The organism is Thermococcus sp. (assembly GCF_027063845.1).
Taxonomy (GTDB): domain Archaea; phylum Methanobacteriota_B; class Thermococci; order Thermococcales; family Thermococcaceae; genus Thermococcus.
Genome location: NZ_JAMOQU010000109.1, coordinates 1 through 53,170 on the forward strand (window position 1 = coordinate 1; position 53,170 = coordinate 53,170).

The 53,170-nt window shown below is 54.1% G+C and carries 65 protein-coding genes and 1 tRNA gene (1 of these 66 cut by a window edge); 26 read left to right on the forward strand and 40 right to left on the reverse strand.

The genetic code is table 11. The features are described from left to right. Positions 1 to 1,550: acyl-CoA mutase large subunit family protein (locus tag MVO87_RS08740; protein ID WP_297552915.1), on the forward strand; the 1,550-nt coding region annotated here is incomplete at its 5' end. 103 nt (positions 1,551 to 1,653) lie between these two features. After that, a complete protein-coding gene (locus tag MVO87_RS08745; protein ID WP_167728833.1) occupies positions 1,654 to 2,265 on the forward strand; it encodes a hypothetical protein in 612 nt (203 codons plus the stop codon). On the opposite strand, the gene MVO87_RS08750 is transcribed toward MVO87_RS08745, so the two are convergent. Continuing rightward, positions 2,266 to 4,386: a restriction endonuclease gene (locus MVO87_RS08750; RefSeq protein ID WP_297552917.1), complete on the reverse strand. Its 2,121-nt coding sequence runs from the start codon at positions 4,384 to 4,386 to the stop codon at positions 2,266 to 2,268. It abuts the gene before it with no gap. A 124-nt stretch (positions 4,387 to 4,510) separates the two neighbouring features. Between MVO87_RS08750 and MVO87_RS08755 the strand changes: the two genes are divergently transcribed. Then, positions 4,511 to 5,758, forward strand: coding sequence for a phosphoglycerate kinase (locus MVO87_RS08755; RefSeq protein WP_297516035.1), 1,248 nt, complete (start codon positions 4,511 to 4,513; stop codon positions 5,756 to 5,758). A 45-nt stretch (positions 5,759 to 5,803) separates the two neighbouring features. Here MVO87_RS08755 and MVO87_RS08760 read toward each other — a convergent pair whose 3' ends face one another. Genes MVO87_RS08760 through MVO87_RS08775 form a run of 4 tightly spaced genes read right to left on the reverse strand, consistent with a single transcriptional unit; the run spans position 5,804 to position 8,464 of the window. Further along, the gene (locus tag MVO87_RS08760) at positions 5,804 to 6,574 is read right to left on the reverse strand and encodes an ABC transporter permease subunit (RefSeq protein ID WP_297516038.1); all 771 of its coding nucleotides are present in this window, start codon (positions 6,572 to 6,574) and stop codon (positions 5,804 to 5,806) included. 4 nt (positions 6,575 to 6,578) lie between these two features. Further along, positions 6,579 to 7,565, reverse strand: coding sequence for an efflux ABC transporter ATPase subunit, DrrA-related (locus MVO87_RS08765; RefSeq protein WP_297516042.1), 987 nt, complete (start codon positions 7,563 to 7,565; stop codon positions 6,579 to 6,581). Further along, positions 7,558 to 7,989: a 4Fe-4S dicluster domain-containing protein gene (locus MVO87_RS08770; protein ID WP_297516045.1), complete on the reverse strand. Its 432-nt coding sequence runs from the start codon at positions 7,987 to 7,989 to the stop codon at positions 7,558 to 7,560. The genes MVO87_RS08765 and MVO87_RS08770 overlap by 8 nt, the downstream gene beginning before the upstream one ends. A 1-nt stretch (position 7,990) precedes the next feature. Then, positions 7,991 to 8,464 (reverse strand): PadR family transcriptional regulator, encoded by a 474-nt coding sequence (locus MVO87_RS08775; protein ID WP_342765121.1) that lies wholly within the window; start codon positions 8,462 to 8,464, stop codon positions 7,991 to 7,993. 65 nt (positions 8,465 to 8,529) lie between these two features. On the opposite strand from MVO87_RS08775, the gene MVO87_RS08780 reads away from it, so the two are divergent. Together MVO87_RS08780 and MVO87_RS08785 are read left to right on the forward strand one after the other, a co-directional pair. Beyond that, positions 8,530 to 8,958, forward strand: coding sequence for a DUF6849 domain-containing protein (locus tag MVO87_RS08780; RefSeq protein WP_297552918.1), 429 nt, complete (start codon positions 8,530 to 8,532; stop codon positions 8,956 to 8,958). Beyond that, on the forward strand, positions 8,927 to 9,640 hold the full coding sequence (locus tag MVO87_RS08785) for an endonuclease III domain-containing protein (RefSeq protein WP_297552919.1): 714 nt from the start codon (positions 8,927 to 8,929) through the stop codon (positions 9,638 to 9,640). Before MVO87_RS08780 ends, MVO87_RS08785 begins: the two co-directional genes overlap by 32 nt. Positions 9,641 to 9,681: 41 nt before the next feature. Here the strand turns inward: MVO87_RS08785 and MVO87_RS08790 are convergent, their stop codons facing one another. The 3 genes from MVO87_RS08790 to MVO87_RS08800 are packed head-to-tail and all read right to left on the reverse strand — an operon-like array spanning position 9,682 to position 11,650. Continuing rightward, positions 9,682 to 10,434: a hypothetical protein gene (locus MVO87_RS08790; protein ID WP_297516054.1), complete on the reverse strand. Its 753-nt coding sequence runs from the start codon at positions 10,432 to 10,434 to the stop codon at positions 9,682 to 9,684. Between the two features lie 39 nt (positions 10,435 to 10,473). Further along, positions 10,474 to 11,052 (reverse strand): potassium channel family protein, encoded by a 579-nt coding sequence (locus tag MVO87_RS08795; protein ID WP_297516056.1) that lies wholly within the window; start codon positions 11,050 to 11,052, stop codon positions 10,474 to 10,476. Then, positions 11,045 to 11,650, reverse strand: a complete 606-nt coding sequence (locus tag MVO87_RS08800; RefSeq protein ID WP_297516059.1) for a potassium channel family protein — start codon at positions 11,648 to 11,650, stop codon at positions 11,045 to 11,047. Before MVO87_RS08800 ends, MVO87_RS08795 begins: the two co-directional genes overlap by 8 nt. 106 nt (positions 11,651 to 11,756) lie before the next feature. Here MVO87_RS08800 and MVO87_RS08805 point away from each other — a divergent pair, with 106 nt between their 5' ends. The 4 genes from MVO87_RS08805 (at position 11,757) to MVO87_RS08820 (ending at position 16,018) form a co-directional block, all read left to right on the forward strand. Then, the gene (locus tag MVO87_RS08805; protein WP_297516121.1) at positions 11,757 to 12,950 is read left to right on the forward strand and encodes a magnesium transporter; all 1,194 of its coding nucleotides are present in this window, start codon (positions 11,757 to 11,759) and stop codon (positions 12,948 to 12,950) included. After that, complete coding sequence (locus tag MVO87_RS08810) at positions 12,947 to 13,720, forward strand: sugar phosphate isomerase/epimerase family protein (RefSeq protein WP_297516062.1); 774 nt, start codon at positions 12,947 to 12,949, stop codon at positions 13,718 to 13,720. Before MVO87_RS08805 ends, MVO87_RS08810 begins: the two co-directional genes overlap by 4 nt. A gap of 87 nt (positions 13,721 to 13,807) precedes the next feature. Beyond that, positions 13,808 to 15,232 carry an acetate--CoA ligase family protein gene (locus MVO87_RS08815; RefSeq protein ID WP_297516065.1) on the forward strand — a complete coding sequence of 475 codons (1,425 nt, stop codon included), beginning with the start codon at positions 13,808 to 13,810 and terminating at the stop codon, positions 15,230 to 15,232. A gap of 24 nt (positions 15,233 to 15,256) precedes the next feature. Further along, positions 15,257 to 16,018, forward strand: a complete 762-nt coding sequence (locus MVO87_RS08820) for an acetate--CoA ligase family protein (RefSeq protein WP_297516068.1) — start codon at positions 15,257 to 15,259, stop codon at positions 16,016 to 16,018. On the opposite strand, the gene MVO87_RS08825 is transcribed toward MVO87_RS08820, so the two are convergent. From MVO87_RS08825 to MVO87_RS08850, 6 genes are all read right to left on the reverse strand, one after another. Further along, positions 16,015 to 16,371: a hypothetical protein gene (locus MVO87_RS08825; RefSeq protein ID WP_297516071.1), complete on the reverse strand. Its 357-nt coding sequence runs from the start codon at positions 16,369 to 16,371 to the stop codon at positions 16,015 to 16,017. The genes MVO87_RS08820 and MVO87_RS08825 overlap by 4 nt on opposite strands. 38 nt (positions 16,372 to 16,409) lie before the next feature. After that, a complete protein-coding gene (locus MVO87_RS08830) occupies positions 16,410 to 17,195 on the reverse strand; it encodes a PLP-dependent cysteine synthase family protein (protein WP_297516074.1) in 786 nt (261 codons plus the stop codon). A 156-nt stretch (positions 17,196 to 17,351) separates the two neighbouring features. Next, a complete protein-coding gene (locus tag MVO87_RS08835; protein WP_297516077.1) occupies positions 17,352 to 17,924 on the reverse strand; it encodes an adenine nucleotide alpha hydrolase family protein in 573 nt (190 codons plus the stop codon). A 36-nt stretch (positions 17,925 to 17,960) separates the two neighbouring features. Further along, a complete protein-coding gene (locus MVO87_RS08840) occupies positions 17,961 to 18,521 on the reverse strand; it encodes a DUF998 domain-containing protein (RefSeq protein WP_524540276.1) in 561 nt (186 codons plus the stop codon). Position 18,522: 1 nt separating this feature from the next. After that, positions 18,523 to 19,665, reverse strand: a complete 1,143-nt coding sequence (thiI, locus tag MVO87_RS08845; protein ID WP_297516081.1) for a tRNA uracil 4-sulfurtransferase ThiI — start codon at positions 19,663 to 19,665, stop codon at positions 18,523 to 18,525. A gap of 4 nt (positions 19,666 to 19,669) precedes the next feature. Then, positions 19,670 to 19,993 carry a hypothetical protein gene (locus MVO87_RS08850; RefSeq protein ID WP_297516086.1) on the reverse strand — a complete coding sequence of 108 codons (324 nt, stop codon included), beginning with the start codon at positions 19,991 to 19,993 and terminating at the stop codon, positions 19,670 to 19,672. A gap of 93 nt (positions 19,994 to 20,086) precedes the next feature. Between MVO87_RS08850 and MVO87_RS08855 the strand changes: the two genes are divergently transcribed. Next, positions 20,087 to 20,800, forward strand: a complete 714-nt coding sequence (locus MVO87_RS08855) for a maleate cis-trans isomerase family protein (RefSeq protein WP_042690711.1) — start codon at positions 20,087 to 20,089, stop codon at positions 20,798 to 20,800. A 30-nt stretch (positions 20,801 to 20,830) separates the two neighbouring features. On the opposite strand, the gene MVO87_RS08860 is transcribed toward MVO87_RS08855, so the two are convergent. Beyond that, on the reverse strand, positions 20,831 to 21,016 hold the full coding sequence (locus MVO87_RS08860; protein WP_297516091.1) for a hypothetical protein: 186 nt from the start codon (positions 21,014 to 21,016) through the stop codon (positions 20,831 to 20,833). Between the two features lie 2 nt (positions 21,017 to 21,018). Further along, positions 21,019 to 21,222 (reverse strand): hypothetical protein, encoded by a 204-nt coding sequence (locus MVO87_RS08865; protein WP_297516094.1) that lies wholly within the window; start codon positions 21,220 to 21,222, stop codon positions 21,019 to 21,021. Positions 21,223 to 21,362: 140 nt separating this feature from the next. Here MVO87_RS08865 and MVO87_RS08870 point away from each other — a divergent pair, with 140 nt between their 5' ends. Together MVO87_RS08870 and pfkC are read left to right on the forward strand one after the other, a co-directional pair. Continuing rightward, positions 21,363 to 21,776 carry a GbsR/MarR family transcriptional regulator gene (locus MVO87_RS08870; RefSeq protein WP_297516096.1) on the forward strand — a complete coding sequence of 138 codons (414 nt, stop codon included), beginning with the start codon at positions 21,363 to 21,365 and terminating at the stop codon, positions 21,774 to 21,776. Between the two features lie 45 nt (positions 21,777 to 21,821). Beyond that, a complete protein-coding gene (pfkC, locus tag MVO87_RS08875; RefSeq protein ID WP_524540278.1) occupies positions 21,822 to 23,207 on the forward strand; it encodes an ADP-specific phosphofructokinase in 1,386 nt (461 codons plus the stop codon). Positions 23,208 to 23,303: 96 nt separating this feature from the next. Here pfkC and xerA read toward each other — a convergent pair whose 3' ends face one another. From xerA to sfsA, 3 genes are read right to left on the reverse strand one after another with little or no spacing between them, the layout of a single operon-like run. Then, a complete protein-coding gene (gene xerA / locus MVO87_RS08880) occupies positions 23,304 to 24,143 on the reverse strand; it encodes a site-specific tyrosine recombinase/integron integrase (RefSeq protein ID WP_297516102.1) in 840 nt (279 codons plus the stop codon). A 10-nt stretch (positions 24,144 to 24,153) separates the two neighbouring features. After that, positions 24,154 to 25,044, reverse strand: coding sequence for a toprim domain-containing protein (locus MVO87_RS08885; protein WP_297516128.1), 891 nt, complete (start codon positions 25,042 to 25,044; stop codon positions 24,154 to 24,156). 43 nt (positions 25,045 to 25,087) lie between these two features. Further along, positions 25,088 to 25,798, reverse strand: a complete 711-nt coding sequence (gene sfsA, locus MVO87_RS08890; RefSeq protein ID WP_297516105.1) for a DNA/RNA nuclease SfsA — start codon at positions 25,796 to 25,798, stop codon at positions 25,088 to 25,090. Positions 25,799 to 25,844: 46 nt separating this feature from the next. On the opposite strand from sfsA, the gene MVO87_RS08895 reads away from it, so the two are divergent. From MVO87_RS08895 to MVO87_RS08905, 3 genes are all read left to right on the forward strand, one after another. After that, the gene (locus MVO87_RS08895; RefSeq protein ID WP_297516109.1) at positions 25,845 to 26,453 is read left to right on the forward strand and encodes a hypothetical protein; all 609 of its coding nucleotides are present in this window, start codon (positions 25,845 to 25,847) and stop codon (positions 26,451 to 26,453) included. 51 nt (positions 26,454 to 26,504) lie between these two features. Next, entirely contained in the window at positions 26,505 to 27,551 is a 1,047-nt protein-coding gene (locus tag MVO87_RS08900) for a M42 family metallopeptidase (RefSeq protein WP_297516130.1), read from the forward strand. Positions 27,552 to 27,617: 66 nt separating this feature from the next. Then, a complete protein-coding gene (locus MVO87_RS08905) occupies positions 27,618 to 28,319 on the forward strand; it encodes a hypothetical protein (protein WP_297516112.1) in 702 nt (233 codons plus the stop codon). Here the strand turns inward: MVO87_RS08905 and MVO87_RS08910 are convergent. Then, complete coding sequence (locus MVO87_RS08910) at positions 28,269 to 28,526, reverse strand: hypothetical protein (RefSeq protein ID WP_297516134.1); 258 nt, start codon at positions 28,524 to 28,526, stop codon at positions 28,269 to 28,271. The two genes, MVO87_RS08905 and MVO87_RS08910, sit on opposite strands and share 51 nt — an antisense overlap. 46 nt (positions 28,527 to 28,572) lie before the next feature. Between MVO87_RS08910 and MVO87_RS08915 the strand changes: the two genes are divergently transcribed. Further along, complete coding sequence (locus MVO87_RS08915) at positions 28,573 to 30,495, forward strand: RAD3/XPD family DNA repair helicase (RefSeq protein ID WP_297552921.1); 1,923 nt, start codon at positions 28,573 to 28,575, stop codon at positions 30,493 to 30,495. Here the strand turns inward: MVO87_RS08915 and MVO87_RS08920 are convergent. The 6 genes from MVO87_RS08920 to MVO87_RS08945 all read right to left on the reverse strand — a co-directional run bounded on the left by MVO87_RS08920 (position 30,482) and on the right by MVO87_RS08945 (position 35,405). Continuing rightward, positions 30,482 to 30,844: a hypothetical protein gene (locus MVO87_RS08920; protein ID WP_297552923.1), complete on the reverse strand. Its 363-nt coding sequence runs from the start codon at positions 30,842 to 30,844 to the stop codon at positions 30,482 to 30,484. The two genes, MVO87_RS08915 and MVO87_RS08920, sit on opposite strands and share 14 nt — an antisense overlap. A 929-nt stretch (positions 30,845 to 31,773) precedes the next feature. Continuing rightward, positions 31,774 to 31,881, reverse strand: a tRNA-Met gene (locus MVO87_RS08925). Positions 31,882 to 31,933: 52 nt separating this feature from the next. Then, on the reverse strand, positions 31,934 to 32,545 hold the full coding sequence (locus MVO87_RS08930; protein ID WP_297552925.1) for a rhomboid family intramembrane serine protease: 612 nt from the start codon (positions 32,543 to 32,545) through the stop codon (positions 31,934 to 31,936). After that, on the reverse strand, positions 32,535 to 33,305 hold the full coding sequence (locus MVO87_RS08935; protein WP_297552927.1) for a bifunctional fructose-bisphosphatase/inositol-phosphate phosphatase: 771 nt from the start codon (positions 33,303 to 33,305) through the stop codon (positions 32,535 to 32,537). The genes MVO87_RS08930 and MVO87_RS08935 overlap by 11 nt, the downstream gene beginning before the upstream one ends. A gap of 5 nt (positions 33,306 to 33,310) precedes the next feature. Next, complete coding sequence (locus MVO87_RS08940; protein WP_297552928.1) at positions 33,311 to 34,120, reverse strand: DUF63 family protein; 810 nt, start codon at positions 34,118 to 34,120, stop codon at positions 33,311 to 33,313. 31 nt (positions 34,121 to 34,151) lie between these two features. Further along, positions 34,152 to 35,405 (reverse strand): ATP-binding protein, encoded by a 1,254-nt coding sequence (locus MVO87_RS08945; protein WP_297514805.1) that lies wholly within the window; start codon positions 35,403 to 35,405, stop codon positions 34,152 to 34,154. Between the two features lie 195 nt (positions 35,406 to 35,600). Between MVO87_RS08945 and MVO87_RS08950 the strand changes: the two genes are divergently transcribed. Then, complete coding sequence (locus MVO87_RS08950; protein ID WP_297514810.1) at positions 35,601 to 36,644, forward strand: NAD(P)-dependent glycerol-1-phosphate dehydrogenase; 1,044 nt, start codon at positions 35,601 to 35,603, stop codon at positions 36,642 to 36,644. Between the two features lie 34 nt (positions 36,645 to 36,678). Continuing rightward, complete coding sequence (locus MVO87_RS08955; protein ID WP_297514802.1) at positions 36,679 to 37,113, forward strand: UPF0179 family protein; 435 nt, start codon at positions 36,679 to 36,681, stop codon at positions 37,111 to 37,113. Here MVO87_RS08955 and MVO87_RS08960 read toward each other — a convergent pair whose 3' ends face one another. From MVO87_RS08960 to MVO87_RS08980, 5 genes are all read right to left on the reverse strand, one after another. Next, entirely contained in the window at positions 37,114 to 38,106 is a 993-nt protein-coding gene (locus MVO87_RS08960) for a 5-oxoprolinase subunit C family protein (protein ID WP_297514799.1), read from the reverse strand. Then, on the reverse strand, positions 38,099 to 38,536 hold the full coding sequence (locus tag MVO87_RS08965) for a mCpol domain-containing protein (protein ID WP_297514795.1): 438 nt from the start codon (positions 38,534 to 38,536) through the stop codon (positions 38,099 to 38,101). The genes MVO87_RS08960 and MVO87_RS08965 overlap by 8 nt, the downstream gene beginning before the upstream one ends. Next, complete coding sequence (locus MVO87_RS08970; RefSeq protein ID WP_297514792.1) at positions 38,533 to 39,621, reverse strand: hypothetical protein; 1,089 nt, start codon at positions 39,619 to 39,621, stop codon at positions 38,533 to 38,535. Before MVO87_RS08970 ends, MVO87_RS08965 begins: the two co-directional genes overlap by 4 nt. Before the next feature lie 34 nt (positions 39,622 to 39,655). Continuing rightward, positions 39,656 to 40,327 (reverse strand): 5-oxoprolinase subunit PxpB, encoded by a 672-nt coding sequence (gene pxpB / locus MVO87_RS08975; RefSeq protein WP_524540279.1) that lies wholly within the window; start codon positions 40,325 to 40,327, stop codon positions 39,656 to 39,658. A gap of 136 nt (positions 40,328 to 40,463) precedes the next feature. Further along, positions 40,464 to 41,231, reverse strand: a complete 768-nt coding sequence (locus MVO87_RS08980) for a LamB/YcsF family protein (RefSeq protein WP_297514786.1) — start codon at positions 41,229 to 41,231, stop codon at positions 40,464 to 40,466. Between the two features lie 58 nt (positions 41,232 to 41,289). Between MVO87_RS08980 and MVO87_RS08985 the strand changes: the two genes are divergently transcribed. Further along, positions 41,290 to 41,793: a type II toxin-antitoxin system VapC family toxin gene (locus MVO87_RS08985; protein ID WP_297552932.1), complete on the forward strand. Its 504-nt coding sequence runs from the start codon at positions 41,290 to 41,292 to the stop codon at positions 41,791 to 41,793. Here the strand turns inward: MVO87_RS08985 and MVO87_RS08990 are convergent. Continuing rightward, positions 41,784 to 42,755 carry an N-acetylmuramoyl-L-alanine amidase gene (locus tag MVO87_RS08990; protein ID WP_297512684.1) on the reverse strand — a complete coding sequence of 324 codons (972 nt, stop codon included), beginning with the start codon at positions 42,753 to 42,755 and terminating at the stop codon, positions 41,784 to 41,786. The two genes, MVO87_RS08985 and MVO87_RS08990, sit on opposite strands and share 10 nt — an antisense overlap. Before the next feature lie 137 nt (positions 42,756 to 42,892). Further along, positions 42,893 to 43,426 carry an adenylate kinase family protein gene (locus tag MVO87_RS08995; protein ID WP_297512686.1) on the reverse strand — a complete coding sequence of 178 codons (534 nt, stop codon included), beginning with the start codon at positions 43,424 to 43,426 and terminating at the stop codon, positions 42,893 to 42,895. Between the two features lie 57 nt (positions 43,427 to 43,483). Between MVO87_RS08995 and MVO87_RS09000 the strand changes: the two genes are divergently transcribed. Next, positions 43,484 to 44,563: a DUF512 domain-containing protein gene (locus MVO87_RS09000; protein ID WP_297552934.1), complete on the forward strand. Its 1,080-nt coding sequence runs from the start codon at positions 43,484 to 43,486 to the stop codon at positions 44,561 to 44,563. 145 nt (positions 44,564 to 44,708) lie between these two features. Here the strand turns inward: MVO87_RS09000 and MVO87_RS09005 are convergent, their stop codons facing one another. Genes MVO87_RS09005 through MVO87_RS09030 form a run of 6 tightly spaced genes read right to left on the reverse strand, consistent with a single transcriptional unit; the run spans position 44,709 to position 47,559 of the window. Next, positions 44,709 to 45,107, reverse strand: a complete 399-nt coding sequence (locus tag MVO87_RS09005; RefSeq protein WP_297513401.1) for a hypothetical protein — start codon at positions 45,105 to 45,107, stop codon at positions 44,709 to 44,711. Between the two features lies 1 nt (position 45,108). Then, positions 45,109 to 45,468: a HEPN domain-containing protein gene (locus MVO87_RS09010; RefSeq protein WP_297513405.1), complete on the reverse strand. Its 360-nt coding sequence runs from the start codon at positions 45,466 to 45,468 to the stop codon at positions 45,109 to 45,111. Continuing rightward, the gene (locus tag MVO87_RS09015; protein WP_297552936.1) at positions 45,465 to 46,073 is read right to left on the reverse strand and encodes a nucleotidyltransferase domain-containing protein; all 609 of its coding nucleotides are present in this window, start codon (positions 46,071 to 46,073) and stop codon (positions 45,465 to 45,467) included. The genes MVO87_RS09010 and MVO87_RS09015 overlap by 4 nt, the downstream gene beginning before the upstream one ends. A 15-nt stretch (positions 46,074 to 46,088) precedes the next feature. After that, positions 46,089 to 46,451: a coiled-coil domain-containing protein gene (locus MVO87_RS09020; protein ID WP_297552938.1), complete on the reverse strand. Its 363-nt coding sequence runs from the start codon at positions 46,449 to 46,451 to the stop codon at positions 46,089 to 46,091. Then, positions 46,448 to 47,284 (reverse strand): DNA-3-methyladenine glycosylase family protein, encoded by an 837-nt coding sequence (locus MVO87_RS09025; RefSeq protein WP_297512740.1) that lies wholly within the window; start codon positions 47,282 to 47,284, stop codon positions 46,448 to 46,450. Before MVO87_RS09025 ends, MVO87_RS09020 begins: the two co-directional genes overlap by 4 nt. After that, a complete protein-coding gene (locus MVO87_RS09030) occupies positions 47,251 to 47,559 on the reverse strand; it encodes a hypothetical protein (protein WP_297512738.1) in 309 nt (102 codons plus the stop codon). The genes MVO87_RS09025 and MVO87_RS09030 overlap by 34 nt, the downstream gene beginning before the upstream one ends. 88 nt (positions 47,560 to 47,647) lie before the next feature. On the opposite strand from MVO87_RS09030, the gene MVO87_RS09035 reads away from it, so the two are divergent. The 6 genes from MVO87_RS09035 (at position 47,648) to MVO87_RS09060 (ending at position 52,919) form a co-directional block, all read left to right on the forward strand. Then, entirely contained in the window at positions 47,648 to 48,988 is a 1,341-nt protein-coding gene (locus tag MVO87_RS09035; RefSeq protein ID WP_297512736.1) for an NfeD family protein, read from the forward strand. Next, positions 48,988 to 49,797, forward strand: a complete 810-nt coding sequence (locus tag MVO87_RS09040; protein WP_297512734.1) for a slipin family protein — start codon at positions 48,988 to 48,990, stop codon at positions 49,795 to 49,797. The genes MVO87_RS09035 and MVO87_RS09040 overlap by 1 nt, the downstream gene beginning before the upstream one ends. A 132-nt stretch (positions 49,798 to 49,929) precedes the next feature. Next, positions 49,930 to 50,709 (forward strand): cell division ATPase MinD, encoded by a 780-nt coding sequence (gene minD, locus MVO87_RS09045; RefSeq protein ID WP_099211617.1) that lies wholly within the window; start codon positions 49,930 to 49,932, stop codon positions 50,707 to 50,709. Continuing rightward, positions 50,709 to 50,957, forward strand: a complete 249-nt coding sequence (locus MVO87_RS09050) for a hypothetical protein (RefSeq protein ID WP_297512731.1) — start codon at positions 50,709 to 50,711, stop codon at positions 50,955 to 50,957. The genes minD and MVO87_RS09050 overlap by 1 nt, the downstream gene beginning before the upstream one ends. Positions 50,958 to 51,044: 87 nt before the next feature. Then, positions 51,045 to 51,293 (forward strand): hypothetical protein, encoded by a 249-nt coding sequence (locus MVO87_RS09055; protein WP_297512729.1) that lies wholly within the window; start codon positions 51,045 to 51,047, stop codon positions 51,291 to 51,293. Between the two features lie 114 nt (positions 51,294 to 51,407). Further along, positions 51,408 to 52,919: an AMP phosphorylase gene (locus MVO87_RS09060; RefSeq protein WP_297512727.1), complete on the forward strand. Its 1,512-nt coding sequence runs from the start codon at positions 51,408 to 51,410 to the stop codon at positions 52,917 to 52,919. A 5-nt stretch (positions 52,920 to 52,924) separates the two neighbouring features. Here MVO87_RS09060 and MVO87_RS09065 read toward each other — a convergent pair whose 3' ends face one another. Continuing rightward, on the reverse strand, positions 52,925 to 53,170 hold the 3' end of the coding sequence (locus MVO87_RS09065; RefSeq protein ID WP_297512745.1) for a hypothetical protein. It continues 267 nt past the right edge of the window; the window shows 246 of its 513 coding nt (coding positions 268–513); its start codon lies beyond the right edge, outside the window — the gene reads right to left on this strand; it ends in the stop codon at positions 52,925 to 52,927.

Here is a 53,170-nt window from a genome sequence, read left to right on the forward strand (position 1 = left end):
GGCTCTACACTCCCGCTGACCTCGGCGAGGACTGGGACTACCTTGAGAAGCTCGGCTTCCCAGGAGAATATCCGTTCACCCGCGGCGTCTACGCGACCATGTACCGCGGTCGCTTCTGGACGATGAGACAGTACGCGGGCTACGCTACAGCTGAAGAGAGCAACAAGCGCTACAAGTACCTCCTTGAGCAGGGGCAGACGGGTTTGAGCGTTGCCTTTGACCTGCCGACCCAGCTCGGTTACGACTCCGACCACCCGATGGCTGAAGGTGAGGTCGGAAAGGTCGGCGTTGCCATTGATTCGCTCTGGGACATGAGGATTCTCTTCGACGGCATTCCGCTCGACAAGGTCTCAACGAGCATGACGATTAACTCGACCGCCGCTAATCTGCTCGCGATGTACATTTTGGTTGCCGAGGAGCAGGGGGTTCCCCAGGAGAAGCTCCGCGGAACTGTTCAGAACGACATTCTTAAGGAGTACATAGCGAGGGGAACCTACATCTTCCCGCCCGGGCCGAGCATGCGCCTTACAACGGACATCATAATGTACTGCGCCGAGAACATTCCCAAGTGGAACTCGATAAGCATAAGCGGCTACCACATCAGAGAGGCCGGGGCCAACGCGGTTCAGGAGGTCGCTTTCACTCTGGCTGACGGTATAGAGTACGTCAAGGCTGTCATCGAGCGCGGTATGGAGGTTGACAAGTTCGCTCCAAGATTGAGCTTCTTCTTCAACGCGCACAACAACTTCCTCGAGGAGATTGCGAAGTTTAGGGCCGCGAGGAGGCTCTGGGCCTACATCATGAAGGAGTGGTTCAACGCCAAGAACCCGCGCTCCATGATGCTCCGCTTCCACACTCAGACCGCAGGTTCAACCCTTACGGCTCAACAGCCCGAGAACAACATCGTCCGCGTTGCCATTCAGGCTTTAGCTGCCGTCCTCGGTGGAACCCAGAGCCTGCACACCAACTCCTACGATGAGGCCCTCTCGCTCCCGACCGAGAAGAGCGTAAGGATTGCCCTGAGGACCCAGCAGATTATCGCCTACGAGAGCGGTGTCGTTGACACCGTTGACCCGCTCGGAGGTGCCTACTACATCGAGTGGCTCACCGACCACATCTACGAGGAGGCCCTGAAGTACATCGAGAAGATTCAGAAGATGGGCGGAATGATGAGGGCAATCGAGAGGGGCTACATCCAGAAGGAGATTGCCGATGCCGCCTACAAGTACCAGAAGGAAATCGAAGAGGGCAAGAGGATAATCGTCGGCGTCAACAAGTTCCAGACGGATGAACCCCTCGAGGTCGAGATACTCAAGGTGGACCCGAGCATCCGCGAGAAGCAGATTGAGAGACTCAAGAAGCTCCGCTCCGAGAGGGACAACAAGAAGGTTGAAGAAGCCCTCGACAAGCTCAGGAACGCGGCCGAGAAGGACGACGAGAATCTCATGCCCTACATCATCGAGGCGCACCGCCATCTCGCGACCCTCGGCGAGGTTACCGACGTCCTTCGCGAGGTCTGGGGCGAGTACAGGGCGCCGTTGATATTCTGAGGTTCTTTTTCAACTACCCTCTGCATTTTCTTGAAAATTCTGAGGAGCTTACTCCAGGGAAGGGTTTTTAAACCGTAGCTTTGAGCGTCCCTTGGTGATGGGGGTGAAGTTCAAAGGCAAGGCCTTCGGAAACGTCGTGAGGATTGAGTTCGACATACTCACCCTCGGCGAGCTTAAGATTGATGATTTGAGAGACTTTGACGTTGATTCCCTCAAGATTGAGCTCAAGCCGACCTCATCCGGTATAAAGGTCATCGGTATATGGGAGGGGCCCGTTGAAAAAGCGGGAGAGGGCATAAAGAAGGCCCTTGAAGAGAGCTACAAGCTCCGCGAGAGAATACTCAACAGGATTAGGAGCAAGACCGAGGCCATACGCTCGACGATGCTCCAGCTCGGCTTCAAGGAGGCAGTGGAGGGCTACGGAAGCGTCCTCCGTTTCGTCAAGAAGGTCGGCCCCTACGAGATTGTCGTGGTGGCTTCAACCACCGACGACGTCGTTCGCGTCGAGGTCTACGGCAACGAGGGTAAAATCCTCAGCCCAGAGCTTGAGAGCATCTTCGAGGACGTCGAGGTCGAGGAGCTTGAAATCTACGACTTCGACGACGGCAAGGAGGAGAGGCTGGTAATAAACCTCGAGATACCGCGCAACGAGGACAAGCCCGAGAAGAAGATAGTGGAAGCAATAAAGATGATAGAAAACATGCTGATGACCTAATCACTTGTACTTGCTCTCCAGCTGGAGCTGTTTGAGCTTCGCCGTCAGGCCCTTCGCAGGGGCCCTGTCCTCGCTTATTATCTTCCCCGTTCTAGTGTCAATTCTCGCGTAGTAGAGGTGGTCTTTGCCCGCGACCTTTATGTGGATGTAGTTCTGCTCCTTGTAGTGGGTCAGCCTCTCGGTTCTCAGCTCGGTTTCGCCGTAAATCTTCCGTATGTGCTCGTGGAAGCTGTTCTCAAGGGCGACCTCCGTGAAGCGGACGTCTTCCTCCTTGACCTCGCCGGTCTTCCTGTCGAGGACGAGCCTTCCGACCTTCGTTCCCCCCTGAAACTCGGCAACCCAGTCGTTTTCGAGCCTTAACGACTTAAGCTCCGCTGTCTCGTCGATTTTCTTAACCTTCTCAACCGCTATCTCCCTCGCAACGTCCTCGCGCAGAACCCTGTCGGTTTCCTCTATCAGCTTGCCATCCTTGCTGACCTTAACATTTATCGTGTGCCTTTCGTTCTCTGCGGTGACGAGATAGGAAGCCTCCTTCTCCTCAACGCCCCTTACCTCGAAGTCTGGGTACCTCTCCTTAACGAGCTCCTTCGCCTTCTCGGGGGTTATCTCGACGATGTAGTCAAGAACGTCCCTCGTCGCGCCGTCGACCTTTACGAGGGCTTTTCCATCTTCGCCCTCAAGTTCCAGCTCGAGGAACTTGTGCTCTATGACCCTGCTTTCCTTCATCTCAAGGTTTCTCAGCGGGAAGTTTTCCTCGATGACCCTCCTTGCGTTGTCGAGGGCATCCTCGGGCGAGGGGAGCTTTCTGACTTCCTTCAGGCTTCCGTTCTCGAGGTTGACCTCAACGACCGCTATCCCGTCCTTGAGCTTGACGTCGGCAACGGCCACCTTCTTGCCCTTTTCCAGACTCAGGATTTCGCCTTCAGGATACGTCCTTGTGAGAAGTTCTTTCAGCGCTTCGTCTGTTAAAACAGTCTCTGCTATCAATATTTTTCCAGTATAGGCGTTGAACTTGAACTCGAAGGTAAAGCGCTTTGTTTTTCCGGTTACCTTTACCTTCCAGCCCTCCCTGGTGAGCTCCATCGTTTCAGGACTCTCGCCAATGCGATTTTCCACTATCTCTCTTACCTTCTCCTCAAAGAACTCCTCCGGCAGGGGCTTCATCTCGAACTCCACTTCACCGGTGACGGGGTTAACCCTCGCTTTTCCCTCGTTCTCCCCGACCTGGAGCTCGACTTCAACGCTCTCGGGAACATAGACCTTCTTTCGGTCCTGTATCCTGACCTGTCCCTCTGTAACGCCGAGCTCCTTCGCGAGCCTTTCCTTGAGGATTATCACGGACTCGCTGGGGCTTATCTGGTTTATTATTTCCCTCTCGGTGGCCTTTATCGTGGAGCTGTCGTTGAGGAGGGCCTTCTTAACCGGGGTGGCGAGTTCGCTTGAGAGGGCCTTTGGAACAACTTTCTCCTTCGAGAACACGACGGCTTTATCGCGTTCGTTCTTCTCGTCAACGCTCCAGGAGAGTATGTAAGCGCTCGTGAGAACGACCTTCATTGATTTTATCCTCAGCTCGGCGGGCTTGACGGGATACTCGGCGCTCGCCTTCTTTGCTATGAGCCTTATTATCTCGTCGGGCGAGAACTCGTGGAGAAGGGGCGCGTCAAGCTCGAACTCTTCGAGGGGGCTTTTCTCCTCTTCTTCCTCCTTCTCATCCTCAATCTTTGGGGCCTCTAGGCCGTAGTTTGAGAATGTAACGGCGAGCTTGTCGGCGTCCCACATGACGATTCTCCCGCGGTACTCCTTGGCGACGGTGCTCCTCGCGTCCTTCGTAAAGCCTATTGGGGCCACCAGGATTCCCCTGTCGGCTTTGTACTTATCAAGGAGGTCGCCGAAGACGTTGATGTCCTTGGCAGAGGCGAGGGAGTCCGTGTGAACTTTTATGATTAGCTTTTCCATCCCAGCTATGGGGTCGTCTCTGATTGCAACGATGTCTATTCCCCATTTGCTTCGGTCGCTGACGCGCTCGTAGTTCTTGAACCCCATCCTCCCGAGGACCTCGATGATGTAACTGATGAGCGTCTTACGGGGGAGTTTTCTCACGAGTTCAGCCGTCCAGGTCATACCGTTCACCTTCCGGAAGGGGATACTACTTTCCCCTTAAGAACTTACTTGAGCCCCATTATTCACTGGGAGTGTCCAAATAAGCTTTATTAATGGCCATATTTAACATTTTCCCGGTGATGCAATGTTCAGGCTCACCGACTTCAACTTTCACGGCAAAACGGTGTTTCTAAGGGTGGATTTGAACTCTCCGGTAGAGAACGGACGAATTACAAGCGACGCGCGCTTCAGGGCGGTTCTGCCAACGGTGAAGCACCTCGTCGAGGACGGGGCGAAGGTCGTAATAGGAACCCACCAGAGCAGGCCCTACAAAGGAGACTACATAACGACCGAGCAACACGCCCAAATCCTCGGCGAGCTTCTCGGGGTGAACGTTGAGTACGTCGAGGACATCTTTGGAAAGCTCGCAAGGGATAGAATAAGGGCTATGAAACCCGGAGAAGTTCTCATGCTTGAAAACCTCCGCTTCTCAGCAGAGGAGGTCTTCTACAGGCCCCTGGAGGAGTGCGAGAAAACGCATTTCGTGAGAAAACTTGCCCCGCTCATAGACTACGTCGTCAACGACGCCTTCGCTTCTTCGCACAGGAGTCAGCCCTCGCTCGTTGGCTTCGCCCGGCTGAAGCCGATGGTGATGGGCCACCTGATGGAGAAGGAGATAGACGCCCTCAGCAAGGCCTACGAGAGCAACGAGAGGCCGAGGGTTTACGTGCTCGGCGGTGCGAAGGTTGACGACTCGCTCAGAGTGGCGGAAAACGTCCTGAGAAAGGGTAAGGCTGACTTAATACTCACCGGCGGCCTCGTCGGCCACGTTTTCACCCTCGCGAAGGGCTTCAACCTCGGCGATGCCAACCTTGAGTTCATGGAAAAGAAGGGCCTCCTTGAGCTGGTTGACTGGGCCGAGAGAATACTCGACGAGTTCTACCCCTACGTGAGAACCCCGGTTGACTTCGCCGTTGACCGCGACGGAGAGCGCGTTGAAGTTGACCTGCTGAGCGACGAGAAGTGGCTCTTCGACCGCTACCCAATCCTCGACATAGGCTCCAGGACGGTGGAGAAGTACCGTGAGATTCTCCTGAACGCGAAAATCATCGTTGCCAACGGTCCGATGGGCGTCTTCGAAAGAGAGGAGTTTGCAGTTGGAACCGTCGGCGTTTTCAGGGCGATAGCCGAGAGTCCAGCTTTCAGCGTCGTCGGAGGGGGACATTCAATAGCGAGCATCTACCGCTACGGCATAACGGGTATAAGCCACGTCTCGACCGGTGGTGGGGCCATGCTCAGCTTCTTTGCCGGGGAGAAGCTACCGGTTCTTGAGGCCTTCAGGATAAGCTATGAGACCTTCAAAGGTAAGATAAAAGAAGAGAAAGCTCCATGATGCCTTTCTCGCGGGATTTTTCTGATTTTTTCGCTTCTCTGTCCTTTATCCAATTGTGGCCCTCTCGAACTCGGCCATCGCCAGCCCGACGAGTACGGCCGCTAAAACCGTAAGCACGCCGAGGTCAACGCCGAGCGAGAACTTTGCCACGCTCGCTCCAACGAGGAAGTGCCTCGCCCCGTCCACCGCGTAGGTGAGCGGGTTGACGTAGGCGAGCGCCTTCATCCAGTCGGGCATTGTATCTATCGGATAAATCGCCCCGCTCAGGAAGGTCAGCGGGAGCATGAGGACCATCATTATCATCTGGAAGCCCTCCATGCTCTCCATCCTGAGGGCGAGGCTGACGCCGAAGCCGGAGAATGCCATAGCTAAAAGGAAGCCAACTCCGAGGGCGGGAATGAAGCCGCTGGGTTTTAAGTTCTCCGCGAGGGGGAAGGTCAGCGCGAGGATTATGGCTCCCTGCGTGAGCGTGACGAGTGAGTCCCCGATTATGCGTCCCAAGATGCTCTCCTTCCGCGAGGCAGGAGCGACGAGCACCTCCTTGAGGAAGCCAAACTGCTTGTCCCAGATGACGCTCACTCCCGCAACGAAGCTCTGGTTGAAGACAGTCATGGCAAAGATACCCGGGGCCAGGAACGTGAGGTAGTCAACGCCCCCGAAGACCGTCCTCGCCATGGAGTTGTCGAAGACCTTGCTCCAACCCATTCCGAAGAAGACGAGCCAGAGGAGAGGGTTGATTATCATGCCCGCGACCCTCGACTTCGCCCTCGCGAACCTCTTCAGCTGCCTGTATGCCATAGTGGTAAGCGCCTCCATGCCGTCACCTCCTCATCCTCATTCTCACGAAGGCAGCCATCGGGTTCTCAGCGCCCTCGTCCCTTATCTCTCTCCCCGTCAGGTGGAGGAAGACGTCGTTGAGCGTTGGCCTGTGATACGTCACTTCAAGGATTTTGATGCCCTTCTCAGCGACCAGCTCGAAGAGCCTTGGGAGGGCCTCCGCGGCGTTCTCGACTTCTAAAGCTACCCTGCCGTCCGCGAGGATTTTGCACCCCCTTATGAACTCGGCCCTGAGACATTTGAGCTCTTCGGGCGCGTCGAGCTTGAGGTAGACGACATCGTTGCCCACGAGCTTTTTCAGCTCCTCCGCCGTCCCCTCGGCGATTATTTTCCCGTGGTCTATTATCGCTATCCTGTCCGCTAACTGCTCCGCCTCATCCATGTAGTGCGTCGTGAGGAAGATGGTCATGTTGTGTTCCTCCTTCATCGCCCTTATGTAGTCCCAGATGTGGGCCCTCGTCTGCGGGTCGAGGCCTATCGTCGGCTCGTCAAGGAAAAGCACCTCCGGCTCGTGGAGGAGGGAGCGCGCTATCTCAAGCCTCCTCTGCATACCGCCCGAGAACGTTTTGACGGGCTTATCTTTGAACTCCCATAACTCAACGAACTTGAGGAGGTGCTCTATCTTCTCTTTCAGCTCGCTTCCCTTCAGCCCGTATATCCTCCCGTGGATGTACATGTTCTCGTAGGCGGTCAGCTCTCTGTCGAGGCTCGGGTCCTGAAACACGATGCCTATCCGCTTCCTCACTTCCATAGGTTCATCGACAACATCGTGGCCGGCCACGACAGCTTTGCCGGAGGTCGGCTTCAGAAGGGTCGTCAGTACATGAACGGTTGTGGTCTTCCCCGCCCCGTTCGGACCCAGAAAGGCGAATATCTCGCCCCGCTTCACCCTGAAGGAAATTCCCCGAACGGCTTCGAAGTCTCCATAACGTTTGACCAGGTTCTCAACGACTATGGCGTGCTCAGCCATAGGCCTTCCCCTCCATTTGCTCCTCGGGCCAGTTGTTGCGCTTGAACCTCTCGCCGTGCTCCTTGCGAAAGACGAACCTGAGGCCGTACTTTTTCTTGAAGGGTAACTTTAGGGTGTTGTAGAGCAGAACGGGAACAGGATGCTTGACGGGATTATCAACGGGCCTCAGCGCTCCCGTTGGGCAGGCCTGGACGCAAACGTAGCACTTTCTGCAGTTCTCTGGGTGTGCCATGAAGGGCCTGAGCCTTACCTTGTACCTCACCCCGAAGAGGCTAACCTTCATGGGGACGACTTCCCAGATTTCATCGCCGAAGGGACAGACGTAGATACACTCGTCGCCCCCGCCGCATATGGGGTAGTGTATTATGAGCGGAGCCGTTTCCTTCATTTTCCCGTAGTACTCCCTCCAGTCCGGTGCGTCCACTTCAATCACCCAGCAGAATGAGCCTTATCCTTCTCGCGCAGTCCTCGAATGCCTTCCTGACCTCTTCCTTCTGCTCGTCGCTCAGCTCATCAATCCTCCTGAACAGCTCCTTGAAGGCCTCCTTGAGCTCGTTCCCACCGAGTTCAAGGAAGGTTTTGTAGGCCCCGAGCTTCCTCTTCGTCTCCTTCAGCTCTTTCCCGTGCTTTTCAAGGTAATCCAGCCCCTTCTCTGTTATTCTGTAGGTCTTTCTCTCCCTGTCTCCGGTTTCGATGACCTCTATCAGCCCGCCTCTCCTCAGCGAGGCGAGGATTGGGTAAACGGTTCCCGCGCTGAGCTTTATTCCGTAGAGCTCCTCCATCTCAGCCATAATCCCGTAGCCGTGGTTCGGCTTCCTCAACAGGTCGAGGACTATGAGCTTGAGGGCACCTTTGACGTAGGGCTTCTCCATACCACCACCCGATATATCGAACGACATATCGTTTAAAAGATTTTTGGCGTTAACCTTTTCCAATCCACGTTCAAAGAACCTTTGGTGGTTCCATGAAGGTCGTTCTAAAGCCGCTCTTCGAGGCTGAACTTCCAGCCGGGTTCGAGGATATAGTGAGGGAGAAGCTCAGGGGAAAGGAAGTGAAAAGTGGAGAAACCGTTGAGGTTGACCTCCTCGGAAAGCCCCTACCCTTCAAGGTTCTTCTGGCCGAGCCGAGCCCGCTGAAGATTGGCAGGGGAACAAAAATCGAGTTCTCGACGGGGGAAGTTGAGGAGTTCACGCTTGAGTTCGAGGGGGAGGTAGATGATGCAATTCCATTCGCGAAGGGACTCGTTCTCGTCCTCGGGAGTGAGGTTCGAATCTATAACTGGAGCGGGCAAAAGGTTTATAGGAGAGAGTTCGAGAACCTGAAAAAGGTTAGAGTGACCGAGGGAAAGGTGGTGGTAGTGCATGGCAGGGAAATCACGGTCATTGAGCCTTGACGGCTTCACCTTCGAGGAGAGCTGGGATGAGAAGAGGAGAAGGGCCGAGAAAATAGTTGAAATCCTCATGAAGACCCACCCGAGGGAGAAGCTCCTAATCGGCGACCCATACAGGACGCTGGTTCACTGCATAATCTCACAGCGCATGCGCGATGAGGTTACCTACCGCGTCTGGGAGGAGCTTTTTGAGAAGTACAAGGACATCGAGACGATAGCGAATACTCCCGTCGAGGAGATGCAGGAGTTCCTCAGGAAGAGGGGCGTCGGCCTCTGGAAGACGAAGGGCGAGTGGATTGTGAAGGCATCGAGGATAATCCTTGATAAGTACGGCGGAAAGGTGCCCGATGACATCAAAGAGCTCATGAAACTGCCCGGCATAGGCCGGAAGTGCGCCAACATCGTTCTGGCTTATGGCTTTGGAAGGCAGGCGATTCCCGTTGATACGCACGTGAACAGGATAAGCAAGCGCCTTGGCCTCGCTCCGCCGAGGGTTCCTCCAGAGAGGGTCGAGGAGTACCTTATGGAGCTGATTCCAAAAGAGAAGTGGATTTACGTGAACCACGCGATGGTTGACCACGGGAGGAGCATATGCAGGCCGATAAGGCCGAAGTGCGAAAGCTGTCCGCTGAAGGAGCTCTGCCCCTATGCGAAGGGGCTCGTCAGGGACGAGGACATCAGATGACTGTCCTCTGCCTCTTAACCCTCTGAACCCCGGGAAGATAGTTAGGGCTCACAGCCGTAGGTGCACGAAGACAGGCTGTAAAACTTCACAGTCATGGGAATCACGACTTGAAGCGTCCGTTTTTCGGAAGTGAAGTAGCCCGTTCTTATGAGGTACTCCACCCGGATAATAACACGGGCCCTGTAAACCAACTCGGCGTTTTTCCCATTCCCCACTGGCCTGTTTATTGTAAAATCTATCGGGATGGACGGGGAAACCGATACGGTCTCCCCCCAAGTCGGTTTGAGGGCTTTAACCTGAAACGTCTGCAGAATGTCGTACCCGGGAACGTAAACCTCGGAAACTTCAAACTTTCCGCCGTTTATCGTAAAATAGAGAACCCCCGTTTGCTTTGGAAAGACGGGCCCTATTGAGAAATCGCTCAGGTTCTCAACTATGAACACAACTCTCCTTATCGCAACTGAGTTGTTCCGGGGTCGGATGTACAGGTTCGCGTTGCCAGAAATGGAAAACTGATTGCACCCGACGTTTCGAAGACCACTCGGACTGTACGAAACCCTGAGAACGAGGTCTTTGTTCCTATAATGAAGCGGATAGTAACCGAGGTTCTTATCATGCCCGAGAATGCACGAAAGTTCACTTGCGTGAACGGCAATCGTCCATTCCTCTGCGGTGACGTTTAATGAACCCCCTGGCGTGGGATGCGTCTCAACGTGAACCCACAGAATAAAATACGCTGATAGCATCAGTCCTACTGCCAACGCCACAAGGAGACCATATTTCCTTTTAACCATAGTTAAAGGACAAACCCAAAAGTATAAAAAGGTTGTGGGTCACTCCTCCTCTTCCACTTCCTCGCCCGCCAGCTTTCTCAGCTTGTCCATGTCCGAGCTGACCGCTATGAGGACGTCGCCCTCCTGTATCACGTCGTCCTTTCCGGGGTTGTAGATGTACCTAGTTCCGCGCTTTATCGCCAGAATCCTCGTCCCTATCTTGCTCGGAAGCTTGAGCTGCTGCAGGGTTTTGCCTATGAGCACCGAGCCGGGCCTGACGGTAACGCGGCCGAGCTCCTCCTCTGTGTCCTCCATTATCCTTCTTATTATCGGGTGGGGCTCGATGTCGCGCAGGATTATGTCCGCTATCGCGTAGGCGGCATCGCTTATGCGCTCGTTGATATCGGCCAAATCTATTATGCTCAGCAGGCTTTCGGGGTCTTCCTCGCTCTTCGCGGCTCTGAGTGCTAACTTCTTGACCTTCAGCGTGAGGTCGTCCATCTTCTCCTCAAGGAGGTAGACCTCCTCAGCTATCTCCTCGCTGTTGTAAAGGACCGATGAAAAGGCGAGGTCAACCATTAGGGCCGACAAATCTTTCATCTCCACGAGGCAGTTCCTGATTTCGTCGAGCTCACTCATGTTTCATCACCTTCAGGATTCCCCTCGCTATCTCCTTCAGGTAGTCTAGGGCAGTCCTCGTGCCCCTGCCTATGAGTATATCCCCGGGCATTATCTTGGTGTCCTCGTCGGGGTCAAAAATCCAGCGCTTGCCCCTCCTTATGGCCGACACCCAAACGCCCGTGTTGGTAGCCAAGTCGAGCTCCTCCAGCGTTTTTCCGACGAGTATGGACTCGGGGGAAACCTGCACCTTGCCGATGGTCTCTTCACTCTCAAGTATGACGTCCCTCACCACTGGGTGGAGCTTCTCTTCGAGAACCATCTTCGCGAGGTCGGCGGCCGCGTTGGATATCTCGTCTATTGCCCGCCCCATCTGGAGGATTGCCGTTATCTGCTCGGCCTCCTTTGGGCTCCTCGCCGCGAGCACTGCCTTAACCATCAGGTGGTAGTTGAGAAGGTCGAGGTACTCCTCGAGCTCAAGGACTTCCTCCGCTATCTCCTTCTCCTGGAACAGGACCGAGGAGTAGGCCAAATCAACCATTAGCTCGGCGGTGTTCTTCATCTCCACGAAGATGTCCTTGACGTTGTTGGGAACCTCAATCTCGTCCCATTCTTCCACCCCGTTCTCACCGAAGGGGAAAAGGAGGGGAATTTTATTTAGTTTTCGCCGAAAAATTTATACTCCTTCCATCGATTGAAGCTCGGGGTGGCAGTGATGGAGAGTGATAGCAGTGAGCAACGGCGAAATTCGGATGGAGCTGAGGGAGAAGGTCAAGGAAGCCTACAGGGTTACTCTACCTTCCCTGTTCACGTCCCAGATATTTGGCCTGTTCGGGGGCACCTTCTTGGGTAAGTACTTCGAGACGGTGAGGCTCAGGTTTCCGGGCCTCCTCGTCGTCCTGCCGGGTATCATGGGGCTTCGCGGGAACGTTTTCGGCTCGATGGCCTCGCGCTTCTCCACGATGCTCTACCTCGGTGAGCTCGAGCCGTCCCTGAGAGACAAAAGGATTCTGAAGGAAATAGTCCTGAGGATGGTGCTCTCCCTAATCCCGGTTTTCCTCCTCTGGGCGATTGGAGTCCTCACGGGCATTAAAAAGAACGCCTTTGACGTCCTCCTCATCGTGATAACCTCAACGATACTCGTCTCCTTCATACTCGGCTACTTTACCTCCTTCGTCACGATATTCGCCTTCAGGCGCGGTACAGACCCGGACAGCGTTGCCGCACCGCTGGTTGCATCTATGGGTGATTTCCTCACAGTTCCGTCGCTCGTCCTTTTCATCCTCCTGATAGAGCACTCCCCCTGGGCCTTTAAGGCCTTCAACTACGCCACCATAGCTTTTTTCCTGTTCGTGACGGCGTTGAGCAGGGTGAGGCTCGAGGAGTTCTCGGAGCTCAGGCAGGTGTTCGTGACGATAACCGCCCTTGCGCTTCTATCCACCGTCTCGGGCTCGATACTCGCCAGGTTCAGCGGAGTAATCCAGGCTTCAGTAATCCTCAGCTTCATCTACCCGTCCCTCCTGAGCTCGTTCGGAAACTACGGCTCGATAATAGCCGCGAAGACCTCGACCAAACTCCACCTCGGTGAGATTGAAAGCTTCATCTGTCCCAAGGCCTTCACTGACATACTGGCACTATTCACCACCGCGCCGGTAATCGGCCTCACGAAGGTTCTCATTGGCATCGTCCTCGTGAGGCTGACGACCGGGATGGCCGTTCCCGGCTCCGCGTGGCTGATAGTCCTCACGTATCCCTTTATGGTACTCTTCATCATGCTCTACTCCTACACGCTCTCCTACTTCCTCTTCCAGAGGAGCATAGACCCTGACCACGTGGCGATACCGCTCATCTCGAACAACAGCGACATATTCGGAACCATATACGTCGTCCTGATGGCCAGGCTGATGGTGGGAGCATGATAGGGCTCTCGATGACGTCTTACAGGGGCAGGACTCCCGAGGAGTTCGAACGCTGGCTTGAGGAAGCGGAAGGGCTCGGCTTCGACTTCGTCGAGCTGGTTAGCGAGTGGCCGAACTTCCTCACGAGGGAAACCTGGAAACCCTACGCCGACGTTCTCGGAAGCTTCGAGCTTGAGGTTACCATCCACGCCCCGTTCAGCGACGTGAACATCGGCTCGCTCAACGAGAGGCTCAGGAGGGCTTCCATCGAAGTCCTGCGGGAGACGCTTGACGTTGCTTCCCGCTTGAACGCGCTCGTGGTTACGGTTCATCCCGGCCACTGCTCGCCGGCGAGCAGGAAGTTCAGGGAGGACTACAACAGAGTTCACCGCGATTCCCTTCGGGAGCTTGAGAGGTTTTCCGAGGAGTTTGGCATTAGGGTTGGCGTTGAGAACATGCCAACCTTTCCCATACTCGACGCCCAGACTCCCGAGAGGCTGGCCGAGCTTCTGGACGGCATCAATCTCGGCGTTACCCTTGACCTCGGCCACCTCAACACCGTCGGCTTCCCCTTCGAGCGCTTTATGGCGCTCCTCGGCGATAGAATCGTTCACGTCCACCTCCACGACAACTCGGGAAAAAGCGACGAGCACCTGCCCCTTGGAAGGGGAACCGTCCCCTGGCGGGAGGTTCTGCCCCAGCTTGGCGGACTGACTTGGGCCCTCGAAGTCTCGAACCTCAACGACGCCCGGGCCAGTCTGGCCTTTCTCAGGGACATTGGTGAGCTTTGAAGTTCATTGAGGTCCACTTTTACAAAACGCAACCCTTTTATACATCCCCATCGAAGGAAGTCCTGAATAACTTCTGGGGGGAAGCACATGGCCGAGAAGATAGTTGAAGAGCTCAGACCCTTCTTCGACCCGAAGGCGGTCGCTATCATCGGTGCAACCAACAAGAAGGGAAAGGTCGGCAACGTCATCTTTGAGAACTTCAAGATGAACAAGGAGAGGGGTATTTTCAAGGGTAACATCTACCCCGTGAACCCCAAGCTCGACGAGATTGACGGATACAAGGTTTATCACAGCGTTGAGGAGCTTCCCGATGACACAGATTTGGCGGTTATTTCGATTCCTGCCCCCTTCGTGCCCGATACCATGAGGCAGATAGCGAAGAAGGGCATAAAAGCCGTCATCATAATCACCGGCGGTTTTGGAGAGCTCGGCGAGGAGGGCAAGAAGCTCGAACGCGAAATCCTTGAAATTGCCAGGAAGAACGGCATACGTGTCATCGGCCCGAACTGTGTTGGCGTTTACGTTCCAGATACAGGCGTTGACACCGTCTTCCTGCCGGAGAGCAAGATGGACAGGCCCGAGAGCGGGCCGATAGCCTTCGTCAGCCAGAGCGGTGCCTTCGCAGCAGCTATGCTCGACTGGGCGGCGATGGCAGGAATAGGCATAGGAAAGATGGTCAGCTACGGCAACAAGCTCGACGTTGACGATGCAGATTTGATGGACTACTTTATTCACGACGAGGGCATAAACGTCGTCACCTTCTACATCGAGGGAGTCAAGGACGGAAGGAAGTTCATGGAGAGCGCCAAGCGCATTACAAAGGTCAAGCCCGTCATCGCTCTCAAGAGCGGAAGGACCGAGTACGGAGCCAAGGCGGCATCGAGCCACACCGGCTCGCTCGCTGGCGCTGACACGATTTACGACGCGGTCTTCAAGCAGACGGGTATTATAAGGGCTGAGGACTTCGAGCACATGTTCGACTTAGCTAAGGCCTTCGCCGCGCTCAAGGACAAGCTCCCGAAGGGCGACAGGATAGGCATCATCACCGACGGCGGTGGAGCAGGAGTCATGGCCAGCGACGCGGTAGCGAAGTTCGGTCTCAGGATGGCAGACCTCAGCGAGGAAACCGTCAAGTTCCTCAAGGAGAAGTTCCCGCCGCACGCGGTCGTCGGCAACCCCACCGACGTCGTTGGAGACACCGACGCGGAGCGCTACAGACTCGCTTTGGAGGCCTTTACCAAGGACTCGAACGTTGACGCGATACTCGTCATAGTGCTCTTCCAGGTTCCGCTCCTTGAGGAGGAGAAAATAATCGACATTCTCGCCGAGTACCAGAAGAAGAGCGACAAACCGATTGTGGCCGTAGCTATGGGCGGTAAGAAGACCGACCGCTACGCGAGGATGCTGGAGGAGAAGGGCGTTCCAGTTTACCCGACTCCTGAGAGGGGCGTCCGCGCTCTGGCGGGTCTCGTGAGGTACGCCGAATATTTGAAAAAAGTTAAAGGTGAGTAATGTTTATTCACCGGTGGTGATACCATGAGGGAGGAGGCGCTCAAAGTTATCGAGTCCGTCCTGTCCCAGGGCAGGACGGCCATGGTTGAGTTCGAGGCCAAGCAGGTTTTAAAAGCTTACGGCCTTCCAGTGCCGGAGGAGAAGCTCGCCAAGACCCTCGATGAAGCTTTGAAATACGCTGAGGAGATAGGCTACCCCGTTGCCCTGAAGTTGATGTCGCCCCAGATACTCCACAAGAGCGACGCCAAGGTCGTCATGCTGAACATAAAGGGCCCCGAGGAGCTCAAGCAGAAGTGGGAGGAGATACACGAGAACGCGAGGAAGTACCGCCCCGACGCCGAAATCCTCGGCGTTCTGGTTGCCCCGATGCTCAGGCCCGGCAGGGAGATAATCATAGGCGTTACAGAAGACCCGCAGTTTGGCCACGCGATAATGTTCGGTCTTGGCGGAATCTTCGTCGAGGTTCTCAAGGATGTGACATTCCGCATTATCCCAATTACGGAGCGTGACGCGAGGAAGATGATAACGGAAATCAAGGGCTACCCGATTCTCGCGGGGGCGCGTGGGGAGGAGCCGGCAGACATAGACGCCATCGTTGACCTGCTCCTCAAGGTCAGCCAGCTGGTTGATGAGCTCAGGGACTACATCAAGGAGATGGACCTCAACCCGGTCTTCGTCTACGAGAAGGGCAAGGGCGCGGTTATAGTCGACGCAAGGATTATTCTCAAGGAGCCGAAGGAGAAGAAGCCCGAGGTCAGCTCGGAGTACAAGGAGAGGTGCGCTTAATCGCTTTCCGTTTTCTCTCCTCTCTCCTCGACCTCTTTTTCCTCCTTGTAGACGAGCTCGATGTAACTCAGTATATCGTGCATTATGAAGAAGCTTATCGCCGCGTCCACAGCCGAGTAGATGTTCCCAGAGATTAAGTAGAACAGAGCGAAGAAGAACTCCATCGCTATGTAGACCAGCGCGACCTTTATCGCCCTCCTGTTCTCCCGCCCGACGCCGTAAGCCAGGACGAGGTTGAGCAGGCCGAAGAACAGGTACGTAACCGAGCTCCAGTAGTAGGCGTATCCGAGGTGGAGAATTCCGTTGATGGTGAGCAGGTACGTGGCGAGCCTCGGTGGCTTGAAGTTGAGCATGGAAAAAGTTGGAGGGAGCCTTTAAAGCCTTTCCTCCGTCAGGAGAACCTCTCAAAAATCTCGACGTACTTGAAGCCGTCGTCCGGGAAGATTAAGACCGTTGTTCCGTCAGGCTTTAGCTCTTCCATCGCCCTGTAAACGGCGCCGGAGCTCAATCCAACGAGGATTCCGTTGAGCCTTGCAACTTTCCTTACCCCTTCGATAGCTTCCTCAAGGGTGACCTCGACGACCTCGTCAACATAGCTTATCCACTTCGGCCCGGTGTTGGGACCCTTTATTCCCGGAATCCTCTCGCCCCGCGCCGGAACAACGCCCACAACCCTCGTTCCGTAGCGCTCCTTCAGGTAGCTCCCAATGCCGGCGATGTGTCCAGAGGAGCCAATTCCCGCTATGAGGAGGTCGGGCCTCTTTCCAATGCTCTCCAGTTGCTCAGCTATTTCCCTTCCGGTCTCCCTGTGGGCCAGGAAGTTGTTCTCGTTCTCGTACTGATTCAGGTTTAGGGCTCCACTCCTCCAAGCATCTTCCCTGACGAACTTCACCATCTCCTTGTCTATCGTCTCGAAGTCTGTTAGGACGACCTCCGCCCCGAGAACGCCGAGCAGAACGCGCGTGGCCTTTGGCGTTGGCCTCGGCAGGTAGGCCCTGAACTTTACACCGAGCACGTTGCTCAGCGAGGCGAGTGCTATTGCCGTGTTGCCGGAACTGGCTTCAAAAACGCTCTCGACGTTTCCGTTTTCAAGGGCTGAGAAGAGCAGTTTGTAGGCCGTTCTGTCCTTTAGGCTCCTGCTGAACGGGTTAAAGAACTCCAGCTTGGCAAAAGACATCCCCCCTCGTCCTCAGTTTGAGGAGGGGCGTCGGCTTGTACCTCTCGAACAGCTCGATACTGTTCTCGAACACGTTCATGGCCGTCACCGGGAGGAGTTAGGGAGTTTTCCTTAAAAACCTTCCTAAAACGTTCAGTTGTGGGCAAAAATGGGTAATCACAGCATACCCCTAATCCTCTCAAACTCGCCCGGCGAGCCCCTAACTATCGGATACCTCGGCGTGAAGGGACAGCCCGGCTCATCGCGAGAACTAATCTCGAAGGTCCCTATCTCCTTGGCTATCCTGACGATTTCCTCCTTGTCGAGTCCAATTAGGGGCCTCAGAATCGGTAAATCACTCGCCCGACTGACGATTAGAAGGTTATCGAGCGTCTGGCTGGCAACCTGTCCGAGGGAGTCGCCGGTTATTATCGCGCTCGCCCCGACCTCGTGCCCAATCCTGCAGGCCCTTCTAAGCATCAGCCACTTGCAGAAGACACAGGTCCAGCGCTCCTTCTTGAGCTTCTTCAGCCTCTCAAACACCGGAACGTGCTCCTCCGCAAAATCTACAACTATTAGCTCGTCGAGCTTCCCGTATTTACTCAGAACCTCCCAGAGCTCGTGAACCTTCTCCTCCTTGATGGAATCCTGCCTGAAGTGAACCGGAACTACCTCTACCCCCCTCCGGAGCATCAGGTAAACCGCGACGGGTGAGTCAATGCCCGAGCTCAGCAGTGCAACCGCCTTCATGGCCGAAACTTCGGGTGGGCTTTTATGAGGCTTTCCTCAACTCAGGGTTTCAAACCTCAGCAAGATGCCAATGTAAACGAACCACGCGAGGATGAAGGATGCTCCTATCAGCTCTGGAATCGCCAGCCCCTTGAACACCCTCGCCCTAATCAGGTAGAGCATCGTGATGAACACGACAACCGCGAGAACGCTCCAGACCTGGTTAATGGGATTTTTGCGGGCAAGCTTTAGCCCAACAATCGCTATATCCGCCAGTGCCAGAACGTAGAATAACACTGCCAAGGGAGCGTGATAGGGGAGCTCCTCGGGGAAAACCCCAACAAGGAATAGGAAAAGGAGCGCGAGGGGCATCAGGTAGGAGAGTCCGTGTTTGAATGCTACCACTGACGGAGCCATCGCAACTACCGCGAAGAGCATCAGAAAGCCATTGAAGAGCCAGCGGTTGGGGTTGTGGAGCGAACCCATGTCGCTCAGCGCGTTGTCCGTGAAGGAGAACCACGGGTTGGCGTGGATAACCACTGTCAGGCCCACGATGAAGATGATGGGAAGGGAAATGGCTACGTAGGAGGCGAAGCGTTCGAGTTCCACCGCGACCACCTCAGCACTCCCTCTTCCTCGGCTCCTCTCCAAAGACCGCCCTGTAGAGCTTCCTGAACTCCTCCCAAGAGCCCCTTGTTATTGGGTGCTTCGGAATGAAGGGTATCTCGTTCTCAGGTAGGGTGGACAGCTCGAAGGTTCCGATTCTCTTAGCTATGCTAACTATCTCCTCCTTGTCCATGCCTATCAACGGCCTGTAAATCGGCAAATCGCTCGCCTGGCTGACGATGTACATGTTTTCGAGCGTCTGCGAAGCCACCTGTCCGAGGGAGTCGCCCATCACGATGCCCTTCGCGCCGAAGTTCTTAGCTATCTTATCCGCGTGCCTCACCATCATGAACTTGCAGAACACGCAGGTGTACTTCTCCTTCCCGAGTTCCTTCAGCTTCTCAAGGATTCTCTCGCGCTCCTTCGGCTTCACAACTATAAGCTCGGCCTTTCCGCCGTAGTGGTACTTCTTCAGCTGGTTCCAGATTTTCCTGACCTTCTCAAGTGTCTTCTCGCCCATGTAGATGTGGACTGGAATCACTTCGACGCCTCGCTTCATCATTAGGAATGCAGCGACGGGTGAGTCTATGCCCCCGCTGAGGAGCGCAACAACCTTGCCCTGCGTGCCTATCGGCAGTCCTCCCCAGGCTTTAACCTTGTCAACGAAGACGTACGCTTTGCCCTCCATCAGCTCGACGCCTACCTCGATATCATAGTTGTGAAGGTCAACCTCGCTCTCCTCGTTCTCGAGGATGTATTCCCCCACCTTTGCCTGAATCTCGGGGCTCTTCAGGGGAAACTCCTTGGTGATTCTCCTTGCAGTGACGCGGAACTTCGGCTTTTCAAGGCCGAGCTCCCTCTTCTTTCTCCTGAAGAGTTTTAGCGCGGTTTTGTTGATTTTCTCAAGGTTCGCCTCGACCTCCATCGCGGGTGAGAGCGAGACTATGCCAAAAACCCTCGTCAGGACGTCAACGGCCTCTTTGGCTCTGTTCGTCCTCACGAGAATCCTCCCGTGCTTGGCCTCGACCTTCTTGAAGTCGATTCCCTCGCTGACCAAAGCTTCCCGTATGTTGTTCATGAGGATGTTCTCAAACCATCTCCTCGTCTGCCTTGACTTCGTTCCAATCTCACCGTAGCGGACTATGACGACGTTCATGGAATCACCTCGCCACCGGGAACTTGACAACAATCTCTATGTACTTCTGGATGACCGTGTAGAGCACGAGGGACATCAGGTAAGATGAGAGCAGGATAAGCTCGTTCATCTCAAAGATGTGCCTCGCCAGTTCCTTCGCCCTCGGGGTGGCGTCAACGATAGCGCGCATGTAGCGAACCTTCCAGCGCTGGTTTATGACGATGAAGCCGACGAGGAAGAGCACCCCAACTAATCCCCACATCTTGCCGAAGGCGAGCATGAGGAAGAGCGTTGACATCATCACGAGCCAGCCACCAATGACCCCAAGGAGGATTACGAACTCTATCATGGCTATCGTCCTTGCTTGGATAAAGGGGATAAAAAAGTTTAGATGAAACCAAAGGTTTAATAGAAGCGCCGAGAAACCCCTAAGGGTGAAAGCATGTACGGATGGAGAGGAAGGCTTGGTCTTATAGTTCCCTCCTCGAACACCACGATGGAGATGGAGCTTCACGATTACCTGCCTGAGGGAGTTTCGCTTCACACCGCCAGGGTTCCGCTCAGGAACGTCACCGAAGAGGAGCTCGTGAAGATGAACACTTTGGCAGTCGAGAGCGCCAGACTGCTCAGGGATGCGGGCGTTGAGCTGATACTCTACGGGTGCACGAGCGGTTCCTTCATCGGCGGAAAGGACTACGAGAAAAAGCTTGAGATGGAAATCGAGGACGAGGTGAACGTCCCGGTAATAAGCACGAGCACCGCGGTGATAGAAGCCCTAAAGATGCTCGACGCCAGGGAAATACTCGTGGTAACGCCCTACACCGACGAGATTAACCAGCGCGAGAAGGAGTTCCTTGAGGCCAACGAGTTCACGGTTCTCGACATCAGGGGTCTCGGCCTCGAGGACAACCAAGCAATCGGCAAGCTTGAGCCCTACACCGCTTACCGTCTCGCGAAGGCGAGCTTCACCGACGAGGCTGAGGCAATTTTCATAAGCTGTACCAACTGGAGGACCTTCGAAATCATCGAGACCCTCGAGAAAGACCTCGGCGTTCCAGTGGTTACCAGCAACCAGGCCTCGCTCTGGCTGGCTTTAAGGGAAATGGACGTTATGGAGCGGATTCCAAGCCTCGGAAGGCTCTTCACCGAGTACTGATGGAGAGGGGCCAGAGGTTCCCTCTTATTTTTACCGCCCTTTGCCCCCGAGCGCTTCCACGCGCCCCTCCCCCAGCAGGTGCCCTGTTCTTTCTGATGTTACAGTAAGCTGAGAACCTTTCTGCCTCAGAACCAGAACGCACTCTCCGAACTCCGAGAGTTCCCTGGCTATCTCCTCTTCGTCCAAGTCAATAATAAAACGAAAGAGGTACCTCACATTCACTCACCCTGGGCTGAGGCTCCGGCAACGACGACGGGCTCTTCTATGGGCTTGGCCTTGATGACTAACTTGCCCCCAACGTCCTTGACCTCCATCTCAATCTCTGAGAGCCCCTTCACAGCCCCACCTCCGAGGGCCTCCGCGAACTTCGCGAGGACCTCGTCACTTATCTCAGCCTCCATGTTGGCAACAATCTTTGCCATGGAACCACCTCCAGTGAGTTCTCAGGACTTCTATGGTGTTCATACTATTTAACTTTTTCGGAACTTTTAGTTTGTTCGGTTTAAACTGAACAAACAAAACAAACGAAAGGGTTAAAAACGATTGGATTGAACAGAGAACTATGAACGATGACGAAAGGTTCTACGTTGAGAAGATGCTCGAGAGCTTCGGCTACCCACCTGCATCGGCCAGGATATACGCCCACCTGCTCTTCGCCGGGAGGCCCATGACCATAACGGAGCTGGCGGGCGAAACCGGGCTCGGCAAGTCGACGGTTTCCACAGCGTTGAGGCTCCTGGAGCACGATGGCCTCGTGTACTATACTAAAATGGGCAAGAAAAAACTCTACAGGGCCAGAAGTGCCTTTCATAGGCTTCTCCTGTTTCCGAACAGAATCCTGAAAGAGTACGTTGTCCCCCTGAGAAAACTGTTGGAGGCGAATCCCGAGGGACGCGAGGAAATCCTGAGGGACATCGAGGAGTTCGAGAGGATGGCAAGAAAGATAATCGAGCTCCTTGAAAGTGCTGAAGATTAGCGAAATTCTTTTAACCCTTCCTTCTTTACTCACTGTGGGTGATACATAGTGTTGGAGCTCCTCGACGAGGCAAGGAAGCTATCGATTTTCACGGCCTACAACGCTAACGTTGACGCGATAGTCTACCTCAAGGGCGAGACCGTTCAGAGGCTCATAGACGAGTTCGGCGCCGAAGCCGTCAGGAGGAGAATGGAGGAGTTTCCAAGGCAGATTGAGGGGCCGATTGACTTCGTCGCGAGGCTCGTTCATGCCCTCAAGACGGGAAAGCCGATGGCGGTTCCCCTCGTCAACGAGGAGCTCCAGAGCTGGTTTGATAGCCACTTTAAGTACGACGTTGAGAGAATCGGAGGTCAGGCGGGAATAATAGCGAACCTCTTAGCCAACCTCGACTTCAGGAAGGTAATCGTTTACACGCCCCACCTCGCGAGAAGACAGGCGGAGATGTTCGTTAATAAGCCCAACTTATTCTATCCCGTAGTCGAGAACGGAAAGCTCGTTCTGAAGCACCCCCACGAGGCCTACCGCGAGAACGACCCGGTCAAGGTCAACAGGATTTTCGAGTTCCGGGCCGGAACGACCTTCAGGCTGGGCGACGAGACGATTACCGTCCCCTACTCGGGCCGCTTCATCGTTTCGGCCCGCTTCGAGAGGATAAGGGTTTACACGGAGGAGGCTCTCAAGCCATTCCTCCCCGAAATCGGCCTTCAGGTTGACGGCGCTATTCTTTCAGGCTACCAGGGGATAAGGCTCCGCTATTCCGACGGAAAGGACGCGAACTACTACCTCAGGGAGGCCAAGAAGGACATTCTCCTGCTCAAACGGGAGAAAGACGTCAAGGTTCACCTCGAGTTCGCCTCGATACAGAGCAGAGAACTCAGGAAGAAGGTCATCTACAACCTTTTCCCGCTCGTTGACAGCGTTGGCATGGACGAGTCGGAGATAGCCTACGTCCTGAGCGCCCTCGGCTACTCCAAGCTCGCCGACAGGATATTCACCTACAACCGCATTGAGGACACTGTCTTGGGCGGAAAAATCCTCATAGACGAGATGAACCTCGAAGTTTTGCAAATCCACACGATTTACTACCTCATGTACATCACTCACGCCGACAACCCGTTGAGTGAGGACGAGCTCAGGAGAAGCCTTGAGCTGGCGACGACTTTAGCAGCGGCGAGGGCCTCACTCGGCGACATCCGCTCGCCCGAGGACTTCAAGGTCGGTCTGAGCGTTCCCTACAACGAGCGTGGTGAGTACGTCAAGCTCCGCTTTGAAGAAGCTAAGAGAAGGCTCCGCACGAGGGAGTACAAGGTCGTGATAATCCCGACAAGGCTCGTTAAGAACCCGGTTTCGACGGTCGGCCTCGGCGACACAATCTCGACGGGGGCCTTCACGAGCTACCTCGCGTTGCTGAGGGCGAAGGGCGCGCTCTGATATTTTCCCGTTCTCTGAGAGGCCGGTAGGTTGGGTTTGATTGGTACGGTATGCTGTACCAGTCTTTAAAAAGGGACGGTACGGCACGATGTACCACTACTCAACCAGCCCCTCCATGAGCTTTGCCTTCTCCTGAGCTCTCTTGAGGTGTTCAACTGTGACCTTTGTGTAAATCTGGGTCGTGGAGAGGTTGGAGTGGCCGAGAAGCTCCTGAATGGCCCTTATGTCAACCCCGCGCTCGAGCATGTGCGTTGCGAAGCTGTGGCGAAGCCTGTGGGGCGTGACTTCAACGCCCACCTTCTTCCCGTACTTCTTCAGGAGATACCAGACGGTTTTCGTCGAGAGCCTGTCCTTGTTTCTCCTCCGCTCCTCGACGAGTAAATATTCGCTCGAATCGGAGCGCGTTTCGAGGTAGGAGCAGATTTCCTTCACCAGGAACTCCGGAATCGGCACGACCCTGTCCTTGGCCCCTTTTCCACCGCGAACCACTATTATACCCCTCTCCAAATCCACGTCGTCCTTCTTCAGGTTGCAGAGCTCGCTGACGCGAAGACCCGCCCCGTAGAGCAACAGAACTATCAGCCTGTCCCTCTTCCGCGTCGGGGGGATGACAGATAGCAGCCTCTTGACCTCTTCGCGCGTCAAAGCTTTCGGCAGGCTCCTCGGTACCTTCGGCGGCTTCAGCTTCTCCGCTTCCTCATCGTAGCCCTCGAAGCGGAAGTAAGCCCTCAAAGCCTGGACGACGAGGTTTAAACTTCTGTTGGAGTAGCCTTCCCTCCTCAGCCTCGCCAGGAAGCGGAGGGCGGAGCGCGCGTTCAAAGCTCCACCCCATTCGAGGTATCTCCTGACGTAGTAGGAGTACATCCTAACCGTGTTCGGGCTCTTGCCCTCGAGGTCGAGGTATGTCTCGAATTCTTCTATGACTTCGGTGTCCATCGCTCAGCCCTTAGAGCAGTTCGTCCGGCTTGAGTTCTGCTTCAATGATTTCGATTTCTTCTCCGGCTTTCTCCCCGGGTTCGGGCTTCTCCTCCTTCCGCTCAACGGTTTCCCTGCCCTCGGCTTTCTCCTCAAGGCCCTCCTTTATGGCGAGGCTGAGGTAAACGGTCTTCATGAGTTCCTCCACGAGCTCTTTTTCCTCCGCGAAGACGTAGCCCTGGCCGACCACGACCTTTCCTGCAAGGCCAAGCTTCTCAACCGCTATTGCAAAAATTCTCTCGTCCGGAACGGGTTCGGCCGGGAAGAGGTTCGTCCACGCTTCCTCAATCTTGACCGGCCTGCTCTTCTTGTCGAGGAGTTCCCTTAGGCCCTCGTTCTCGTTCCTCAGCCTGACGTACTCGGCGTGAAGCTCTTCATACTTCTTCTGGAGCTCTTCGTGCTCCTTGTAAAGGCTCTCGTACTCGTTCGCGAGCTGGTCGTACTTGCCCTTCACGTCGAGGAGCTGTTTTCTAAGCTCCATGTACTCAGGGAGAACCTGCAGGCTCTTCAGTCCTGCCCTGACGAGGGTGTTCTTGAGCTCCTTCCTGACGAGCTCGACGTCGACATGCTCAAGGTCGTGGCCGAGGGGGAGCTTCATCCTCTCGATGTGTCCGACCATCTCCCCGAGCTCGTTGAAGAGCCTCTCCGCGAGCTCCCTTCCCACGCGGTCGGCGTCGGTCGCTATGATGAGAAGGTCAGCTCCAGCGGCCGCACTCTTCGCTATCTCCACGTTGGTCGTCGGGATTATCGCGGAAATTGTGATGTTGTACTCGCTCCCCAACGCGAGTCCTTGGAGGGCCTTGCTGACGACCTCAACGTCGCTCGCCCCTTCAACGAGAATCCTAACGTCAACTATCGCCATGCTCACCACCGTCAATAATTCTCGCCCCGGTTTAAAACCGTTCTCATAGCTCGACCTTCAGCTCGGGCCTCTCGAGGATTACCCTTCCGTCGGGCAGGAGCGAAATCGAGAGTCCCTCGATTCTGACCCCTGCCCTCTTTGCCTCTCTCAAAAGCTTCGCGAGTTCCGGGTCGCCCTTCTCGTAGGGCCGGAACTTCTCAACCTTTGGCATCGCACCGATGAAGAAGATTATCGCGTCCTTTCCGGCTTTGACGAGCTCAATCAGCTCCCTAACGTGCCTCTGCCCGCGCAAAGTTGGGCAGTCTGGATACATCGCGTATTCACCTTTCTCCCCTCCCCTGAGAACGGCGCTCTTCATCTCGCCGTAGAGCTCTCCACTGGGACACTCGAAGAGGTAGTCGAGGCGGGAGTTACCGATGCGAACTTCCTTCCGCTTTATCGCGCAGTTCTTCAGCCAGGGGACTAAACCGAGCTCAACGGCCCTCTCGAATGCCCTCGCCTGAGTCCTCGTGTCCACTATCGCCCCTTTACCTCCTAAATCCTCGAAGGCAATCAGGACGAAGTCCGTCTTTCCCCCGCTCTTAGGCGTGCAGAAGGCCTTTCGTCCTGGAATCAAGAACTCCTCAAGGCGACCGGTGTTGGTTAGGAGTGCCCTCCTGATTTCGCCGTTCACCTCGACCAGAGCCACGAAGCGGTTTAATCTTTTGACGAACCTGCAGGGAACCACGTTGAGCTTCATTAACACGGGTTTCATGGGGTTAGCTTAACCGAAAGGCGTTTTTAACCTTAGGGGAAGTTCAATGGGTGGTCCAATGATTCCAGAGGAGTTCATACGCTACGCCTTCGATGAGAGAGTCGAAGGGGTTCGGAAACTCGCCGAGGGGAAGTTCGGGCCCGAGGCGCTGATTGGTTTCACCAGGCACAACCCCGCGATAATAACCTGCGGGAAAGCCGGACCAAACGGCTCGATAAAGGGGATTGGGTTCATACACAAGCGGGAGTACCTTGGGGAAACCATTGAGAAGCTCAGGGAGGAACTTCGGAGGCCCTACGACCCCAGGAGAGCCCTGAGGTTTCTTCTAAACGAAATCTACGTGAGGGAGAAGATTGACTTTGGCAAGCTGGTTTCCCTGGAGCTGGCGAAGAAGCACACGTGGAGCAATATTACCGGCGGGAGCAGGGAGGCGACGGTGCTCTTCTTCACCCCGCCGAGCACCTCCTACGAGGTTCGGTGCGAGGTGGAGGTACACGAGGGGGACGAGGTTTGGGAGTACACGAACGCGGTTCACGACGTTTTCCACAGGCCGAAAAAGCCCCGGGACTGGACTAAAACGCCCGCCTACCTCTTCAAAATCAAGGAAATCTACGACAACGGGGAGCGGGCAATGGGAATCAGGATATATCCTTAGCACCTAAACCCTTAAAAGCTCATTACGATGACTATCTAAACGGTGGTGCCGATGGTGGACTTCGAACTGCTCAAGAAAATCGTTGAAGCCCCCGGTGTTTCGGGCTTTGAGTTTCTCGGCGTCAGGGACGTTGTAATCGAGGCCTTCAAGCCCTACGTCGACGAGATTAGGGTTGACAAGCTCGGCAACGTCATAGCGCACAAGGAAGGAAAGGGCCCAAAGGTCATGCTCGCGGGGCACATGGACCAGATTGGACTCATGGTGACCCATATCGAGAAGAACGGCTTCCTCCGCGTTGCGCCCGTTGGAGGTGTTGACCCGAGAACTCTCATCGCCCAGAGGTTTAAAGTCTGGATAGGCCCGAACGAGTTCATCTACGGCGTCGGTGGAAGCGTTCCACCGCACATTCAGAAACCGGAGCAGAGGAACAAGGCCCCAACCTGGGACCAGATTTTCATAGACATAGGCGCCGAGAGCAAGGAAGAGGCCGAGGAGATGGGTGTAAAGATAGGCACCGTTATCACCTGGGACGGTCGCTTAGAGAGGCTCGGAAAGCACAGGCTCGTCAGCATCGCCCACGACGACAGGATAGCCGTTTACACCCTCGTTGAGGCGGCCAGGCAGTTAAACGAGACCGACGCAGACGTCTACTTCGTCGCGACCGTTCAGGAGGAGGTCGGCCTTAGGGGCGCGAGGGTTTCGGCGTTCGGCATTGACCCGGACTATGGCTTCGCCCTCGACGTCACCATAGCGGCCGACGTTCCGGGAACTCCGGAGCACAAGCAGATAACCCAGCTCGGAAAGGGCGTCGCGATTAAGATAATGGACCGCTCCGTCATCTGCCACCCGACGATTGTCAGGTGGATGGAGGAGCTGGCTAAGAAGCACGAGATACCCTACCAGTGGGACATCTTAACGGGCGGAGGAACCGATGCTGGAGCTATACACCTGACCAAGAGCGGCGTCCCAACGGGCGGAATAAGCATTCCAGCCAGGTACATCCACTCCAACACCGAGGTCGTTGACGAGCGCGACGTCGATGCCGCGGTCAAGCTGACGACCAAGGTCATCGAGGAGATTCCGAACCTGAAGCTCTGATTCTCCCTTAAATTTTATAAAAGCCCCCTTCAAATTTTCTCCAGCACTGCTCAAGGGTGTCCAGCGATGGAATCAAGGACGGCAGAGATGCCTTTCTCGGCGGATTGGGAGGCCGTTAAGTGGGTGACATCGAAGCCGAGGGAACTCTTCAGGTCCCTGCCCTTCGAGGCCGAGGTATCGGGGGAAGAGCCGTTCGACGTTCAGATACGAATCAGGAGGAGATTATTTAAGTTTGAATTCTCCGGCCGAATGAACGTGGCCTTTGCAGATTCAACGGCCACCTACGTGATGAAGGGCCCTAAGGGACTGCTGATTCTCTCCGCTTCCGTTGATGGGGATGTCCTCTTGTCGAGGGCTTCCGCCGACCTCGTCGAGCGCTTTCTCGGCCGGAAACTCGAGACCCTCGTCAACGGCTTCGCTCTGGCGGTCTGCCGTTTCTCGGAAAGCTACCGGAGAATAGTCGGAAAAATCCTTCCGACGGGGGAAGGGGAGTTCTACGTGCGGGAACTGGCCTCGGAGGACCTCCCGCACCTGATTCGATACCTCCGCTTCAGCATTGGGGACGGGACGTTCTCCCTCCGCGGAAAGGGTAACGGCGAGGAGTTCAGAATAATCGTTGAAAACGACGCGGTGAAAAGCATCGAGCACGAGAGCTCGGGTAGAAGCGCGATAGTCGAGGTGAACAAGCCCCTTCTTGGTGTCGGTGAAGATGACTTCTCAGGCCTTGAGCTCGGGGGAGAGTACTTCCTCAGTGTTCTCCGTCGGTGACCTCTTTTCAAGCTTCCACAGCTCGTAGACCAGAAAAGCCAGCCCCATTGCGATTCCTCCCAGGGCAAAGGGCCACTTCTCTGGCAGTGGGAGCCCCCTGTACCACTTGTGGAGCAGGTAGTTCTGGTAGAGGCACAGGTAGCCGAGCCACGCTATAATAACTGCCTCGATGCCGTATTCGACCAGTTTCTTCTCTCGCTCCTCCATCTTCACCACGGGAAAGGTTAAAAGCGACCCGTTAAAAACTCTTCCCATGCAACCAGACCTCCAGTACTTTCCCTACGACACCCTCAGGCCCAATCAGGCGGAGTTCATCGAGCTCGTGCGCGAAACTGCTGAGAGGGGAGAGAACGCCATAATCGAGGCACCTACCGGCTTCGGTAAGACCGTGAGCGTTCTGGCGGGAGTTCTTCCAGTTGCCGAGGAACTCGGCCTCAAGGTTCTATACTTAGCCCGAACGCACAGGCAGATGGACCGCGTTATAGAGGAGCTCAAGGCGATAAACCGGAAGGCAAGGGTTTCCGGGGTTGAGCTCAGGAGCAGGAAGGAGCTGTGCCTCCACAACTACCTCACCCAGTTCACGAGCGACGCCTACACCGCCATGGTCGTCTGCAAGAACTTGAAGAAGCTTGGAAAGTGCCCCTTCTACGAGAACGAGAAGAAGAAAAAGGCCGAGTTCAGCGAGCTGGTGAATTTTTTCCTCGAGAGCCCGTCCCACCCCTCCGAAATCCTGAGCTACGCGGAGACGCTCGAGCTCTGCCCCTACGACCTGACGAGGAAGATAGCCGAGAAGGCGGACGTCATCGTTGCCAGCTACCTCTACGCGATAAGCCCTAGCATAAGGGAGAGTCTGATAAGCTCGCTTGGCGTGGATTATTCGGACCTGATAATCGTCTTCGACGAGGCTCACAATTTGCCAGACCAGGCCATCTCGGCTTTGAGCGACAGGCTGAGCATACACACCCTCAACAGGGCCATCAAAGAGGCCGAGGAGTATAAGGAGAACGAGATAGCCAACTTCCTGAGCATACTCGGCAGGGGCCTTGAGTTACTCTTCCATGAGAAGCTCGCCGACAGGGAAATCCAGGAAACGCCGATTCAGCCCGAGCTGGTCTTCGTTCATCTGATGAGAACACTCGGGATAAGCGAGCGCTGGCTCGTCAAAACGCTGAACGAGATGGTCTCAATCGGCGAGGCAATTAGGGAAGACCGAATCGAGAAGGGCAAACCTCCGAGGAGCTACATCGGCCGCGTCGGCGAGTTTCTGCTCCTATGGTTCTCGCTCATCGGAAGGGAGGATTACCTCTTCCTGCTCAGCAGGGAGAAGGGTTTGAGCCTTGAGCTCGTGGCTTTGGACCCGTCGAAAGCTCTAACCTTCCTGCGTGACGTCCACAGCGCCTTCTTCATTTCCGGAACCCTTACGCCCCTCGAGGCCTTCAGGGACGTCATGGGCATCGAGAATGCCAGGCTGAAGAAGTTTCCGAGGATGGTGAAGCGTGAAAACGCGCAGGTTCTGGTCGCCAAAGACGTCTCGACGCGCGGTGAGGAGCGCTCGCTTCAGGTCTACAGGAAGATGGTGGACTACATCGTCGAGGCGGTCAGGCTAATCCCCAAGAACGTCGGTGTCTTTACGGCCTCATATGAGGTTCTCCAGGGCCTTCTCTCGGCCAACCTTGAGGTTAGACTTGAGGGAACCGGAAAGGCCGTCTTCATCGAGAGGCAGGGGGTAAGCTCGGCCGAGAACGACGCGATGGTTGCCTCGTTTAAAGCCCATGCGAAGGGCAACGGGGCGGTTCTGCTCGGTGTCATGGGTGGGAGGAACAGTGAGGGACAGGATTACAGCGGAGATGAGATGAACGGGGTCATACTGGTCGGGATTCCATACGCTAGGCCAACTCCGCGCGTTCAGGCCCAGATAAGGTACTTCGAGCGGAAGTTTCCTGGGAAGGGCCGTTACTACGGCTACTACCTCCCCGCTCACAGGAAGTTGGTTCAGGCGGCAGGAAGGGTTCACCGCTCGGCGGAGGAGAAGGGTTCGATAATAATCCTCGACTACCGCGTTCTCTGGAGGAACGTCAGGAAGGACTTTCCGGACTGGATGGTGGAAACCATGAGGCCCGTTGACCTGGCGAGGATGAGGCTTTATCTGAAACGCTTCTGGCTCAGCGGACTGTGAACTCCTTTTCAACTCTAACCTTGGCCCCGTTCACGTAGGCCACCTTGACGACCTTGTATCTCCCTGGCGTGAGCTCCACCGGTAACTTTTGCTCTATCGTTTCACCGGGGATTAGGACGATTTTGCGGTTTAGAAACACTATCCCTGGGTCAAGCCTCTGCCAGAAACCGACGTACTCGTAGAGCTCAATCTCGTTGTCCGTCTCGACCTTGAAGGTGTTTGGGTTCGTTATCCAGACGACGAGTTCTCCCTTCCGGGGCTTGACGTCGATGTCGAGCTCGACCTCCGGTGGTGCGCCGACGTTTATGACACCGACTTTGTCATCGGAGGGTACTTTAACAATCTTCATCAGGGCTTATATTGACATCTTTTTAGATAAACTTTCCGGAAGAATCTTTGCACGGCCTTTAAGGAAGGCCTGTGAAAAGCCCTCTTCTCGTCAGGAAGCAGAAAAACAATCGTGCACTACCAAAGGACACGCCGGTGGGGGGTTTAACGCTACAACAAAACTCCATGAGATAGTTTCAACTTCTTATCAGCGCCCGAAGGGCGCCTTTGAAGAGGGAAACCCTTCACAGAGGGAGCAAATCCAATAGAAACCCCCTCTAAAACTTGCACTTCCAAAAAAAAGCACTTAATCTTCCGCCAGCGCTGAAGCTTTTGGGAAAAGCTTCACCAAAGAAACTTTGCTCGGCAAAGTTTCATCAAAGTTAGTGATTCCTCTAACAAGGGTTCTTCAAGAGCGTTTGCGCTTTTAACGGCTTTTTGGAATGTGAATTCCTAAATTTTGGAAGCTTTCTCACGCGGGTTTACATTTTCCCGCGCTCCGAAGGAGCGCCTCCTAGAGAAACCCTTCCCGAATAGCCCCCTATTGGAGATAATTCCTTGAGAGCTCTGCAATTTGAGAGTGCAAACTCCTTAGAGTTGCGTTTTTAGAAAAGAATCACGAACCTTGGTCAAACTTCGCGGAAGCTTTTGGAAAAAGCTTCACCAAAAGCTCGTAGCTCCTCGTCAAAGGCTCAAAGTGGGGTAGATTTTTCCTGTAAAATCGCGCTTTCCAAAAGAGAACCAACCAAAACAGCCCTCTTAAAATGGGTTTACTCTCTTCTTGACGCCCTTCGGGCGTCGATTTAAAGGTAAACCCACGCTTAAGGAGCAACTGGGAAAGTTCTCACACTCAAAACAATCAATTAGGGGGGAAATCACTCGAATCGAAATATCGCTTTTTCCAAAAGGAGCTACAAACTTTGATGAAACTTTGCGAAGGCAAAGTTTCTATGGTGCCGGGGCGGGGCTTTGAACCCCGGACCTCTCGGTTTCTCAGGCTCCCCCGAGGGGGAGTGGCCCTATGAGCCGAGCGCTCTGACCAGGCTAAGCTACCCCGGCACTGCCCGAGCGCTCGACCTATACCTTCCGGCGGGCGTTTTTAAATCTTTCGCTAATGCCAATACGCGTAGGCCCACGTAAGCTTCCTCTTTATGGCCTTTCCGTAGTAGTAGCCTATGAGGATTCCGGCGAGAAGTCCACCGAGGTGGGCGTAGGCGTTAACCCCCGGCAGGAAGCTGTTGATTAGGAACAGCACGAAGGCGTTCACGAGGGCCCCCTGCATGTTTCCTCCAACGACGCCGGTGATTGTTATCAGCGCCCCTGCTATACCGAAGAGCGCCCCGCTCGCACCCGCGCTGACGACGTGTGGGGGCATAAGGAACAGCGTCAGGAGGTTTCCTGCTAAGCCAGAGACTATGTAAATCATGGCGACCCGCTTGGGCCCGAGTATTCTCTCAAGCTGGCTCCCCATGACGAGGAGGAAGTATGTGTTGAAGAAGATGTGAATTATGTTCACGTGGACGAACATCGCCGTGAATGGCTGCCACCAGGCCCCAAGGTGCAGAACCGCGTAGTTCCACTGGCCAAGAGTCCCAAGAACCCTATCGCTAATCCAGAATGGATTCCTGCTGAGGATTGCCTCGATGATGTAAACTGCAACGTTTATCAGGAAGAGCGTGAAGGTTGCCTTTCCGTAGCGGTGGAAGTAGCGCTCAAGGCTCATTCTCCAGCTCCTCCAGGATTATTTTGAGGATTCTCTCGTTCGCGACGGCGATAACGTTGGTCTTCACCTCGGCGCTGAGCTCAAGTTCGAGGGGCTTCCCGTTCTCGTCCGTTACAATTCCCCCGGCTTCCCTCACGAGCATAACTCCCGCCGCTATATCCGTGGGCCTCACGTAGTTTCTTATGTCAAAGACACCATCGAGCGAGCCCCTGGCGGTGTAGGCCATCTCCACCGCTATCGCCCCGAGAACGCGGACTCGCTTAACTTTTCTCACAAGGCCGAGGCATCTTCCGCGCGTGTAGAAGCTTATCGCTTCTTTTCCAGGCTCGGGCTCGTTGACGTGAATCGGCCTTCCGTTGAGGTAAGCCCCCTCACCAGGAATCGCCTCGTAGAAGGCCTTCGGGAAGAACTCGTAGATTGCCCCGTAAACGGGTTTCCTCTCCTTGAAGACGGCGAAGCTGAAGGCGAATATCGGGATTCCCATCGAGAAGTTGTAGGAGCCGTCGAGGGGGTCAACGACAACTGTATAGTCGCTCCCGACGTCTATCTCCCCGACTTCCTCGCTCACTATGTTGACGCCGAGCGGTTTGAGGTGCCTTAAAATCAGGTCCTCCGCGACCTTGTCAACGTACTTTGTCACGTCACCGCTCACGTTCGTTCCGACGTTTTCACCGGCCTTCTTGGTTCCGAAGAGGGGCATTATTGTTTTCTCCAAATCCTTTGCCATGCTGAGGGCAATCTCGTTCCAGGCAAACTCCATACGAATCACCTCAATAACGTTATGAGCAGGTTCCTCGTTCCCGGGCCGAATCCGAGGATGAAGACCGTCAGCTTCACGAAGTTTATAAGCTCGGGGTCCTCATCGGTCATCAGCTTGTCGAGAACGTAAACCACAAGCGTGATTATAACGAGCTTCTCAAGGTACATGACGGCGGGCGTTCCAAGCAGGTTCATCAGAGTCCTCGCGAGAACGTGCTGTTCCCAGAAGCCGAAGAACTGTATGCCAACAAAAGTCGTCGTCGCGTCGTAGAAGTGGGTGTAGAAGAGTATCCTGTTGTTCCTCACGAGCTCGAACTTCCTTGAGAGGAGCCAGATGAAGGATTCCGCAACGAGAAGGCTTGGGAGGAAGTACTTGAAGTAGTCCCACCTGACGGACACCCTGTCCCAGTTAATCACCATTATGAATACCAAGCCTCCAACAAGAATCCACCCGAAATCGCGGTATATTGGATACAGCTTTTCCTCGGGCCCGAGATGCCTCCAGACGGCGAAGAGGGACGCTATCGCGAAGCCCGCTATGACGAAGTACGCGCCAGGGCTGACCGTTAAATACGTCCTCGGGAGAAGGCCTATGTCGGTTATGCTCCTCATCAGCGGGCCGAGGATTATGTAGGGCATAAGAGCCACGAAGAAGCGCTCGTCCACCTTTATCCTCATCCTCTTGAGCATCTTATACAGGAGCAGAACGGCGACGCCGAGGATTAGAGCGTAAACGAGGGTGTTCACGACGTTGTAACCCCGATTGTACTTTATGGGTTCAACGAAATAGCGGTAAAAAAACTCTCCAAAGCTCATTCGACCACCATAGACAGTCCTTCTGATAGCCTTAAAGCTTTTCCGTGAGGAAGCACCAGAGCGGAACGAAGCGGATTCCATCTTTCTCGTCTCTGTAGTCCCACGTTATCACAGTCAGGTTCTCCACACCCAGTTTTCTGCCGGCGGACTTCAAGGCCTCGACTTCCCTCGGCCTTACGTCTCCAGAGTCCAGCGCGTATGTGACTTGAATCAGCTCAACGGGCTGGCCTCTCTTAGTTATCATGAAGTCAACCTCCTTGTGGTTCTTGTAGTGGTAAACCTCCGCTTCCCGTCTCTTCAGTTCGAGGAACACCGCGAGTTCCATGAGCCTGCCAGTGTCCGGTGTGAACGAGAAGAGCCGTGAAAAGCCTGCATCAACCGGGTAAACCTTTGGAATTGAAAGCTCCGAGGTTTTTAGGGAGTAGCTGAACTTCTTCACCAAAAAGACGCTCATGGAATCCTCAAGGTAACTGAGGTACTCGTAGAGAACTCCCTTGCTGACCTTTATCCCCTGGGACTTGAGGGCGTTGTAGAAGGCATGAACGCTGAACTCCTTGGCGAAGGAGCGCATCAGCGAGCGGAGGAGGAGCTTCATCACGTGGAGGTTTCTAACGCCGTAGCGCTCCACGACGTCCTTGTAGAGAACCATGTCAAGGTACTCTTCGAGGAGCTTCTCCCTAATCGTCTCGTTATCCTCAAGGACAACCCTTGGAAAGCCTCCCCACTCGAGGTACTCCCTGAGGAGGGCCTTAAGCTCGGCCTCCCGCTTTGAGCTCAGAGGTCGTCTCATGTGGTATCCCCTCGCCCTCAGGAACTCCCGAAACGAGAAGGGGAGCATAGTGTAGGTCAGCGTTCTTCCCCTCAGCCTTGAGGCTATCTCCATGGAGAGGAGCTTTGAGGAGGAGCCGGTTACGAAAACTGAATACCCCTCGTCGTGAAGGTATCTGACCATTCGTTCCCAGTCCTTGACAGCTTGAACCTCGTCGAGAAAGATGTAAACCGGCTCGCCAAAGGCCTCGCGATGGAGTTTAAGGACGTCCACGATGTCCCTCGCACAGAACCCCTCGAAGATGGGATGCTCGAAGTCTATGTAGAGAACGTCCTCGCGCGGGAGTTCTTTAATGAGCTGGTAGAAGTAGAAGGTCTTCCCGCTCCGCCGCGGCCCGATTAGGGTTATGATTTGCCCGCTCTTTAGGGAAACTCTCAATTCACGCTCAACGGTTTCTGGGAGCTTCTTCTCTTGGAAGTCCGCCAGGTACTGGAGGGTTAAATCTTTGTCAATCATGGTCTTTTATGAGAGGGAATATTATTTAAATATTTCCCTATTTAAAAGACCAAAATTGAACCCCTTGAGTTAAGCCATGCTGGCTCTCCAAAGGACCCAGGAAGTCTCCGGACTTTTTAAGGTCGCCATAGACGGTCCTTCCGATAGCCTTAAAGCTTTTCCTTCCGAGAGGTTAGGGGTGGGAGAATGAAAGGATTGCACCTGATGCAGCTTCCCCGCGAGGTTCTGCTGGGCGAGGACCTTAAAGGGGAAGTTGTGAACGTTGCGAGACGGCTGGGCCTCGGCGAGAAGGCCCTTATACTCTACGGGCCGAGAACGAGGGAGATAGCGGGTAAGGATGTCGAGGAGAGTCTTAAATCCGAGTACGAAGTCGTTTCGCTCACCGTCAGAAAGGGCGCGACGATGGAGGAAGTTGAGAGGACGATAGACCTGATAAAGGACGAGAGCGCCGACTGGGTCATAGCGGTTGGAGGGGGGAGTATAATAGACGTCGCCAAGCTTGCCTCATTCAAAACGGGCGTTCCCTTCATCAGCTTCCCAACTACGGCCTCCCACGATGGCATAGCGAGCGCCAACGCCTCGATAAGGGATTTGGGCGCTAAAACATCCGTCAAGGCCGTTCCCCCCATCGCGGTGGTGGCGGACGTCAAGGTCATCAAAACCGCTCCCTACCGCTACCTCGCGGCTGGAGTTGGCGATACGATAAGCAACCTGACTGCCGTTAGGGACTGGCAGCTGGCCCACAGGATAAAAGGGGAATACTACAGCGAGTACGCGGCCTCACTGAGCCTCATGAGTGCCAAGATGGTCATGAAAAACGCCGACATAATCAGACTCGGCAACGAGGAGAGCGTTAGAAAGGTCATAAAGGCCCTAATCTCCACGGGCGTTGCCATGAGCATAGCGGGCTCTTCAAGACCCGCGAGCGGGGCGGAGCACCTTTTCAGCCACGCCCTCGACATGCTGCTCGACAGGCCAGCCCTCCACGGCGAGCAGACCGGACTGGGTACCATCATAATGGCATACCTCCACGGCATGAAGTGGGAGCGCGTTAGGGAAACCTTAAAGAGGGTTGGCGCCCCAACTACTGCATATGAGCTTGGGATTGACCCAGAGATTGTTATCGAGGCCCTCACGATTGCCCACACGATAAGGCCCGAGCGCTATACAATCCTTGGGAAGGACGGCCTCACCCGCGAGGCGGCCGAGAAAGCCGCTAAAATCACGGGGGTTATCTGATTATCATCCGTCATAACTTTAGGAGGTGTTTGAGATGGCCATAATCACGTTAGTCGGTGAAAAGCTCGCAAAACCTGGAGTTGAGTTTATATTCTATGGCCCGGCTGAGCCCTGTAAAACCTGCAAGCTGGCGGGGGTATGCGTTGGAAACCTTGAACCGGGCAGGAGGTACAAGATTCTGAGGGTCAGGAGCATGCCGTCGCACTCCTGTCCGTTGCACGAGGGCAAGGTTCGCGTCGTGGAAGTAGTCGAGCCGAGCATCGAGATAGCCGTAGACCCGAGGTTGGCCATAGTTGGCTCCATAATCCAGCTGAAGTTCGAGGAGTGCAGCGACCCCAAGAAGAGGGACCTCTTTAAGCCGGAGGGCCTCTTCGAGGGCGACCACGTGAAAATCATTGAGATAACGGGAGAAATCGAGTGCGACGGAAAGACCTACAAGATTGCAAAGGTAATGCGCAAGAAGGAGTGATTACTCTCCCGCGAAGGCTATCGTCTCCATTTTTTCGGTTTTTATTCTGTAGGCCCTTAGCCTTCCCTCAAGGAAAAGCCTTATCGCCTCAAGCGTCTTCTCCTTCTTAAAGAGCTCGTTTCTGGCATCTTCGACGCTCATCTCCCCAAAGCGCACCTTAAAACCGGGCCTCATCTGGGCAAGACGGTGCAGATGTGCACTCGTAACGACGCCAATCCTCGCGTAACCGCCGGTGGTTTGAGCGTCGCGCATCATCACGATTGGCTTTCCGTTGGGGGGAACTTGAACCGTCCCGGGGACGAGCGGGCCGGTGACTATCCCAGCCCCTTTCTCGGAATGTTCTATCGTCCTTCCGTCGAGGCGGTAGCCCATCCTGTCCGATTCCGGCGTTATTGTGTAGGCCTCGCTGAGGAACGTTCTCACGCCTTCCTCTGTGAAATGGCCCAAATCCAGGCCGAGAACGACGCCGACGGTTATCTCCTCCGCCGAGTAGTCCGGCCTCAGCTCCTCAGGAAGCCTGCGCCCCTCCCTGCCCGTCAGTATCGCGTAGCCAAGGTTCAGGACATCGCCAGCTTTCAGGGGCTTTCCAAGGCCTGCCTTAGCGTACGTTGAACAGCTCCCGAGGAGAGGCTCACACTTTATTCCTCCGGCGAAGGCTATGTAGCCATAAAGACCGCTCTTCACCACCCCTACTTCGAGAACGTCGCCCCTCTTTGCCCAGTAACTAGTCCAGGGATCAACTGGAGCCCCGTTGAGCTTCACATCGACGTCACCGGCAACGGCGAAGACCGCTGAAGCGTTGAACTTCAGCGTTGGCCCGGTCAGGAGGAACTCGAGGAGGGGTGCATTTCCGGGGTTCCCGACGAGGTAGTTAGCTATCCTCGCAGAATAATCATCCATGAAGCCGGAAATCGGAACACCGAGCTTTCTGTAGCCTGACCGTCCGGAGTCCTGAACCGTCAGCAAAGAGGGAACTCGGAGGAGTTCAATCATCGTTGAGGTTACCCCGTGTTGGGATTATATTTCCCAATATTTCAAATTTTTGCCCGTTATATGCAACAATTTTATTTTTCCCATTGGCTTTGGCGAATTTTAATGCTAGATATGAATATATGAGGGACGTTCCTATTCCAATTGAAACTGAGAAAAGTTGAAAATTTTGAAAAAACTGCCCACTTACCTCTTTAATTTTCATTGCCACTTCGTATAAACTTTGGGCCTCAATTTTCAGTATAGCACTGTCTCCTCCGGCTAGAATAATTGTGGAATTTGGAATCTGGTTTTTTATTTGGCTTGAGAAAATTGTGATTGCCGTTGTCACCTTATTACTGATTTCCTGCAATCTCTTTTCATCTTTGCTTAATATGGCTTGTTCTATTAGTTCTCCGATGTTATCTCCATCTATGGACACGTAGATACTCATTGTTTTTCACCTGCACTCGAGTCTATTGTCATCATGTACTCAGTTAGTTTTTTGCAAGTGAATACTCTCCTGAAAAATTCCAATGAGGCTTCGATAGCTATCCTAGCCTCGTTTTGGGATATTTTGTAATATCCAATTCTTGATTGGTGGGCAGGGATATGGCGATACTCCCACAATAATTCTAGTATCAGAGGAATCCCTCTAAGGGACTCTAAAACTTCATCTTTGATGTTGTTGTCCTTAAATGTTCTCTCACTTATTTTGAGTTTGCTTGTTATGCTTAGTCTTTTATACTCTTTTTTAATTTTTTCAAACTTTTCTTTATTTTTTAAAATTTCATCTTTTTTATCTTCCAAAAAATCATACAGAATCTCAATAGCTTTTTCTACCCATCTAACAGTTTCTAAAAGGCTTATCTCAAAATCACAATTATCCTGTGCTTCATCTGTACATTGTTCCTTTTTGGAGGAATATAGTATAATGCCCTCCCTAACTTTTGTATATGCATAGTCTAGAAAGGAAGAGTCTCTAATTTTGTCTTTTACGGGTTTAAATGTTTCTTCTAGCTCTGTCAGATAATAGAGAATTTCAAAATTCCCAATTCTTGAGAGTTCTGGTATCTTATCTAGTCTCTGAACAAGAACATACTCATAATTGTTCTCGCCATTTCTCTGTAATTGATATATGTTCTCAATTTCTAATATAGATGAGATTGCATATAATGCCGAAGAGTACTCTTTAGGCCCGTTTGTTATATCAACAAAAATATTTTCCTTGTTATACAGTTTAGTTGCCATTTCTACAATTAAGACTATCTTCTCTAATCCTTGCTGTTTATTCATTGTACTAATTATTGCCCGGGTTATAATTATGTTTTTATTTTTATTATTTAACAATCTTTCGCTTAACATTCTGTTTGTCTTGTCATAGCTATCCTCTGTGTCTATTATAAAAAGATGAGCAACAGTTTCTCCATCTTCATTATCTTTCTCTTTAGAAATTTTCGTTAATATTTTGTCAAGAACTGTCCCAAAAGTTTGCTCGTTAATATTTCCTAATGTTATTACTGCATATCTTGAAGTCATGCTCTCACCAAGTTTATTACATTGATTATACTGTTTAAATTTTTCTGTTAGATAAGCTCAAAAACTCCTCCTCATCAATCGGCACGAACTTTACCCTGTCGCCGGGCCTCAGGAGCGTTGGAGGATCTCTAGTAGGGTTGAAGAGCCTCAGCGGGGTTCTGCCTATGATACGCCAGCCTCCTGGGCTTTCGAGGGGGTAGATGCCGGTCTGCTTCCCCGCTATCCCGACCGAGCCTGCTGGAACCTTCAGTCTGGGCTTCTCAAGGCGGGGCGTCGCTATTCTCTCGTCCATCCCACCGAGATAGGCAAATCCCGGGAGAAAGCCGAGGAAGTAGACGCGGTAGATGGGCCTGGAGTGTATCTCGATGACCTCCTCCGGAGTCAGGCCGTTGTATTCCGCTACGAATTCCAAATCCGGGCCGTGCTCACCGCCGTAGAGAACCGGGATTTCGACGAGCCTTCCCTCGAACTTCTCAGCCGAGAACTCAATTCTTTCGATTGCTTGCCTAACCCCCTCAAAGTCGATGAGCTTGGCATCGTAGATTACCGCGAGGGAAGAGTAAGCGGGAACGACTTCGACGAGCCACTCAAAGCCCGCTTTCTCTATCGCCCCCGCGAGGGCGTGAACGCGGTCGTTGGTCTCTTCGTCAATGACCTCTCTGAAGGAGATGAGCAACGCCGAGTCTCCAAGGGGCTTGAAGTTCATGGTCTCACCCATTTACGCTCCCATTCCTTTCGAATCTTTTTAAGGTCAAAGTCCTCCGTAAATGCTCCAAACGCCGAGTTAAGGTCTCTCAGAAACTCTTCTATGTTTTCCTTTTTTGGAGCTTTCTTCTGAGTGTTCATCTCAGGAATTCCCCCATCGGCACTATCCTAACCCCCTCACGCTCAAGGGCTTCCCTGACCTGCCTCGCTATCTCAACGGCCTTCGGATTGTCGCCGTGGACGCAGATTGTATCTGCCCTGAGCTCAATCCACTCGCCGTTTATGGCCCTAACCCCGCCGTCCTTGACCATCGAGACCACGCGCTCCGCTATTTCTTCCTTATCATGGATAACCGCTCCGGGCTTCGAGCGCGGGACGAGGGTTCCGTCGGGGTTGTAGGCCCTGTCAGCGAAGACCTCGTGGGCAACTTTAACGCCCATCTCCTCCGCTATCTGGGCCGGTTTTGAGCCTGAGAGGGTTACAAAAATTAGCTTTTTATCGAAGTCAGCTATCCCCTCTATGACGGCCCTCGCGAGCTCTTCCTCTTTAACGAGGGCGTTGTAAAGTGCCCCGTGCGGTTTGACGTGCTGGAGTTCGAGGCCTTCAGCCCTCGTGAACGCGTAGAGCGCTCCAATCTGGTAGAGGACGTAGTTCCTTGCCTCCTCTGGCGTGAGCTTCATGTACCTCCTCCCGAAGCCCATCAAATCCGGATAACCCGGATGCGCGCCGACGGCAACTCCTTTCTCCTTCGCGAGCCTGACGGTCTTTCTCATGACAATCGGGTCGCCGGCGTGCCAGCCGGTAGCGACGTTGGCGCTCGTAATGTAGTTCATTACCTCCTCGTCAAGGCCCAACTTGTACCGCCCGAATCTCTCCCCAAGGTCGGAGTTCAAATCAACCCTCATGCTCCCACCGGTTTCATTTCGACGGAAATCTAAAAAAGCCTTTCCCGGAGCTTGAACCATGCAGGTAATAGACACCGCGATATTCATTCAGGGGATAGACGTCGAGGGCTTCACGACGCCGAAGGTCGTTGAAGAGGTCAAGGACCCGGAGTCGAGACTCTTCCTGGAGAGCCTGATAAGCGCGGGAAAGGTTAAGGTGCTCGTTCCATCAAAGGAGAGCGTTGAGGTGGTTATGGAAGCCGCAAGGAAAACGGGTGAGCTCAACGAGCTTAGCGAAGCTGATATTGAGGTTCTCGCCCTGGCTTATGAGCTCAAAGCTACCCTCCTCACCGACGACTACAACCTCCAGAACATTGCGAAAACCCTCGGGATTACCTTCAAGACCCTCAAGCGCGGAATTAAGCGCGTGATACGCTGGAACTACGTCTGCATCGGCTGTGGGAAGCGGTTTTCTGAGATGCCCCCCGAAGGGGTCTGCCCCGACTGCGGGAGCCCTGTGAGGTTGATCCCGAAGAGAAGGCGGAGAAAAAAGCGGAGAAAGAAAGGGCAAGATCAGGGATAGATGTCCACGACTATTCTGTCCGGGTTTGAGAGGACGAAGTCGTTGTATGGCAAATACGGACTGTTGAGCTCGACAACGATAAAAACTGTGTTTCCGCTCTGGGTGGCGTATATCAGCGGGGCAGTACCCGAGCCGGTGTATGTGTAGTACCATCCGTTGTAGCTCGCCCATCCAAGGTTCGCCAGCTGGGCGTTGTCCACCTGGATGACGAGGTGGTAGCCGCTGGAGTAATAGGTGTAGTAAACGTGGTAGCTGGCCTTCTCGCTAACGTCCAGGACGACCCTGAAGTAGCTTCCGTGGTCCGCGAACCTCACACCAGTTACCACTGGAACCGGGTCATGAACGGGAACTCCGAAGTACCTCTGGACGCCGTGGAGAATGGCGTAGGCATATTTCCACTGATAGGCCTCATCGCTTATTATGCTTGCATCATAGGAGTTCGTCACGAAGCCGGTCTCGATGAGTATGGCGGGCATCCTGGTGTATTTGATAACGTAGAAGCCAGCGCTCTTAACGCCCCTGTTCCTGAGGGGGATGAGTTTTGATATCTCCTCGTCAACGTACGTCGCTAGGGTCTTTCCCCTGCTGGAGGTGTAGTAGTGGTAGACCTCGAATCCGCTCGCCGAGCTCGGCCCGGCGTTGGCGTGTATACTGATGAAGATATCACAGTCGGCTGAGTTCGCTATCTGTACCCTTCCTGAGAGCGTGACGAAGTAGTCCCCGTTCCTTGTAAGGACTACCCTCGCACCGTCCCTTTCCAGGACTTGGGCAACTTTGAGAGCTATCGCCAGGTTCACGTCCTTCTCCACCACGTATCCGACTGCACCCGGGTCTTTTCCACCGTGGCCGGCATCGACGCAGATGGTGTACCCGCTTAGATTTGAGGCGCTGGCCTTCGTTGTTGGTATCCACATGAGGGCGCTAAGGAACAAAAATGCTACAAACAGTGCTCTAAATTTCATCATCCTCACCTCTATGCCATTGGTGAACTGTTATCCAAAAAAAGTCTATTATAAAGCTTGTGCGGATTATCCTGTGCAGTTAGGGCCTGAATAGGTTTGTACATGGTCTGAATGCGGTAGTTTCAAAGAAAAAGGAGTCAAAGCCTCAGGTAGGGAATCACCTCGTCGTAAACCTCGCTCCAGTCCACGACGCCGACCCTCTTTTCAACACCTTTCTCAATCAGCCCTAAAATCTCATTCACAACCTCTTCCGGCGTCTTTCCTGTAGTGTCGACCTCTATGACGTTCTCGTTCTCCTCAAGCGCTTCCACGAGGATTACATCGACCAGCTCGGCCTCGACGTTTTCTCCAATTTTCTCCCTCGAATAGCCCCTCTCGGTTAACCTCTCGCCGATTAGCCTCGGGTGCGCTCTAAGTACAACCACGAGGTCTGTGTTGAGGAAATGACTAAGATGCCCGTCAACGACGACGTCCTTCCCCTTGAAGTCTCGCTCGAAGTTGTAAGCTAACTCATCAACCTCGACTTCGAGCTCGTCCCCCTTCATCTCGCCGATGCCCTTCTCTATCGCATAGTCCCTTAAGCTAACGTACTCGTAGCCGAGCTTTTGAGCCAAAAGCTTTGAAACCGTTGTCTTTCCAGCCCCTGGCGTCCCGGTTACCGCGATTATCATGCCACCACCGCACTAACTTCACCCTAAGCTTTTAAAAACCCAGCCCGAGTTTCGAGCATGTACGAGTTCACCGAGGACTTCAAGCTTAGGCGAATCACAAAGTACGAGCTGGACGGCGTTGATGAGCGGGACGATTTGGTAGTTATCCCTCCGTCGAGCAGGGCCGGCCCGTGCGGGAGTTACTGCCTCTTCTGTTACCTCCGCCAGAATCCGCCCGAGATGATTTACCGCGTTTCCTTCCACGACACCCTGAACGACCCCGAGCTGGAGAAGAGAATCGCCTACGTGAGCGAGCACTACCCAGAACTGTGGATTCGGGTTACCGACACGGCTGGAAACGTCGGGCTGGACGAGAAGAGAATTGAGAGCCTCCAGAAAGCGGGCCTCGACGAGATGCAGATTTCCGTCCACACGACGAAGAAGGAGAGGCGAATCGCCCTCATGAGGAGCCCGCTAGCGGGGAGGCTGATAGACCTCCTCCCACTCGTCGCCGAGACATTCAGGGTCATAGCGGACATAATCCTGACGCCCGGCTACAACGTCGATGACATCGGCGAGATAATAGAAGATTTAGCCTCGATGGGTGTTGCCGAAGTCAGGCTCTTCCCCGTCGGGGTTACTCGATACAACAGGGACGTTAGACCTCTAACGAGGGACGAGTTAATCTTCGTTAAGGGGACTGCCCTCGACGTCGGGAGAGAGACTGGGATAAAGGTCGTAATTCCGCCCATCTTCAAGGCTTTGCTTGGGGAGTTTCGACTCGACCTTGGCCCCTTTGAAATCGAGCCCGAGATACCGACGTACATACTGACGGGCGAACTGGCCTATCCAGAACTCAGAAGAATCTTCCCGAGGATTCCAGTTGTGGCCGTCAAAAACGAGTTCTTCGGCGGGAACATAGGAACTGCCGGCCTGCTCACTGGCAGGGACGTGCTTAGAACCGTTAAAAACCTGCCTGAGGTTGACCTCGGTCTTATCCTGCTTCCCGAGCTGATGTTCTACGGCGATAAGACATTAGACGGCTTCACGCGAGAGGAGCTCGTTTCAAGAATCCTCGTGGAGAAGGGCTACATCGTCGAGAGCGCCCTCGAGCCGGTCGAGATACCGCGCGTTCTTGAGAAGGTTGGGGCAGTTTAACGCCCCGGACCGGCTCGGCGCTCATAGGGTATATCATCGCCTTCGCTCATCCCGTCTTGGATTCCTCACGGCCGGCCCGGGACGGCGTCAGGGCCAGTCCTCGTCATCACAGCGTTCGGTGCAATTCGCTGTCATCATCCGCGTTTCAACCTTGAAGGTAGTAGGATATAAGCTTTCTCAGCTCAATGTTCCGGTTCAGGGGAAGCCTTAAGAAGCGCCTCAACTGGTTGTTCTCCGCTATCAGGCCAGAGAGCTCGATTGCAAGGATTTTGTTGTCCTCGCTCAGTCCGTAGGCCTTGTATCGGAGCGGAGCGTATTCCTTTTCAAGCTTCCAGACCCTCTTTTCAAGCTCTTCTGCCTTTCTCTCGAGCTCTTCAAGCTCTCCCTTCGACTCCCCGAACTCCCCTATAAGGGCGATTTCAGCGACCCTCTCAGGGGGGACGCCGTATCGCTCCGCGAGCTTCTCAATCTCGACCCATAGAGCCTCGTCGAGCTCGATTTCAACCTTTCCAAAGCCTCTATCTGGTTTGATTGTGAGCTTCATTCTAATCACCCACAAGCGACTTCATAACCTTCAGGAACTCCTCTGCGAGTTTTAGAGCCTCTTCTGCCTCATCAGCTCTCGGCTCATAGACGATGTCGTACTGGTCTTCGTGCCTCAGCTCTCTCATTCTGTCAAGCAGTTCCACCCATGTCCCGTCCAGTTTTCCGCTTTTGACGTAGAACTCCTCAATGTAGCGGGCTATGCAGTAGTGGCTCTTCTCCCTCCAGCCGTCCCTGAAGAGCAACGCCCTTGCGCCGTGAAACATCGCCATGTACGACGCAACCAGCGACGTTCTGTACGAGCCGAACCTGATGTTTCGTCTGGCTTCTTCGAGCCACTCCTCAGCTCGCTTTAAGCTCAGTAGGGCCTTCTCTTGTGTCTTGTGAGGGTATAACCTTTCTCAGCAGGTTCCTTTGAAGGCACGTCTCGAATCCGTTCAAGGCTTTCACCCCAGATTATCATGGAGCCGTAGGCGAGGGAGTAATAAAAAACTGGGTCGTTCTCACGGAGCGCTTTGACTCTCTTCGGCGTTAGAACGAGCAGGTCAACTTCCCTTCCAGTTACTGTTTCTATCTTCCTCCGCAACGAGGCTGTTCTCAGTATGCTCGGCTTTTCCACAAGAATCCAGACGTCGAGGTCGCTTTTGTCGGTGTTCTCCCCCCTCGCAAAGCTTCCGTGTATCCCTAGGGCCAGAATCCAGTCCTCCCTCAAAGGCTCAAGCTTCTCCGAGAGCACGACGAAGTTCAAAAACCGCTTTAACTCGCGCGTTTTTGGCGTCAGGTGGATTACAAACCTCCTCCCCCTCTTCTCCGCTATTCCGTACCGGGTAAGGAGATTCAGCGTTTTCGAAACGAGTCCCTTGCTCAACCTCGTTGCCCTGGCGGTTTCCTCGACGCCGACGGCTTTTCTCTCCAGGACATAGGTCAGAATTCTGACCCGCTCCGGCGTTGAAATGAGCTCGAACATGTTACCAACTCTCGTTCATGATTTATGAACTTTTTGTTCACGCTCCGTGAACGAGTCGTCCACTATTCCTGAACTTCTCTTCTCATCAAGCCTTTTCCTGAGCTCCTCGTTCTCCTTTCTCAGCTTATCGCGCTCCGCCATCATTAGCTCCTTGTCTCTCAGGGCATTCTCGTAGAACTCCCTCAGCTCGTCGAGCTGGTTCTCCATTTCGTGGAGCTTCTCCTCGAGCTTCCCAATCTTCTCCCGAAGGAACTCCTCCCTCTCGGCCCTGAGGGTTTCCTCGACTTTAGGCAGGTTTTCCGCGATTAAGGCTTTGATATCCTTTCCCCTCAGGGATTTGAACTTCTCGCGGGGAAGGACAATCACAACATCGCTCATCTCTTCCTCCTCTCCATCTCGGTCTTCCTGTCATAGCAGAGGATGTAAAAGGCCAGAAGCCCCTTCCACTTTCCGTAGGGCTCTATGATTTCCCTAACGTCCCTTTCTCTGACTTCTTTCGACCTTTTGCCGAAAATCTTCGCTATCCCCCTTCTCAGGCCCAGGTCCCCCGCTGGATAGACGTTCTTCCTCAGGCCGTAGGCCAAAAACAGCTCCGCCGTCCACTTCCCTATCCCGCGGAACTTCGTGAGGTATTTGATGGCCTCATCAATGTCCCAGTCCCAGAGTTCGAGGTTCAGCTCGCCCTTCAGATAAAGCTCTGTGAGGGACTTTATGTAGCCCGCCCTGTAGCCGAGCCTGGCCTTCTTCAGCTCCTCCAGGCCTAGGGAGGCAATCTTCCCGGCGGTGGGAAAGGCGTAAAGCTCGCCAACGGGTTCTCCGGCGAGTTTGACGAGATTTGCTATTGTCCGCTGGGCGAAGTCGAAGTTCACCTGCTGCTGGGCTATCACCTCGACGAGGGCCTGGTAGGGGCTCGGCGATGCGGGCATCGTTAGGCCGTAGAACTCCTCCACAAGGAACGAGAAGGGTGAGTCGCTTATCTCGGCGTAGAAGGACTCCAAATCCGTGTCAAGGCCGAGAACGAAGGTTACCTTTTCCTTCGCTTCCTTCCTTTCCTTCCTTCCCCAGTCCTCGGGAAAGTGGAAGTCCCCGTCGTAGGCGACCACTCCGGCCTTCCCATTGCTAAGCCTCAGCGCCTGATAAAAGGCGCCGTCCCTGAAGGCCCAGGTGCCGTTGCGTATCATTTCCCTTGCGGTTTTTTCAACGCTAACCATCGGTCGAGCCTTATGGGGTTGCGCCTTATATCCCTTAGGGTCAGAACCCACAGTCGCTTTCCGTCGGAGGAGCGCCTTATCTCGATTTCCCCGTTCTCCTCGAGGAAGAGCATTACCTCCTTGACGTGGTCGGGCCTCAGTCCGAGCTCTCGGACGGTTTCCCAGAAGGGCTCCCTGTGGGAATGCCTCGCGAGTTCCATTACAAGCTTTTTCGCAAGTTCCCTTTTCTTATCCCCCTTCGCGAGACGGTAACTCCTGTAGGTTTCGGCGAGCATGGTTCACCTTGGTGCCGGGCATATAAATGGCTTTCCTAACTCTCGTCTGCAGGCAAAAGTTTTAAACGTTTAAGTGGTATCTCCTTTGATGAGAGCTATGAAGCGCGCCTTGCTCGTAATGCTCTTCGTTTCGATGCTGCTGGTTCCATTTGTATCTGCTGACAAGAAGGTGGTTTACGTTGGTAAGATAGAGGGCACGATAACGCAGTACACCGCAGACCAGTTCGCGAGCTACATAAAGACCGCCGAGGAAAACAACGCAGAGGCGCTGATTATAGAGCTCAACACGCCAGGCGGCCAGGGTGACGCGATGATGAGCATCGTTTCTCTCATCCAGAACTCGACCGTCCCCGTGATAATCTACGTTTACCCGAGGGGAGCGATAGCGGCCTCCGCCGGGACGTACATCGCAATGAGCTCTCATTTGATAGCAATGGCCCCCGCAACCAGCATAGGAGCCTGCGAGCCGATACTCGGCTACGCTTCCAACGGGAGTATAATCCGCGCTCCCGACAAGATTCGGAATTTCTACACTGCCTATATGCGCTCTCTGGCAGAGGAGAGCGGTAGAAACGTCTCCGCCGCGGAGAAGTTTGTGCTGGAAGACCTGAGCTTAACCCCTGAGGAGGCCCTGGAGGCCCATGTGATTGAGGTCATAGCAAACGATGTCCCCGACCTGCTCAGGAAGGCCAACGGCATGCGGACTAAGGTTCCGGTTGCTGGAAAAGGCTACGTCACGCTTAATTTCACGAACGTTGAAGTAAGAGAGCTTAATCCATCGCTTAGCTACCGCATAGTCACGTTCCTCGCGAACCCCGCTGTGTCGTACCTCCTCTTCGTGGTCGGGATGCTCGGCCTCGTCTTCGGCTTCTTAACACCCGGCTGGCACGTTCCAGAAACGCTCGGCGCAATTCTGCTCGTCCTCGGCGTCATTGGAATGGGATACTTTGGCTACAACGAAGCCGGCCTCGTACTGGTAATCTTGGGTATGATTTTTTTCATCGCGGAAGCGCTGACACCGACGTTCGGGCTCTTTACAGTTGCGGGACTCGTCAGCTTTATCCTTGGTGGTCTAATACTCTTCGGTAAAGGTGGTGGGGGGGTTTACCTTGTGAGCGCTTCAACTTTTGAGACCCTCAGGGTGGCAATAATCGTTACAGGAATCCTGCTGGCGTTGTTCTTCCTCTTCGGAATGGCGGCGGTAGTTAGAGCCCATCGCAGAAAGCCCGAAACTGGCAGGGAAGAATTGATAGGGGAAGTCGGTAAGGTCATCGAGGACCTCAATCCAGAGGGCGTAATCAAAGTTCGCGGAGAGCTCTGGAAGGCCGTATCCAAGGATGGTTCAACGATTAAAGTTGGAGAAAGGGTTAGGATTCTTGAGGTTCGGGGTTTGACTCTCATAGTTGAAAAGGTTAGGGGTGATAGCTGATGGCGATTGGGACCATCGTTTTGGGAATCGTTTTGCTTTTTGTTTTGATTATACTAGCAAGTGCCATAAAAATCGTCAAGGAGTACGAGAGGGCCGTCATATTCCGTCTCGGTAGGGTCGTCGGTGCCAGGGGGCCGGGACTGTTCTTCATTATCCCGATTTTTGAGAAGGCAGTCATAGTTGACCTCCGTACAAGGGTTCTCGACGTTCCCGTTCAGGAGACCATAACCAAGGACAACGTTCCGGTCAGGGTCAATGCGGTCGTCTACTTCCGCGTCGTTGACCCGATTAAGGCAGTCACCCAGGTCAGCAACTACATAATGGCCACCAGCCAGATTGCTCAGACGACGCTGAGGAGCGTCATTGGACAGGCTCACCTCGACGAACTGCTGAGCGAGAGGGAGAAGCTCAACCTCCAGCTCCAGAAGATTATCGACGAGGCGACCGACCCATGGGGCATCAAGGTGACCACCGTTGAGATAAAAGACGTTGAACTGCCCGCGGGAATGCAGAGGGCCATGGCCAAGCAGGCTGAGGCCGAGAGGGAGAGGAGGGCGAGGATTCTCCTTGCTGAAGCCGAGAGGCAGGCCGCGGAGAAGCTCCGCGAGGCGGCCGAGATTATCAGCGAGCACCCGATGGCCCTTCAGCTCAGGACGCTCCAGACGATAAGCGATGTTGCCAGCGACAAGAGCAACGTCATAGTTCTGCCGCTCCCGATGGAGATGCTGAAGCTGTTCCAGGCAGTTGGAGATGCCGCGAGGGCATACACCGCTAAGACGAAGGAAGAGAAGGAAGAGAAAGCCGAATGAACATTTCTGGCGATTACTTCTTTTTATTTTGACCGCAAAAGCTAAAAGCACTTCTCCATAAGCGATAATCGCAGTGCACCATAGGCCTTAAATTAGTACATGCCTATCATGATTTTACCGGAGGTGTCGGCTTTGGAAGGGCGTTCAATAGTTTTTGCATCCGGAAAGGGTGGAACCGGTAAAACTACAACTGTCGCAAACCTGGGTGTTGCTTTAGCCCAGTTCGGCAAGGAAGTGATTCTCCTCGACGCTGACCTGACCATGGCAAACCTTAGCCTCGTCCTTGGAATGGAGGACATACCAATCACGCTCCACGACGTTCTCGCGAGGGAGGCTGACCTTAAGGACGCAATCTACGAGGGACCGGCCGGAGTCAAGGTAATCCCCGGTGGACTCAGCCTTGAAAAGGTCAAGAAGGCCAAGCCAGAGAGGCTCAGGGAGCTCATGAGGGAAATCGGCCAGATGGCGGACTTCGTCCTCATTGACGCGCCAGCGGGACTTGAGATGACCTCTGTTACCGCGCTCCTCATCGGTAAGGAGCTCATCATAGTTACCAACCCGGAAATCTCCGCCATAACTGACTCGCTCAAGACCAAGCTCATCGCTGAGAAGCTTGGAACCCTTCCGCTCGGCGTCGTTCTCAACAGGGTCACCAACGAGAAGACCGAACTCAGCAAGGAGGAAATAGAGGCCATCCTCGAGGTTCCGGTTCTTGCGATGATTCCTGAGGACCCGGAGGTAAAGCGTGCCTCCGCCTACGGTGTCCCTCTCGTCATCAAAAACCCCACCAGTCCTGCTGCCATAGCAATCAAACAGCTCGCCGCCAAGCTCGCCGGAATAAAGTGGCAGCCGCCCGAGCCGGAGAGCCCGATTAAGAGGGTCTTCAAAGCCATATTCGGAGGGAAGAAGTGATGGCGGAGGTCATTCTCTACGGGCTGGTCATAATCCTCTTCATTCTGGTCATAATACTGGCAATCCTCTACGTTTCAGCGAAGAACAACCCGTACTACGTCGTTTACGACGAGGAGACCAAGACTGCCCTCAAGAGACGTGTCATGAGCCTCAAAGAGGAACTTGAGGGTGAGCTGGAGCAGTTTGACGTTGACGACTGGGAGAGGGCCCTCGAAGAGTCAATAGACGAGGAAGTCAGGAACCTGTGAGCTTCTTTTACCCTCTGTTATTAAACTTTTCTAGGCCGTTAAATTTTAAAACCTCCGTTGTACTTCCTATTCTGGGGGTGGGGGGCGATGAGGACCAAGTTAGGGTACGAAGACAAACTCGTGGAGATATACGAAAACGAAGTTGTGGTCTTCGATGGAAAGCTCTACACCGCCCCCCTTGAGGAGGTCATTAAACACTACCTGTCCGGTTCAGGAGTTCTGCCCCCTGCCATCAGGGATGTGGCCAACGACGTCATTAGACTGCTTCTGAGAACCGGTGAGCTCGAGACGATTATCCAGTCAAAGGTTCAGTACGGTGAGAGCCTTTCGGATTGATTCTACAAGTCTCTGACTATTAGGATTTTTCATATCACCACCTTTTGGCGCGCTCTTCTCGAAAACATTTAAGTAAGCTTTGACAGAGAAGATAAATTCACAGGGGGTGAAAGAATGAGGGCAAAGGTCAGGATTCTCGACTTCTACAGCGGCAGGTACTCGGTCCTCATAAACGAGGAGGACGCCAAGGAGGCCAAGCTCCACCCGGATGACCTCGTGAAGCTCGAAGCCGGGAAGAAGACGGTCTATGGAAGCGTCGTCATAAGCAACCTCGTGGAAAGGGGAGAAGTTGGAGTTAGCAGGGACGTCCTTGAGCTCCACAGCTTCTCCGAAGGGGAAACCGTTGCAGTTATTCCAGCCGGAACCCCGGAGAGCGTCCGCTACATAAAGAAGAAGATGAACGGCTCAAAGCTCAGGAAGGTTGAGATTGAGGCTATAATCAGGGACATCGTTGACAGGAAGCTCAGGGACATTGAGATAAGTGCGTTCGTGACTTCACTCGAGATAAACGGCCTCGACATGGACGAGATTGCCGCCCTGACAATAGCGATGGCCGAAACCGGTGATATGCTCGACATAGACAGGAAGCCTATAATGGACGTCCACAGCATCGGCGGTGTCCCTGGCAACAAGACCAACATCCTCGTCGTTCCGATTGTAGCCGCCGCAGGTTTAACAATTCCGAAGACCAGCTCGAGGGCAATAACCAGCGCCGCCGGAACGGCCGATGTTGTCGAGGTGTTCGCCAACGTGAGCTTCTCCCTTGATGAAATCAAGAGGATAGTTGAGAAGGTCGGCGCGTGCCTCGTCTGGGGAGGGGCTTTAAACCTCGCTCCCGCCGACGACATCACAATTAAGGCCGAGCGCGCGCTCAGCATTGACCCAACTGGGCTCATGCTCGCGAGCATAATGTCCAAGAAGTACGCCATGGGAAGCCAGTACGTTCTCATTGACATTCCAACCGGAAAGGGCGTCAAGGTCGAGACCGTCGAGCAGGCGAGGGCCCTCGCGAGGGACTTCATAGAGCTCGGCAAGAGGCTCGGCCAGTACGTCGAGGTCGCGATAACCTACGGTGGCCAGCCGATTGGACACACCGTCGGTCCGGCGCTCGAAGCCAGAGAAGCCCTCTCGGCTCTGATGACTGGCAAGGGGCCGGGAAGCCTCATCGAGAAGGCGACCGGGCTGGCAGGAATACTGCTTGAGATGGGGGGAGTTGCTCCCGCTGGAATGGGCAAGAAGATGGCGAGGGAAATCCTTGAAAGCGGGAAGGCGTGGGAGAAGATGAAGGAAATCATCGAGGCCCAGGGAGGAGACCCCAACATCAAGCCCGAGGAGATTCCGATAGGCGACAAGACCTACACCTTCACCGCCCCAACGAGCGGCTACGTCACCGCGATAGACAACAGGGCGATAACTGCCATTGCGAGGGCCGCTGGAGCTCCTGAGGACAAGGGTGCCGGCCTGGAGCTCTACGTCAAGGTCGGTGAGAAGGTCAAAGAAGGGGACCCGCTCTTCACGATTCACGCCGAGCACGAGGCGAGGCTCGACCAGGCGATAGTTCTAGCCAGGAGAACTGAGCCGATAAGAATAGAGGGAATGGTCCTCCAGCGAATCGGAAACATCTGAGCCTTTCATTCTTTCAGCTTTTCAAGTTCTTTTCTGAACTCCTCCCTACTCATGCAGGGCCCGTTCCTCTTCAGCCTGACTGCGGCAATCTTGTAGTTGCCCTTTCCGACGAACCTGCAGACCTTTTCCGGCTCGTCCACCAGCTTGGCAACCGCGTAGGTGATTCCGTTCCTCTCAACGTAGTCTATAACCGTGTCCTGGAAGCCGGTGAAGATTACGACGCATTTCCTGTTCGGGTTGAAGGGCTTCAA

Bases quoted from the DNA above. Each gene is read 5' to 3' on its own strand.
- MVO87_RS08750 (WP_297552917.1), bottom strand. From the start codon at position 4,386: ATGACCTGGACGGCTGAACTCGTGAGAAAACTCCCCCGTAAGACGCTC.
- MVO87_RS08755 (WP_297516035.1), top strand. From the start codon at position 4,511: ATGTTCAGGCTCACCGACTTCAACTTTCACGGCAAAACGGTGTTTCTA.
- MVO87_RS08760 (WP_297516038.1), bottom strand. From the start codon at position 6,574: ATGGAGGCGCTTACCACTATGGCATACAGGCAGCTGAAGAGGTTCGCG.
- MVO87_RS08765 (WP_297516042.1), bottom strand. From the start codon at position 7,565: ATGGCTGAGCACGCCATAGTCGTTGAGAACCTGGTCAAACGTTATGGA.
- MVO87_RS08775 (WP_342765121.1), bottom strand. From the start codon at position 8,464: ATGTCGTTCGATATATCGGGTGGTGGTATGGAGAAGCCCTACGTCAAA.
- MVO87_RS08780 (WP_297552918.1), top strand. From the start codon at position 8,530: ATGAAGGTCGTTCTAAAGCCGCTCTTCGAGGCTGAACTTCCAGCCGGG.
- MVO87_RS08785 (WP_297552919.1), top strand. From the start codon at position 8,927: ATGGCAGGGAAATCACGGTCATTGAGCCTTGACGGCTTCACCTTCGAG.
- MVO87_RS08790 (WP_297516054.1), bottom strand. From the start codon at position 10,434: ATGGTTAAAAGGAAATATGGTCTCCTTGTGGCGTTGGCAGTAGGACTG.
- MVO87_RS08795 (WP_297516056.1), bottom strand. From the start codon at position 11,052: ATGAGTGAGCTCGACGAAATCAGGAACTGCCTCGTGGAGATGAAAGAT.
- MVO87_RS08810 (WP_297516062.1), top strand. From the start codon at position 12,947: ATGATAGGGCTCTCGATGACGTCTTACAGGGGCAGGACTCCCGAGGAG.
- MVO87_RS08815 (WP_297516065.1), top strand. From the start codon at position 13,808: ATGGCCGAGAAGATAGTTGAAGAGCTCAGACCCTTCTTCGACCCGAAG.
- MVO87_RS08820 (WP_297516068.1), top strand. From the start codon at position 15,257: ATGAGGGAGGAGGCGCTCAAAGTTATCGAGTCCGTCCTGTCCCAGGGC.
- MVO87_RS08825 (WP_297516071.1), bottom strand. From the start codon at position 16,371: ATGCTCAACTTCAAGCCACCGAGGCTCGCCACGTACCTGCTCACCATC.
- MVO87_RS08830 (WP_297516074.1), bottom strand. From the start codon at position 17,195: ATGTCTTTTGCCAAGCTGGAGTTCTTTAACCCGTTCAGCAGGAGCCTA.
- MVO87_RS08835 (WP_297516077.1), bottom strand. From the start codon at position 17,924: ATGAAGGCGGTTGCACTGCTGAGCTCGGGCATTGACTCACCCGTCGCG.
- thiI (WP_297516081.1), bottom strand. From the start codon at position 19,665: ATGAACGTCGTCATAGTCCGCTACGGTGAGATTGGAACGAAGTCAAGG.
- MVO87_RS08850 (WP_297516086.1), bottom strand. From the start codon at position 19,993: ATGATAGAGTTCGTAATCCTCCTTGGGGTCATTGGTGGCTGGCTCGTG.
- MVO87_RS08855 (WP_042690711.1), top strand. From the start codon at position 20,087: ATGTACGGATGGAGAGGAAGGCTTGGTCTTATAGTTCCCTCCTCGAAC.
- MVO87_RS08865 (WP_297516094.1), bottom strand. From the start codon at position 21,222: ATGGCAAAGATTGTTGCCAACATGGAGGCTGAGATAAGTGACGAGGTC.
- MVO87_RS08870 (WP_297516096.1), top strand. From the start codon at position 21,363: ATGAACGATGACGAAAGGTTCTACGTTGAGAAGATGCTCGAGAGCTTC.
- xerA (WP_297516102.1), bottom strand. From the start codon at position 24,143: ATGGACACCGAAGTCATAGAAGAATTCGAGACATACCTCGACCTCGAG.
- MVO87_RS08885 (WP_297516128.1), bottom strand. From the start codon at position 25,044: ATGGCGATAGTTGACGTTAGGATTCTCGTTGAAGGGGCGAGCGACGTT.
- sfsA (WP_297516105.1), bottom strand. From the start codon at position 25,798: ATGAAACCCGTGTTAATGAAGCTCAACGTGGTTCCCTGCAGGTTCGTC.
- MVO87_RS08895 (WP_297516109.1), top strand. From the start codon at position 25,845: ATGGGTGGTCCAATGATTCCAGAGGAGTTCATACGCTACGCCTTCGAT.
- MVO87_RS08900 (WP_297516130.1), top strand. From the start codon at position 26,505: ATGGTGGACTTCGAACTGCTCAAGAAAATCGTTGAAGCCCCCGGTGTT.
- MVO87_RS08905 (WP_297516112.1), top strand. From the start codon at position 27,618: ATGGAATCAAGGACGGCAGAGATGCCTTTCTCGGCGGATTGGGAGGCC.
- MVO87_RS08910 (WP_297516134.1), bottom strand. From the start codon at position 28,526: ATGGAGGAGCGAGAGAAGAAACTGGTCGAATACGGCATCGAGGCAGTT.
- MVO87_RS08915 (WP_297552921.1), top strand. From the start codon at position 28,573: ATGCAACCAGACCTCCAGTACTTTCCCTACGACACCCTCAGGCCCAAT.
- MVO87_RS08920 (WP_297552923.1), bottom strand. From the start codon at position 30,844: ATGAAGATTGTTAAAGTACCCTCCGATGACAAAGTCGGTGTCATAAAC.
- MVO87_RS08930 (WP_297552925.1), bottom strand. From the start codon at position 32,545: ATGAGCCTTGAGCGCTACTTCCACCGCTACGGAAAGGCAACCTTCACG.
- MVO87_RS08935 (WP_297552927.1), bottom strand. From the start codon at position 33,305: ATGGAGTTTGCCTGGAACGAGATTGCCCTCAGCATGGCAAAGGATTTG.
- MVO87_RS08940 (WP_297552928.1), bottom strand. From the start codon at position 34,120: ATGAGCTTTGGAGAGTTTTTTTACCGCTATTTCGTTGAACCCATAAAG.
- MVO87_RS08945 (WP_297514805.1), bottom strand. From the start codon at position 35,405: ATGATTGACAAAGATTTAACCCTCCAGTACCTGGCGGACTTCCAAGAG.
- MVO87_RS08955 (WP_297514802.1), top strand. From the start codon at position 36,679: ATGGCCATAATCACGTTAGTCGGTGAAAAGCTCGCAAAACCTGGAGTT.
- MVO87_RS08960 (WP_297514799.1), bottom strand. From the start codon at position 38,106: ATGATTGAACTCCTCCGAGTTCCCTCTTTGCTGACGGTTCAGGACTCC.
- MVO87_RS08965 (WP_297514795.1), bottom strand. From the start codon at position 38,536: ATGAGTATCTACGTGTCCATAGATGGAGATAACATCGGAGAACTAATA.
- MVO87_RS08970 (WP_297514792.1), bottom strand. From the start codon at position 39,621: ATGACTTCAAGATATGCAGTAATAACATTAGGAAATATTAACGAGCAA.
- pxpB (WP_524540279.1), bottom strand. From the start codon at position 40,327: ATGAACTTCAAGCCCCTTGGAGACTCGGCGTTGCTCATCTCCTTCAGA.
- MVO87_RS08980 (WP_297514786.1), bottom strand. From the start codon at position 41,231: ATGAGGGTTGATTTGAACTCCGACCTTGGGGAGAGATTCGGGCGGTAC.
- MVO87_RS08985 (WP_297552932.1), top strand. From the start codon at position 41,290: ATGCAGGTAATAGACACCGCGATATTCATTCAGGGGATAGACGTCGAG.
- MVO87_RS08990 (WP_297512684.1), bottom strand. From the start codon at position 42,755: ATGAAATTTAGAGCACTGTTTGTAGCATTTTTGTTCCTTAGCGCCCTC.
- MVO87_RS08995 (WP_297512686.1), bottom strand. From the start codon at position 43,426: ATGATAATCGCGGTAACCGGGACGCCAGGGGCTGGAAAGACAACGGTT.
- MVO87_RS09000 (WP_297552934.1), top strand. From the start codon at position 43,484: ATGTACGAGTTCACCGAGGACTTCAAGCTTAGGCGAATCACAAAGTAC.
- MVO87_RS09005 (WP_297513401.1), bottom strand. From the start codon at position 45,107: ATGAAGCTCACAATCAAACCAGATAGAGGCTTTGGAAAGGTTGAAATC.
- MVO87_RS09015 (WP_297552936.1), bottom strand. From the start codon at position 46,073: ATGTTCGAGCTCATTTCAACGCCGGAGCGGGTCAGAATTCTGACCTAT.
- MVO87_RS09020 (WP_297552938.1), bottom strand. From the start codon at position 46,451: ATGAGCGATGTTGTGATTGTCCTTCCCCGCGAGAAGTTCAAATCCCTG.
- MVO87_RS09025 (WP_297512740.1), bottom strand. From the start codon at position 47,284: ATGGTTAGCGTTGAAAAAACCGCAAGGGAAATGATACGCAACGGCACC.
- MVO87_RS09030 (WP_297512738.1), bottom strand. From the start codon at position 47,559: ATGCTCGCCGAAACCTACAGGAGTTACCGTCTCGCGAAGGGGGATAAG.
- MVO87_RS09035 (WP_297512736.1), top strand. From the start codon at position 47,648: ATGAGAGCTATGAAGCGCGCCTTGCTCGTAATGCTCTTCGTTTCGATG.
- MVO87_RS09040 (WP_297512734.1), top strand. From the start codon at position 48,988: ATGGCGATTGGGACCATCGTTTTGGGAATCGTTTTGCTTTTTGTTTTG.
- MVO87_RS09050 (WP_297512731.1), top strand. From the start codon at position 50,709: ATGGCGGAGGTCATTCTCTACGGGCTGGTCATAATCCTCTTCATTCTG.
- MVO87_RS09055 (WP_297512729.1), top strand. From the start codon at position 51,045: ATGAGGACCAAGTTAGGGTACGAAGACAAACTCGTGGAGATATACGAA.
- MVO87_RS09060 (WP_297512727.1), top strand. From the start codon at position 51,408: ATGAGGGCAAAGGTCAGGATTCTCGACTTCTACAGCGGCAGGTACTCG.